At 35.6% G+C, this 57,671-nt stretch carries 53 protein-coding genes (2 of these 53 cut by a window edge); 15 read left to right on the forward strand and 38 right to left on the reverse strand.

Going from position 1 to position 57,671, the window contains the following annotated elements; translation table 11 throughout:
- From GWI59_RS14350 to phoH, 6 genes are all read right to left on the reverse strand, one after another.
- On the reverse strand, nt 1-401 hold the 5' portion of the coding sequence (locus tag GWI59_RS14350; protein ID WP_161724981.1) for a fimbrial biogenesis chaperone. Its footprint begins 307 nt before the window's first position; only the first 401 of its 708 coding nucleotides appear in the window; its start codon is at nt 399-401; the stop codon falls past the left edge of the window.
- Between the two features lie 12 nt (nt 402-413).
- On the reverse strand, nt 414-1,493 hold the full coding sequence (locus GWI59_RS14355; RefSeq protein ID WP_109400545.1) for a fimbrial protein: 1,080 nt from the start codon (nt 1,491-1,493) through the stop codon (nt 414-416).
- Between the two features lie 11 nt (nt 1,494-1,504).
- On the reverse strand, nt 1,505-4,018 hold the full coding sequence (locus GWI59_RS14360) for a fimbria/pilus outer membrane usher protein (RefSeq protein ID WP_232240037.1): 2,514 nt from the start codon (nt 4,016-4,018) through the stop codon (nt 1,505-1,507).
- Between the two features lie 13 nt (nt 4,019-4,031).
- Nucleotides 4,032-4,724, reverse strand: coding sequence for a fimbrial biogenesis chaperone (locus GWI59_RS14365; protein ID WP_109400546.1), 693 nt, complete (start codon nt 4,722-4,724; stop codon nt 4,032-4,034).
- A 46-nt stretch (nt 4,725-4,770) separates the two neighbouring features.
- The gene (locus tag GWI59_RS14370; protein WP_072064062.1) at nt 4,771-5,361 is read right to left on the reverse strand and encodes a fimbrial protein; all 591 of its coding nucleotides are present in this window, start codon (nt 5,359-5,361) and stop codon (nt 4,771-4,773) included.
- Between the two features lie 455 nt (nt 5,362-5,816).
- Entirely contained in the window at nt 5,817-6,602 is a 786-nt protein-coding gene (gene phoH / locus GWI59_RS14375; RefSeq protein WP_006536497.1) for a phosphate starvation-inducible protein PhoH, read from the reverse strand.
- A 351-nt stretch (nt 6,603-6,953) separates the two neighbouring features.
- On the opposite strand from phoH, the gene GWI59_RS14380 reads away from it, so the two are divergent.
- Nucleotides 6,954-7,397 carry a methyltransferase family protein gene (locus tag GWI59_RS14380; protein WP_088495402.1) on the forward strand — a complete coding sequence of 148 codons (444 nt, stop codon included), beginning with the start codon at nt 6,954-6,956 and terminating at the stop codon, nt 7,395-7,397.
- A 5-nt stretch (nt 7,398-7,402) separates the two neighbouring features.
- On the opposite strand, the gene GWI59_RS14385 is transcribed toward GWI59_RS14380, so the two are convergent.
- Nucleotides 7,403-8,380, reverse strand: coding sequence for an endonuclease (locus GWI59_RS14385; protein ID WP_161724983.1), 978 nt, complete (start codon nt 8,378-8,380; stop codon nt 7,403-7,405).
- A 253-nt stretch (nt 8,381-8,633) separates the two neighbouring features.
- Here GWI59_RS14385 and GWI59_RS14390 point away from each other — a divergent pair, with 253 nt between their 5' ends.
- Nucleotides 8,634-8,816 carry a hypothetical protein gene (locus tag GWI59_RS14390; protein ID WP_069369016.1) on the forward strand — a complete coding sequence of 61 codons (183 nt, stop codon included), beginning with the start codon at nt 8,634-8,636 and terminating at the stop codon, nt 8,814-8,816.
- 4 nt (nt 8,817-8,820) lie between these two features.
- On the opposite strand, the gene GWI59_RS14395 is transcribed toward GWI59_RS14390, so the two are convergent.
- The 6 genes from GWI59_RS14395 to GWI59_RS14420 form a co-directional block, all read right to left on the reverse strand.
- Nucleotides 8,821-9,294: a threonine/serine exporter gene (locus GWI59_RS14395; protein WP_161669346.1), complete on the reverse strand. Its 474-nt coding sequence runs from the start codon at nt 9,292-9,294 to the stop codon at nt 8,821-8,823.
- Nucleotides 9,285-10,088 (reverse strand): threonine/serine ThrE exporter family protein, encoded by an 804-nt coding sequence (locus GWI59_RS14400; protein ID WP_006536489.1) that lies wholly within the window; start codon nt 10,086-10,088, stop codon nt 9,285-9,287. Before GWI59_RS14400 ends, GWI59_RS14395 begins: the two co-directional genes overlap by 10 nt.
- A gap of 386 nt (nt 10,089-10,474) precedes the next feature.
- Complete coding sequence (locus GWI59_RS14405; protein ID WP_006536488.1) at nt 10,475-10,912, reverse strand: universal stress protein; 438 nt, start codon at nt 10,910-10,912, stop codon at nt 10,475-10,477.
- Between the two features lie 66 nt (nt 10,913-10,978).
- Nucleotides 10,979-11,317: a hypothetical protein gene (locus GWI59_RS14410; RefSeq protein WP_072064066.1), complete on the reverse strand. Its 339-nt coding sequence runs from the start codon at nt 11,315-11,317 to the stop codon at nt 10,979-10,981.
- Between the two features lie 118 nt (nt 11,318-11,435).
- Nucleotides 11,436-11,864, reverse strand: coding sequence for a universal stress protein (locus GWI59_RS14415; RefSeq protein ID WP_006536486.1), 429 nt, complete (start codon nt 11,862-11,864; stop codon nt 11,436-11,438).
- Nucleotides 11,865-12,006: 142 nt separating this feature from the next.
- Entirely contained in the window at nt 12,007-12,891 is an 885-nt protein-coding gene (locus GWI59_RS14420) for an NAD(P)H-hydrate dehydratase (RefSeq protein WP_161724985.1), read from the reverse strand.
- A gap of 274 nt (nt 12,892-13,165) precedes the next feature.
- Between GWI59_RS14420 and GWI59_RS14425 the strand changes: the two genes are divergently transcribed.
- From GWI59_RS14425 to GWI59_RS14440, 4 genes are all read left to right on the forward strand, one after another.
- Nucleotides 13,166-13,387, forward strand: coding sequence for a DUF2594 family protein (locus GWI59_RS14425; RefSeq protein WP_006536484.1), 222 nt, complete (start codon nt 13,166-13,168; stop codon nt 13,385-13,387).
- 717 nt (nt 13,388-14,104) lie between these two features.
- Nucleotides 14,105-14,467 (forward strand): hypothetical protein, encoded by a 363-nt coding sequence (locus tag GWI59_RS14430; protein WP_006536483.1) that lies wholly within the window; start codon nt 14,105-14,107, stop codon nt 14,465-14,467.
- Nucleotides 14,468-14,773: 306 nt separating this feature from the next.
- Nucleotides 14,774-15,751 (forward strand): porphobilinogen synthase, encoded by a 978-nt coding sequence (gene hemB / locus GWI59_RS14435; protein WP_072064069.1) that lies wholly within the window; start codon nt 14,774-14,776, stop codon nt 15,749-15,751.
- 212 nt (nt 15,752-15,963) lie between these two features.
- Nucleotides 15,964-16,428, forward strand: a complete 465-nt coding sequence (locus GWI59_RS14440; RefSeq protein WP_115065391.1) for an HIT family protein — start codon at nt 15,964-15,966, stop codon at nt 16,426-16,428.
- A gap of 107 nt (nt 16,429-16,535) precedes the next feature.
- Here GWI59_RS14440 and GWI59_RS14445 read toward each other — a convergent pair whose 3' ends face one another.
- The 8 genes from GWI59_RS14445 to betI all read right to left on the reverse strand — a co-directional run bounded on the left by GWI59_RS14445 (nt 16,536) and on the right by betI (nt 25,055).
- Nucleotides 16,536-16,880 (reverse strand): low molecular weight protein tyrosine phosphatase family protein, encoded by a 345-nt coding sequence (locus GWI59_RS14445; RefSeq protein ID WP_006536478.1) that lies wholly within the window; start codon nt 16,878-16,880, stop codon nt 16,536-16,538.
- 2 nt (nt 16,881-16,882) lie between these two features.
- On the reverse strand, nt 16,883-17,101 hold the full coding sequence (locus tag GWI59_RS14450) for a hypothetical protein (protein WP_036912865.1): 219 nt from the start codon (nt 17,099-17,101) through the stop codon (nt 16,883-16,885).
- A gap of 177 nt (nt 17,102-17,278) precedes the next feature.
- Complete coding sequence (locus GWI59_RS14455; protein WP_161671610.1) at nt 17,279-18,031, reverse strand: DUF3944 domain-containing protein; 753 nt, start codon at nt 18,029-18,031, stop codon at nt 17,279-17,281.
- 320 nt (nt 18,032-18,351) lie between these two features.
- Nucleotides 18,352-19,629 carry a cytosine deaminase gene (locus tag GWI59_RS14460; RefSeq protein WP_006536476.1) on the reverse strand — a complete coding sequence of 426 codons (1,278 nt, stop codon included), beginning with the start codon at nt 19,627-19,629 and terminating at the stop codon, nt 18,352-18,354.
- The gene (gene codB / locus GWI59_RS14465) at nt 19,619-20,869 is read right to left on the reverse strand and encodes a cytosine permease (protein WP_072064072.1); all 1,251 of its coding nucleotides are present in this window, start codon (nt 20,867-20,869) and stop codon (nt 19,619-19,621) included. Before codB ends, GWI59_RS14460 begins: the two co-directional genes overlap by 11 nt.
- Before the next feature lie 373 nt (nt 20,870-21,242).
- Entirely contained in the window at nt 21,243-22,913 is a 1,671-nt protein-coding gene (gene betA, locus GWI59_RS14470) for a choline dehydrogenase (protein WP_109847361.1), read from the reverse strand.
- 39 nt (nt 22,914-22,952) lie between these two features.
- Entirely contained in the window at nt 22,953-24,428 is a 1,476-nt protein-coding gene (gene betB, locus GWI59_RS14475; protein WP_109847360.1) for a betaine-aldehyde dehydrogenase, read from the reverse strand.
- Nucleotides 24,429-24,452: 24 nt separating this feature from the next.
- Nucleotides 24,453-25,055 carry a transcriptional regulator BetI gene (gene betI, locus GWI59_RS14480; protein ID WP_006536469.1) on the reverse strand — a complete coding sequence of 201 codons (603 nt, stop codon included), beginning with the start codon at nt 25,053-25,055 and terminating at the stop codon, nt 24,453-24,455.
- Nucleotides 25,056-25,265: 210 nt separating this feature from the next.
- Between betI and GWI59_RS14485 the strand changes: the two genes are divergently transcribed.
- Together GWI59_RS14485 and GWI59_RS14490 are read left to right on the forward strand one after the other, a co-directional pair.
- The gene (locus tag GWI59_RS14485) at nt 25,266-27,302 is read left to right on the forward strand and encodes a choline transporter (protein ID WP_109847359.1); all 2,037 of its coding nucleotides are present in this window, start codon (nt 25,266-25,268) and stop codon (nt 27,300-27,302) included.
- A 222-nt stretch (nt 27,303-27,524) separates the two neighbouring features.
- A complete protein-coding gene (locus GWI59_RS14490) occupies nt 27,525-28,682 on the forward strand; it encodes a pyridoxal phosphate-dependent aminotransferase (protein ID WP_109847358.1) in 1,158 nt (385 codons plus the stop codon).
- 68 nt (nt 28,683-28,750) lie between these two features.
- On the opposite strand, the gene GWI59_RS14495 is transcribed toward GWI59_RS14490, so the two are convergent.
- The 13 genes from GWI59_RS14495 to GWI59_RS14555 form a co-directional block, all read right to left on the reverse strand.
- Complete coding sequence (locus GWI59_RS14495) at nt 28,751-29,308, reverse strand: fimbrial protein (RefSeq protein ID WP_006536465.1); 558 nt, start codon at nt 29,306-29,308, stop codon at nt 28,751-28,753.
- Between the two features lie 19 nt (nt 29,309-29,327).
- Nucleotides 29,328-30,323, reverse strand: a complete 996-nt coding sequence (locus tag GWI59_RS14500) for a fimbrial protein (RefSeq protein ID WP_109847357.1) — start codon at nt 30,321-30,323, stop codon at nt 29,328-29,330.
- An 18-nt stretch (nt 30,324-30,341) separates the two neighbouring features.
- On the reverse strand, nt 30,342-32,933 hold the full coding sequence (locus tag GWI59_RS14505; protein ID WP_109847356.1) for a fimbrial biogenesis usher protein: 2,592 nt from the start codon (nt 32,931-32,933) through the stop codon (nt 30,342-30,344).
- Between the two features lie 33 nt (nt 32,934-32,966).
- Nucleotides 32,967-33,659, reverse strand: coding sequence for a fimbria/pilus periplasmic chaperone (locus tag GWI59_RS14510; RefSeq protein ID WP_006536456.1), 693 nt, complete (start codon nt 33,657-33,659; stop codon nt 32,967-32,969).
- Nucleotides 33,660-33,683: 24 nt separating this feature from the next.
- Nucleotides 33,684-34,226 (reverse strand): fimbrial protein, encoded by a 543-nt coding sequence (locus GWI59_RS14515; RefSeq protein WP_109847355.1) that lies wholly within the window; start codon nt 34,224-34,226, stop codon nt 33,684-33,686.
- A 65-nt stretch (nt 34,227-34,291) separates the two neighbouring features.
- A complete protein-coding gene (gene fimA, locus GWI59_RS14520) occupies nt 34,292-34,852 on the reverse strand; it encodes a type 1 fimbrial major subunit FimA (RefSeq protein WP_072064082.1) in 561 nt (186 codons plus the stop codon).
- A 265-nt stretch (nt 34,853-35,117) separates the two neighbouring features.
- Nucleotides 35,118-35,453, reverse strand: a complete 336-nt coding sequence (locus tag GWI59_RS14525) for a helix-turn-helix domain-containing protein (protein WP_072064083.1) — start codon at nt 35,451-35,453, stop codon at nt 35,118-35,120.
- 799 nt (nt 35,454-36,252) lie between these two features.
- Nucleotides 36,253-37,260, reverse strand: a complete 1,008-nt coding sequence (gene oppF / locus GWI59_RS14530) for a murein tripeptide/oligopeptide ABC transporter ATP binding protein OppF (RefSeq protein ID WP_161724987.1) — start codon at nt 37,258-37,260, stop codon at nt 36,253-36,255.
- Nucleotides 37,257-38,243, reverse strand: coding sequence for an ABC transporter ATP-binding protein (locus tag GWI59_RS14535; RefSeq protein ID WP_072064085.1), 987 nt, complete (start codon nt 38,241-38,243; stop codon nt 37,257-37,259). Before GWI59_RS14535 ends, oppF begins: the two co-directional genes overlap by 4 nt.
- 10 nt (nt 38,244-38,253) lie before the next feature.
- Nucleotides 38,254-39,162 carry an oligopeptide ABC transporter permease OppC gene (oppC, locus tag GWI59_RS14540; protein ID WP_006536448.1) on the reverse strand — a complete coding sequence of 303 codons (909 nt, stop codon included), beginning with the start codon at nt 39,160-39,162 and terminating at the stop codon, nt 38,254-38,256.
- A gap of 18 nt (nt 39,163-39,180) precedes the next feature.
- Nucleotides 39,181-40,101 (reverse strand): oligopeptide ABC transporter permease OppB, encoded by a 921-nt coding sequence (oppB, locus tag GWI59_RS14545; RefSeq protein ID WP_023581988.1) that lies wholly within the window; start codon nt 40,099-40,101, stop codon nt 39,181-39,183.
- 78 nt (nt 40,102-40,179) lie between these two features.
- Entirely contained in the window at nt 40,180-41,817 is a 1,638-nt protein-coding gene (gene oppA, locus GWI59_RS14550) for an oligopeptide ABC transporter substrate-binding protein OppA (protein ID WP_115065398.1), read from the reverse strand.
- Nucleotides 41,818-42,088: 271 nt separating this feature from the next.
- Complete coding sequence (locus GWI59_RS14555; RefSeq protein WP_161671613.1) at nt 42,089-43,726, reverse strand: ABC transporter substrate-binding protein; 1,638 nt, start codon at nt 43,724-43,726, stop codon at nt 42,089-42,091.
- A 759-nt stretch (nt 43,727-44,485) separates the two neighbouring features.
- Here GWI59_RS14555 and GWI59_RS14560 point away from each other — a divergent pair.
- The 5 genes from GWI59_RS14560 (at nt 44,486) to GWI59_RS14580 (ending at nt 49,534) form a co-directional block, all read left to right on the forward strand.
- Nucleotides 44,486-46,051 carry an ABC transporter substrate-binding protein gene (locus GWI59_RS14560; RefSeq protein WP_161724990.1) on the forward strand — a complete coding sequence of 522 codons (1,566 nt, stop codon included), beginning with the start codon at nt 44,486-44,488 and terminating at the stop codon, nt 46,049-46,051.
- A 77-nt stretch (nt 46,052-46,128) separates the two neighbouring features.
- On the forward strand, nt 46,129-47,172 hold the full coding sequence (locus GWI59_RS14565; RefSeq protein WP_072064090.1) for an ABC transporter permease: 1,044 nt from the start codon (nt 46,129-46,131) through the stop codon (nt 47,170-47,172).
- On the forward strand, nt 47,172-48,002 hold the full coding sequence (locus GWI59_RS14570; protein ID WP_072064091.1) for an ABC transporter permease: 831 nt from the start codon (nt 47,172-47,174) through the stop codon (nt 48,000-48,002). The genes GWI59_RS14565 and GWI59_RS14570 overlap by 1 nt, the downstream gene beginning before the upstream one ends.
- On the forward strand, nt 47,995-48,831 hold the full coding sequence (locus GWI59_RS14575) for an ABC transporter ATP-binding protein (RefSeq protein WP_006536436.1): 837 nt from the start codon (nt 47,995-47,997) through the stop codon (nt 48,829-48,831). Before GWI59_RS14570 ends, GWI59_RS14575 begins: the two co-directional genes overlap by 8 nt.
- The gene (locus tag GWI59_RS14580; protein ID WP_006536435.1) at nt 48,821-49,534 is read left to right on the forward strand and encodes an ABC transporter ATP-binding protein; all 714 of its coding nucleotides are present in this window, start codon (nt 48,821-48,823) and stop codon (nt 49,532-49,534) included. Before GWI59_RS14575 ends, GWI59_RS14580 begins: the two co-directional genes overlap by 11 nt.
- Before the next feature lie 82 nt (nt 49,535-49,616).
- On the opposite strand, the gene GWI59_RS14585 is transcribed toward GWI59_RS14580, so the two are convergent.
- Nucleotides 49,617-50,261, reverse strand: coding sequence for a YchE family NAAT transporter (locus GWI59_RS14585; RefSeq protein WP_006536434.1), 645 nt, complete (start codon nt 50,259-50,261; stop codon nt 49,617-49,619).
- 514 nt (nt 50,262-50,775) lie between these two features.
- On the opposite strand from GWI59_RS14585, the gene adhE reads away from it, so the two are divergent.
- On the forward strand, nt 50,776-53,442 hold the full coding sequence (gene adhE, locus GWI59_RS14590) for a bifunctional acetaldehyde-CoA/alcohol dehydrogenase (RefSeq protein WP_072064093.1): 2,667 nt from the start codon (nt 50,776-50,778) through the stop codon (nt 53,440-53,442).
- A gap of 1,223 nt (nt 53,443-54,665) precedes the next feature.
- On the opposite strand, the gene GWI59_RS14595 is transcribed toward adhE, so the two are convergent.
- Entirely contained in the window at nt 54,666-55,262 is a 597-nt protein-coding gene (locus GWI59_RS14595; protein WP_006536430.1) for a thymidine kinase, read from the reverse strand.
- Between the two features lie 508 nt (nt 55,263-55,770).
- Here GWI59_RS14595 and hns point away from each other — a divergent pair.
- The gene (gene hns / locus GWI59_RS14600) at nt 55,771-56,175 is read left to right on the forward strand and encodes a histone-like nucleoid-structuring protein H-NS (RefSeq protein ID WP_006536429.1); all 405 of its coding nucleotides are present in this window, start codon (nt 55,771-55,773) and stop codon (nt 56,173-56,175) included.
- A 219-nt stretch (nt 56,176-56,394) separates the two neighbouring features.
- On the opposite strand, the gene GWI59_RS14605 is transcribed toward hns, so the two are convergent.
- Nucleotides 56,395-57,402 (reverse strand): NAD-dependent epimerase, encoded by a 1,008-nt coding sequence (locus GWI59_RS14605; protein WP_006536428.1) that lies wholly within the window; start codon nt 57,400-57,402, stop codon nt 56,395-56,397.
- A gap of 266 nt (nt 57,403-57,668) precedes the next feature.
- Nucleotides 57,669-57,671: the end of a UTP--glucose-1-phosphate uridylyltransferase GalU gene (gene galU / locus GWI59_RS14610; protein WP_006536427.1), read on the reverse strand. The gene runs 906 nt beyond the window's last position; the window shows 3 of its 909 coding nt (coding positions 907-909); its start codon lies beyond the right edge, outside the window; its stop codon occupies nt 57,669-57,671.

The following is a 57,671-nucleotide window of genomic DNA, read 5'->3' on the forward strand; positions in this document are numbered from 1 at the left end:
GTTTGTAATGCTAATTGTAACGTATTGGCATTTTCGCTGCTGTTAGGTCTAGGTGGAATATCAAGCACATTAAGATAAAAAATAGATTCTCTATCTTGAGGCAATTTATTTTCTAATTGTTGTATTTTTAATTGTGCTCCCCCATTAGCAGAGACTTTCATTATAGGAGGAATTACAATGAAAGGCGCTGTTGTCGTCTCAGGCGTTGATGCAATATCACCATCATCTATCCAAGATTGAACTAATGTTGGCTGTTCACTGCGATTAAAAATTTGCAATGATAGTGTTGATTTGTCCATGGGGAAAATTAAACGTGTACGCTCAAGTACCACACTTGCCTTTGCTATGGATGTTATAAGCGTAAATAATAAAATAAAACTAACATTTATTATTTTTTTCATTAGATACACTCTTTAGTCATAAGACATCACTAATGTCGCAGTGCTTGTTATTTTCCCTTGAGTAACTGAATTAACACTATAAGGATAATAATAAGCCCCCATATTTATCGAAAATGCAGAGGATAAGTTGCCACCTTGATTAACACTGAAAATACTGGTCGCACTGCCTTGAGAATTAATATTGTCAGAAAAAATAACGGGGCTATTGATATTATCACTTTTTACTACACGGAATCCGATCCCCCCCGCACCTTGCGCTGTTGTATTAGTTAATATAGTTTTGTCTGTCGCCAATAAATTTTGGCTCGATAAAAACATCTTAATATTTCTAGACGCTTTTGAACCACTTAAAAAGTCTTGGCACGTAAAATTTAATGTAAAAGGCGTGTATCCTGCTTTATCTACCGTTTTTGCATCTTTTACACTGATTAATGGCAATGAAACAACTAAACCCGCATTAGAAAAATTACAGGTTGTCATGACAGGATTATAAGTAATTAGCATTGGTTGTAAGAAAATATCATTTTGATCAACTGGCCATTGCCAGGTTAATAAGAATTGCACAAGTTTAATAACAATATTAAGTAACCACTGAACTAACCCAACACTCGATGCATCTGACGCTAAAATAACAGGATTAACAACCGCTGTATTTCCACTCACCTCTTTATAATTGGTCGAGGGTTTACTACTCAATAACGTAAATTTTAAGGTGAAATTAGTATCTAAATCTGATGCAGGGTGTGTTCCCGCTGAAATATTCGTTACATTATCTTTTTCTAATGCCGTTAATGTAATAGAGACAAACTGCTTCCCACCATTAAAACCAATTGTTCCCGTTCGACCATCATTAAAAGGTGAGGCAATACCCACAGTATTAGGAAATAATACTCCTCTTGCATTACATTTAAAGGTACCCGGAAATGTTGTTCTACTCGTTTTTGTTACAGTTGTTGAAGCTGCATTTAAATCTGCAGATAAATCAAAGTTAATATTGGGTGCCGTAATAGTTTCCTCAGGTTTACAATTAGCAATTGCCTGTTGGCTTATCGCACCTAATAAAATTATAAATATAAAAGCTGGTGATTTCATAGCGCTTTCCTTTATCGACAAATATTACTATTTTTATCCATCGTATTTATTAAATGCTCCACAACACATTCCATCTTTTCAGCTTTATTTAATTTTATAAAGAGTGAAGAAGGTAACTCATCACTTTTTAAATAAAGCACACTTGATTGTCCGACATAACCAATACTCTCTTTTTTACTATTTAAAACTTCCGTACCGAAAGGTAAACTTTCATTATTTTCTAAAGATGCTTTAATAATAAATGTCTTACGTTTATCCGTTGTTAATGTGAGGTAATTAACTGCGCCTAAATACGGAGCCACCTGAGTTGTATTTCCAACAAGCTCGGCATTTGAAGGCATTTCGGTATTTGTCAAAGTATAATTATTTGTACGATAAGGGATACTATTAGGCACTAATACTATTCCTTGATTATTGGTTAATGTGGCTTTATTTCCATTAACCATCATATTATTGGCCATAGGTGCTTCGATAAGAGTATAGGTATTCCCTGTATTACCTGAAAAAACAATATGATTAGGTACGGCAACAACTGTTCCTCGAGCACCTAATCCCCCCTGGCGATAATTATTTGCTTCCGTATAAGATGCAGATAATGTGCTATATGGATGACGATAACTGACATTTGCACCGACTAAATTATTTCCACCCGTTTGATTTGAACCTGTTAAAGTATAATTAACTAGGTCATCTTTACCTGCTGTTCCACTCATACTAATTGTAGATTGCTGGTAACGAGAATCAGCCGCATAAATTGAATTATTAATATTGGCTCTTTTATCAAAAAATGAAATCGGCACACTAATATTAAAATAATAACGAGTCTCGTCTTTATTATCGTAATTTCTTAACTTTGAGACAGAAAGATTATACGCAATATCCTTATAATTATTTGAATAGCCTAACTGATACTCGCGATTACTCTCATCTGTATTCCAATAGTTTCGATGTGTCCCTGAAAGAAAAATAACACCACGTTGTCCACCCAAATATTGATTAAGATTTATAGTAAACGTATTTTTTGCTCTAGAACCTCGTAGTGCATCAAACGTTGATAAATCAAGATCAGATATTGCATTATTATTATTTTGTTGTTGAGCAATATCATTTTGATAATCTTTCCAAGCTTTATAGTTGTCATGGGCATAAATTGAATCTACAAAGCTATAATAATCACGAGTAGAATAACGATAAGCAGCCAATGTTAAATTGGTTAATGTTGCATCCATATATTTACTATAAGCGAGACGAAAGCTTTGTCCGGTTTTTTTACCCGTCTGTAAATCTGCACTTGCATGTGTTATATCTGCTGAAATTGCCCCAAATCTAAAATTCCAGCCACTACCTATCAATGCAGAGTAATAATCTTCACTGGCAATGCCTCCAGCATAAAGTGTAACAAGGTTACTTAAGCCATAATGAAACTCACCTTGTGCAAATTTAGGTCGGTAATCAGTATTATTAATCCGTGATTCCCCCAGTATCACGTTATAGCGATATACACCTTCTTTTAGCATGTCGGGCACGGCTGAAAATGGCACCGTAAATGACTCTCTTCTACCATCAGCTTCTTGAACAACCACTAATAGATCACCACCACCAGCTGTGGGTTGAATATCTCGAAAAGAAAACTCCCCAGGAGGTACATTTTCTTGAAAAACTAAATTTTCATTTTGATAAACACTAACTAATGCGTTTGTTTGTGCAACACCTCGAATAATAGGAGCAAAACCTTGACTTGAGTTAGGTAGCATTCCCATTTCTGTTGCCAACGATGCTCCTCTAAATGCAATGCTGGTAAAAAGTGTTGCTGGTGTATAAAAATCACCAATTGTTAATCCCGAAGTTATCTGACTAAACGCCTTATAAACATAGCGTGTATTGTTTTTCCATTGGCTGTTACCATGAGAATAATAAGAGTAGTTAGATTCATCTCTAAACTGCCACGCACCTAAATTAATACCTGAATGAATATTGGCAAAAAAATTTTCGTTATTGCTTTTACTTCCTTTTTTTTCTTTATAGTTATAGTAATTCAAATTATAAGACAAAATCAGTGCAGAAATACCTTGTTGCCAATAACTCGGATCAACATACCCAACTTCTGATTTTTTCACCGAAATTTGGGGAGCATTAATATCAAGCCTTAATTTATTTATATCTAATACCGATGTCACACCTTTTGCCAATTCATTTGATAATATTGTTTTTTGTTGCACAAGTTTTTGTTTTGCGGATAAAGATAAATTTAAGCCCAGTTTATTTACATCTACTGGCTCAAAACTAACCTCTGCATGTTCACCCGTTACATTTATTTCAAATTGCCCTTTCCATTCTTGATTAACATAAACATCAACAAGTTGTTTTCCTTCAGGGATTTTATCGTCGATATAAAATCGTGAAATATCTCCATTCTTTGAATTCCCAACAAGCAAAGATGTGTCAAATCCCTCTGCGTACAGATTTTGAGTGTAATGTTGTATTCCTAAAAAAATAAGGATTGAGAGATATCTTGGATTATTCACGATGTTATCTCGATTAGAGTTTAATATTTTGTGATTTATAAACACCAAAATCATCAACATAAATAACAACAACGGAATTACTTTTTAATGTATTAATTAATGGCAACTCACGAGAAGATAACGGAGGGATCATTTCAGAATCAACAAGCGTAATACGAGGTGTCTCTTGTGTAGAAATAGATGCTATTGTGAAATGATACTGTGAATTATTTTTTACTAGAACTTTATTGCCATTTAATTGGTAAGTAATTTTTTCATTAACAGTCTCTGGGTTATCAGTAAGTCCTTTGGGGCGATAAAAAACTTTAATTCTTGTTTTCATTGCTAATTGAAGATAACTCTTTCCTTTTAATGCTTCCACATTTTCTGGAATATCTAATACATTTAAATAATATACTTTTTCAAGATTTTCCGATGGTATCTTATCGGAATTTTTTATTCTTAATGTTTGCCCTTGCATTCCTGCAATTTTTACAATAGGTGGATATAAATAAAAAGGAGAGTTCGCATCTTCAGGCGTTGAGTTTATATCTCCATCATCAATCCAACTTTGTACCAAAGAAGCTAAATTACCATTATTTGTCAATTCGATATTAACACTATCAACACCTTCATAGTAAAGAACGCGGGTACCATTAATAATAATGTTTGCTAATACGGCTGAAGGTAATATCAAGATAATTAAAAGTAATATTAATTTTTTCATTATAAGCACCCAAAAAAGCCAGACCCATTGAGTCTGGCTTTTTATATTATAAATAAGATACTGTATAAATAACGTTAGAGTGTACGGGTCCTGTTTTAGCTGCTGTTGCATTTGTTTTATAGTAACTGGCAATTAAGCGTAGAGTATCTGAATCTGGCGCTGTTTTATCGCCTTTAATACCTGTATCAAAAGTTGCATTTAGAGGTATAGCAACTGTTGGCGCAGCAGGTGTTGATAAACTAAAACCAACATTCTTTGCAACTAATGGATCATTTTCATTCGCAGTATCATTGACTAAATATAATCCACTTGTTGAAATAGTATTTGCAGATGAGAAATGTATCTTTAAATTACTGCCACTTGGTGTAGATGCTGGAGCACAATCAGAGAATGTCAAAGCAAACTCTTTTTGATTTTTGGCAATAACAGTATTTGCTGTTGTTCCTGCATCCGTTACGGTAATAGGATCTAATAGAATAGAAAAGTCCGCACTATTTCCTCCATTAATAGTACAAGTGGTATCACTAATAGCACCAGAGAAAGAAATTATTCCTCCTGCGCTATTTGTTGCAGCAAATGCCGACGACGACAATATAGCCACTGATAATAATGACAGTGGGAGTTTATTTTTAAACATATATAACTCCAGAATAGATAAATATTTAATTAGCAAAAATAAGATTCTATTATTGCCATCATTAACTAAAGGTGTGAAAGGATACCCTAGTCAATTTGATATTAGCCATACTTTAAAAACTCAACAAATAAAATTTTTTATTTTTTAAAAATTGTGATTTAAGTCAAATATAATTAGCAACCACTCTTTACCAACATATAGAACATTAAAATTTAATTTCATTACAAAATTCATAGATAATAAACACAAAAAACAATAAATATAAAAACAATAACAGTTAATTTATTAATAACAAATCTAAAAAAATACTAAAAAACATCATTGGAATTATTTATTTGAATTAATTATTCCTTGATTAATAAAAAAATAGATAAAAATAAAATCTAAAAAATCAATAAAAAAGACCACATATTAATGTGGCCTTTTTCACTCAATATAAAATTCTTCTGTTCTATTTAATTATTATAAGCAGCTAATACATGCTGGCATAATGTAGAACGTACACAATCTTCTTGCATAAATTTAATCACACCTACTCGACTATTAGCCTCAAATCGAATAAGAGCATCCGCTAATCCAGACGATACACCAGAAGGTAAATCACACTGTGTAATATCTCCATTGACTACAACAGTGACATTTTCACCCATTCTAGTTAAGAATAGCTTCATTTGATTAACAGTAACATTCTGTGCTTCATCTAAAATAACAAATGCATTTTCAAAAGTACGGCCTCGCATATAAGCAAAAGGTGCAATTTCAACTTTTCCAATTTCAGGACGTAAACAATATTGTAAGAATGAAGCACCTAAACGTTTCACTAATACGTCGTAGACAGGACGAAAATAGGGTGCAAACTTTTCAGCAATATCACCAGGCAAGAAACCGAGATCTTCATCAGCCTGCAACACAGGTCGAGTAACAATGATACGTTCTATTTCTTTATGAATTAAAGCATCGGCAGCCATTGCAGCACTGAGGAACGTTTTACCACAGCCGGCTTCCCCTGTAGCAAAAATAAGATTCTGATGCTTTATTGCATTCATATATTGGCGTTGCACTTCATTGCGAGGAGATAACACTCGTTCATCACGTTTTTCTCTCGCCATGCCAATAGTATCAATATCCCCAAATCCCGGTAAAACCATAACATTATCTCGGTATGCCCCATTACGTTGTTCTTTACGTGAAGTGCGTTTATTTTCTCGGCGTAAACGTGTTGCTGCTTTTTGTCTACTCATAGTGGTATTTACCCTTGTTAGTCTTCAAAAAGTCATCGACATCTCTGTTTGTATTCCATTCACTTACCGATGAGTCCCCTTCAGACTCTGTCTAGTCGCAGAAAACAAAAAAACCGGTCACAATCCTGAACATTAAACATCAATGAACGGTTGTTGCCGGTTTTCTGTGAGTAACGAGATATTTCCATTGCTTCTGTCATTCATATTCCCCATCATGGAGTTAGAGTGAAAATTAACGAAGCTTTATGACAGTATAATGACAAAAGAAAAATATTTTCAATACTAAGATGATTTATAACGAGATGGACTTAACATAAAAATAACAATAAGTGTTATTTTTGGGGGGAGTAAATGAATTTCTTGCGATTACCTTTTATTTATTGGTTACTACTTAACCTAATTCCATTTATTGGTTTTGAACTTCACTCTGGTTCTCTCAAAATGGGCTTCTTTTTTTACCTCGGTTTACTCACCATTACGACTTCTGGGATCTGGCTTTTTTATTGCCTTTCATTTTTTATTAAACAAAAAACGTCTCCTAATCCCAATCACACACCTCGACAATTAGTCACAAGTGGTCCTTATAAAATAAGTCGCAATCCTATGTATCTCGGCTTTTTAGACATTAGTATTGGGTTGTTTTTTATTTTTGGTAATTGGGGATTTTTGGGTGCAGCAATTGCGTTTTACTTTATTACTGATCGCTATACGATAGTACGTGAAGAGAAAATCTTAAGTGAGTTATTTCCGCAAGCGTGGCAACAATATTGTCGCCACGTTCGTCGTTGGATGTAATACGATTAGGGTTGTTTACAGTTATTAGCTAAACGGTAACCAGCCTTAATTGCTTCACTCTCCGTTTTAAACAAAACCGCATTTTTATCTGACATTGTTTTATAACCGGAGCAATGTGCAAAATGGTAGATCTTGCTATTTATATTACCTTTAATACCTTCAGATTGTGATGCATTTACTTGTTTAGATGTTTCAATTTTAGTGGTCTGCGTACTATTTGTTGCAACTAATCCGATACCACTATTTTTATGCCCTAATTGCCATTTCATTTCACCTGTCACAAAGGGATTGTGATATCCAACAATACGAGCAATACGATTATCACGCTCTTTTTCCCATGCTGTTGGTGGATAAGCTTTATCCCAAGCCATTAATAACTGTTGTTGCTGACGTGACATAGAAAGGTTATAGCGATCATGTAAGTAGAAATAAACCCTTGCTACTTGGCCTTTAACTTCATTACGAGGTTCAAAGGTTCGTGAAGCAAAATCAACGCGACTACGGCATTGACCATAATGGTAAGGCGCTTGTACAGGTAATTGCCCAAAACTAAAATTGCTACGATCACCATTAACTTCACCTATAGATGGCGCCAAATTGTGTAAATCTGCTTCAATTCTGCCAAATATAGGATCGTTTTTCACACAATTAGTTCGGCCTCCATTTTGCCAACATTGACGTTGATGACCAAAAACCCATGCAGGTACAATGTGCTCCCACTCTATACGTTCCGCTCTTGTTTGCTGGGTTCTGACTTTATAGCCACAACTGGCTAAATCAACACGCCCTCCAGATTTACCTACCCATTTCCAATCACAACCACAATAAATAGTACCTTGTGACTTTTGATTTTGATCATAATAAATACGTTCTTTTGCTATCTCTTTCGCTTTTGTAAAATTTTCAGGTGCCTGTGCTTGAATATTTAGCGTAATAAAAAACAAACCCAACACAATCGCGGTATAGTGTAATATTTTTCTCAAAGTGGTATCTGCCTTACTCTTTGTTTTATTAAACCCAATAAGAATTATCTTTAATAACCAACTGATAATCTTATTTTTATTTCGCCTAATCTTACCTTTTTTTTATTTATTTTTGGCAATCTTTCTTGCTATTTTTTATATAAAAAATAAAACAATAAGCGTGAATGGTGATAGAAAAAGCCGTTATTCTCGACATTAACGTAAAGGGGATTTGCTATGGTTTAATCCATCAATGATTTGGAGAAACTTAAAAATGAATGAGAATATGCTGAATTTGATGGATGAATTAGTCGAAATAACAAAAAAGCATGCGAATAACGAAGATGTTAAAGCACATGCCAGTTTAGAATCTGAAAATAAATTACGAATTCAAATTATTATTTCCGATAAAAATGAATTGGATATTACATTAAACTCTCTGCAACACGCAATATAAGTCATTATACACTCGGACGCTTGCGATATAACCATAATCCCGGCAAAGATAGCCCGATAGAAAGCGCACCGACAATAAATGAAGCTTTAAGGAAATTAGTAACTAAAGCTTCAAAAATTTCTGCGCTATAACCAATTTGCGTTAACTTCACCACTGAGATCATCGCTATATATGCATTTATTCCGGGAAACATCGGAATAACAGCAGCAACAGTAAAGACTTTTGGATGTGCAAGCCACCAGCGTGACCACTGAATACCAATGCACCCCACTAAAATAGCAGCACAAAAACTTGCCCATTCAATATTCATACCACTCATTACTAATACAGTACGAGAGCCATGGCCTATTGCTCCTAATAGTGCACAATATTTTAATGCTCTTATAGGCACATTAAATACCATCGCAAAACCCACAGCAGGAATAGCAGCTAAAATCATATCTTCAATCAAGGTAAGGATTATCGTTATTATGCCCAATCTCTTAACCCCCATACTGCCATAGCTAAAATAACCCCTAAACAGGTTGCCAATGTTAACATTGTTGCCATTGCCCAACGCGCTAAGCCAGTATTAACGTGCCCTTTAAACATATCAGCAACAGCATTAATTAAAGGAAATCCGGGAACTAATAATAAGACGCTGGCAGCCATTGAAATAGTCGCCGTAGTTTGAAAATAAGAGAGTTTTAATAATAGACCTGAGACTGAAGTCGCTACAAATGCCGTAATACAGAAATTAATTAATGGATTCATTTGACGATGTGTTAATACTTGGCGGACAAACATACCAAGGCCACCGCCAATAGCAGAAACTAAAAAGCCATCCCAATTACCACCATTTAGTTTAGAGAAACAACCACACGATAAGGCAACCATAAAAATAATCGCCCAACGTGGATAACGTAATGGTTTTATATGCTCAAATCGTTTTCTTGCTTCATAAATATCTGCTAGGTGATGTTCGACCAAAATAACAATATGCTGAACTTCTGTCACAACATGCATATTAATGCCACGGTCGACTATCTTTCGTGTTGATGTTTGGCAATGCCCGTTAACAATAGTGGTTAATACAACCGCATTAGCAGAAATTGCACTTTCGACTTGATGTACACCTAAAGCTAAACCTAGACGAGTTGAAAGCTGTTCAACCAGCATACTTTCTGCACCATGTTGCAATAGCAACAGCGCAGTTTGAATACATAACTTAGTAATTTCACGCTGTTTATCTTGTGAAATGGCAGTGCACTCCGCCATTATCTCATTATCCATACTATGCCTTAGTTTTAATCAAAACGAGCTATTACTACTATAAACTTTATCGCATAGCCCGCTCCTCGCTCTATCATCTTTCACTACTATTATGAACAAATAAAATATTTTAGGCAGTAAGCAGATCAATTTTATAGATGGATGGTTATAAATATTGACATAAGAAGTACGGTGTAATGATAAAATACCTTCTCTTATTTTTAACTTACTCAGTCAAATAGCTATTATTGGTTTAATAAAAAACACTCATACAAAGTGCTTTATAAACTAATTTAAGCAATTACATTCACAAATCAATCTAAAATTAACCATGCTTGTATGCAAAAATAAAAACCCCTAAATAGGGATTTAGGGGTTGCGTACTAATTTCTAATTTTATAAAAATGTTAGCGAACGACTAACACGGATTGTTTAGCATAAGCGACAATACCTGATGCATTCGATCCCAATAGGTGTGTTGAAATACTTGGCCGACGAGAGCCTATTACAATCAAATCAGCATGAATTTTTTCAGCGAGTTCTAAAACCTTATCTCTTACAGAACCAAATACAGCTGAAAATTCAACTTGTTCATTTGGTAAATCAATACTATTAGCTAATTCTTGCAGTTGTTCTTGTACTCGCTCAAGTGCTTTATTTGCAAAAGAACTGAGCATGTCATAATGGTAACTATAACTAATAGAGAAACGTGAAATATCAGGAATAGCATGGAAAAGATGCAGTTTCGCACCTTCTAATTTGGCAATATAAACAGCATGTTGTAAGGCTTTAGTCGTTAACTCATCTTCTGAAATATCAACAGGTACTAGAATTGTCTTGTACATAGCAACTCCTCATTATCAGATTATTGTCTGTTTATTATTGTAGCGTTAACCCCTCAGCTTGCTTATTTAATCTTCTTCAAGATGCCATTTATGCAATTGTCGATGAATAAAAGGTGTCACTACAAGCCCAATTGATAAAATAAAAACACACTGAAGAAATAAACCATAGATTGCAATAAAAAAGCGTCCTGTTGGGGTTGCAGGTGCTGGCTCTACGGGTTGACCACTTAACATAGAGATTGCATTTAATGAAGATTCCATAAAGGTATGCCCTTCAATTAAATAAAATCCTAATACGCCTGGTAATAATCCTAAAAAAAAGAAAATAGAGCCTATTACATAATAGCGTAAGATGCGTAGAATAAAATGATCGAGCCTTAAAAGTTCTTCGGTAAATTTTTCCATTCTTATCCACTTTCTAGACTGTTTATTCAATAAACTGCTGATGAAATAAATAAGATAAGCTACGCAAAAAAACTAAAAAATATGCTATGAGGGATGCTCATAGCATATTAGTAATATATTAACGAACAACTAAAACTGAAATTTCAGCATAGCGAACAACTCCCGCAGCTGTAGAGCCTAATAAATGAGTGCTAATATTAGGTCTACGTGAGCCAATCACAATTAAGTCTGCTTGAATATCTTTTGCTGTGACTAAAATTTCATCACGAGGCGAGCCAAAAGTAACCGTATAAGCGACCTTTTCAGCAGGCAAATCCACCGAATCTACCAATATTTGCATATCATTTTCTGCTTTTACTGTTGCTTTATCTTTAATTTCTGGATAACCCAATGAATAAGCATTAATGATTGCTGAAGAGATAGGAAGAACATGAATTAAATGTAAGTTAGCTCCTGTTTCTTTTGCTAAATACACAGCATGTCGTACCGCTTTACTGGTTAACTCTTCTTCCACAATATCAATAGGCACTAAAATCGTTTTATACATAATAACTCCTCTCAACTCTCCATTTACCTTAATCCTATCGCAATAACCCAAAGATTACTGTGAGTGAATTAACTAAAAACAACCTAATCTTAATATAAACCTACTTTAATTATTAATATGTTAAGCTAAAAAATAAAAGTGATTATTCAAAATAATTTGCATTATGTTGCTGTGTTAACGTCCATATTTGATTGCGAATATTGCGGATCGAATCAATCAATTCTGATGCAGTTAATCCTATTGGACCAATACCTTTTTTAACTAAGATATCCGCCGACATTCCATGTATCCAAACTGCACTTCTTACCGCATCAGACATTGTCATCCCTTGTGCTAAAAAACTTCCCATTACGCCTGTTAGCACATCACCACTCCCTGCTGTTGATAATCCACTGTTACCTGTTCTATTAATTATTATCTCCCCTGTAGGAGAAGTAATAACTGTATTTTGACCTTTAATAATGGCCCAACAATGATAAGTTTTCGCAATTTCTTTTGCCGCTTCTTCTCTATTATTTTGAATATCATTGAGTGTGCAATTAAGCAAAATAGACGCTTCTTTAGGATGTGGCGTTAAAACACAGTGCTGATTAAGTGAGAGTGCTGATTTAAATTTAGCCATTAACACTAATGCATCCGCATCAAAAACATAAGGTCTATCTTCATTACGCTGTGCTAAAGCTATTGATAAGATCTTTTCAGAATTTGCAGATAATCCCAATCCACAGCCAATCGCCCAAGCAGAAATATCTTGCCGATTTATTAATTCTTGTGCTGTTTTAAGCATAAGTTCTGGTGCACTATCAATAAAAGGGAGAGGAAGTTGTGGCTGAGCAAAACCGAGAAATACTTTTCCACATCCTGCTTTTAATGCACTTTTACCTGCTAACACAATAGCACCGCTCATTCCTTCCGCACTACCTACAATGCCTAATGTGCCAAATGTCCCTTTATGTGTATTTCCTGATTTACGCTGATAAAGTGCGGGATAATGAGTGATCGCCTGTAATAGTTGTTCTTCATTCATATTATTCTCCCTGTTTTTCTGCATTTCTTCTGATTTCTTGCAATGATTGCTTTACCACATTCGGCTTGTATTAACGTTCAAAACATAACGTTCAAAGTATAGCGTGATTTCAACAAATAAATGGGGCCACTGGCTATTTTATCTCTTTATCATGCTAACCATTTCAATATGATAAAATGCTTTCATTATCACTATTCATACCTTGCTGAGACTTTGCTATTCTAATGATCTCGCTTAATATGATTTATAAATTGAAAACAAAGGAACGTAAATAATGAACGAGAAGTTTAAAACACAAGCAGATGTGGAAACATTAGCAGAAGAAGTGGCTTGCTTAAAAACACTAGTCACCTATATGTTAAAAGCATTAGGTCAAGCAGATGCTGGGCGTGTTATTTTAAATATTGAACGTGCTATTGCTGAAGTTGATGACGAAAAACAAGCAGAGACTTTCCGCAATACGATTAGCCAAATTAAAACAGCCTATCGTCAATAATACGTTTATTTTCAAATAGAGTACTTGCACATATTTTTATTCCTTTTTCTAAACTTTTTGTGCTGCACAAATAAACAAAAGTTGGTTTAAAACTTCCTATATACTCAATCTCGAAATAAACCATTCTTTATTCATTTAGCTACCCCTCTATCTTTGTAGAGGGGATTTTTTCTCTTTTATTCCTTCAATTTTTCTATTCAAATGATAATGAGTTTGTTTTCTTTTTGATGTTTTTTTATCTAATAGTCACCGTCATAGCTTCTTTTTTGTTTAATACTATTTAGATTAAAGAGTAGAATTAGAAACTTTTCTATTATTGCCAATGTGAGCATAAATTAACCTTTGAAATACAATACATTAAAGTTACCTTTATGATAGCTGATGTTCACTTAACTCTTTTTTATTCTGATTTTTGTATTTAAAGCGCAGATTTTTTATTTTTAACATAAATAAAAAATAGCTGTGTGAGATGTAAATAAAGATAAATCCTAATATTATTATATTTTGAGTTAATTTATTTATTGTAAATAATTAAATTTTATTAAGTAAAAATTGCTAGCTTATTGTCCCTAAACACAATTATAACCAAAATAGCTAAAATCAATAGGATTAAAAATATTAATTATTCATATTTTTACACTTATTCTGATTTATCGTCACTCCTATTTATATGTTACACTCAATGAGTACGTACCAAAAAATAAACATGAGGCTAAAATGAAACCACTTCTCTTATCTCTGCTATTATTGCCCGCAGTTGCTTTTGCTAACCCAACCAAAATGGCTGATGATTACTGCGATACCTTTAAAGATATCTCAATTAAAGCTTATGATACAAAAGAACCAGCAGAGAAAATTGCCAAAGATGCAGTAGCCTCTTTAAATGCAAAGAAATTTGATTTCGCAAAATTAGAAGCAACTGAAGCTCAATTTACTGAAGGCACTATCGAAGTTGTTAACTCTTTACGTGACGCAAAAGCTGAAATTGGCTCTCGAGCAGAATTCCAAGAAGGCCTAACTCAAATTGTTGCCGCTTGTAAAATTCAAATGATCTCTGCATTAGAAGAGCAAAAAAAATAATCTTCTCAATAAAGAATCGGTAGAAATCAATTTAAAGAGTAGAAATTATCCTGCTCTTTTTTATTTCGCCTTCTCCATCACTTATTTTTCTTCCCTTTTATTTTTCCTTTCTCTTTTTTCTCTATAACTAACTTTCCATATTCTAGATAATTCAAGGTATAGCTAGGCGGCAAGTGAATAAGAATAATCATAACACTACAACTTGAAGTATAACGATTATCAATTATGCAGTATCTATCTATCAATATTAAGGTTTATAATACCTCGGTAAATACTTGTTAGTACTGGCCATAAAAAGGAGATATTGTGAGCAACGAACAATCCATCCAGCGTTTAAGAAGACTACGCCAGTCAGAAAACCTGCGCGCTCTCTTTCAAGAAACAACCTTAACTAAAAATGATCTCGCTTTGCCTATTTTTGTTGAAGAAGGGCTTGATGATTATCAGCCTATTAAAAGTATGCCGGGAGTGGTTCGTATTCCTGAAAAGCGTCTTGCTTATGAAATTGAACGCATTGCCAAAGCTGGCATTAAAACTGTCATGACTTTTGGGGTATCCCATCATCTTGATGAAACTGGGAGTGATGCTTGGAAAAGTGATGGCTTAGTTTCTCGCATGTCTCGTATTTGTAAAGATGCAGTACCAGAAATGATTGTCATGTCTGATACCTGTTTTTGTGAATACACTTCACATGGTCACTGTGGCGTTTTACATGGTGAACATGTTGATAATGATGAAACTATCTATAATTTAGGTCTTCAAGCTGTTGCAGCAGCACAAGCTGGTGCCGATTTTATCGCGCCATCTGCGGCAATGGATGGCCAAGTCGCAGCCATTCGCGCAGCGCTTGATAAAGCAGGATTTAGCGACACAGGCATTGTCTCTTATTCGACCAAATTTGCCTCCGCATTATATGGCCCTTTCCGTGATGCAGCAGGCTCCCGCTTAATAGGTGATCGTAAAACTTACCAAATGAATCCAATGAACCGCCGTGAAGCGATCCGTGAATCATTAATTGATGAGCAAGAAGGCGCTGATATGCTGATGGTAAAACCAGCGGGTGCTTATTTAGATATTATTCGCGATGTGCGTGAACGTACTTTGTTACCTTTAGCCGCTTATCAAATCAGCGGTGAATATGCGCAAATTAAATTTGCGGCATTAGCGGGTGCAATCGATGAAGATCGTGTGGTAATGGAAACTTTAGGTTCAATTAAACGTGCAGGAGCAGATTTAATTCTGTCTTACTTTGCACTTGATTTAGCTGAAAGAAACCTACTGTAATTCGCCAAGTATGACAAACCCTTAGTAAGTTAAATGACTCGCTAAGGGTTTTCCTTTGTAATATCCTCTTTCTTTTGCCTATTGCCTTTATTCTTATCATTTTGATTTTCTTGTCATTATTTAGTTTGATTTTGAAATAAATTACACATAGGGCTATCTTTTCAACATTAATTTTGCTGAGATATCAGCTCATTTTTGGCTATGAGGTTACTATGGATAATTGTATTTTCTGTCAAATCGTTGCTGGAAAGGCACCTTGCCATAAAATTTGGGAAGACGAACACCACCTTGCATTTCTGTCTATATTTCCAAACACCAAAGGCTTTACTGTTGTTATTCCTAAAAAACACTATCCAAGTTACGCTTTTGATCTTAGTGATGAAGCCTTAGCTTTATTAGTGATTGCCACAAAAAAAGTGGCAAAAATCTTAGATAAAACATTCCCTGATGTTTCCCGTACAGGCATGTTTTTTGAAGGATTTGGTGTTGATCATGTTCACAGTAAACTTAGTCCAATGCATGGCACTGGTGATATGACTAAATGGGCACCCATTGAAAATAAGCAGAAGATTTTCTTTGATAAATATCCAGGTTATCTTTCATCTCACGATTTTGAACGAGCGAGTGATGAAGAACTTGCACAATTAGCCGCCTTGATCAGAAAAAATAATCAATAAATACAACAAATAAAATTTAACTTATTTTTTATACCCAAGGCTTTCAAATATAAAAAAACGCTCAGTCTTATATTTTGAACTGAGCGTTTTTGATCAAGATAAATAAATTATTTAGTTGAAAGCTTTGCTTCCATCGATAAATAAGGCTGAACTTTCTGTTCAAGGCGTTCAATTAATGCCGGATCATTAAAGCGATAATTATCAGGTATTCCCAATGCATGGGCTTTTTTATAGCGCATGGTTGCAGGAAAATGTGCAGATAAGCGATTTAAATGTTTAGATTCCATAGTAAGGACTAAATCAGCCCATTTTAGCAATTCGTTATCAACAACACATTGCGCATCTTTGCGCGTACCCGCTGAAAGTGTATTAATCCCTTCTCTATCTGCAAACAATAGTTCAGCAGTCGGGCTTCGCCATTGGTTTTTACTGCAAATAAATAAGATATTCATTATTACTCACTATCAGATAACGCATTTAATCGACGCTGACTACGAGAAATTCTTGGGTATTCAATTCCTAGTTGTGCAGCTCTGGTCATTTTAAGTGATCGAGTATATAAATTAGACCATTTTTTTTCTGGTTTAAACATCACTCGTGAACAACCCATTTCTTGATGTTTATTTTTTCGGTTAACACATTGGCGCCAACCACGATCTCTTTGTGTAGACATAAAAACCTCTCAGATTAAAGGGATAGCAGCCGCAGTAATACGGAGAGGATCTAACAGCGTCTTATTTTAATTGAATTAGGTAAATCTGCAATGATTCATTTTCATTCAATAAATATTGAAATAAGAAAACAAAGAGTATTATAGATTTATTGTTCTAACTGAAAAACTCATTATTTCTTAATCAAAACTGATCTCATTCGCTAATTTAGCAGAAGATTGTGTTCTTAAAAATGCGACTTGAATTACGGCAGGAATTGTTACGCGATAAGCAGCACTACCAATATCAATTGCTGTCCATATTCCTGTAATAGCCCAACCAACAGGCCCCGCTAAGATTGACATTGTTCTCATTAATGTGCCATTCGCAGCAAAACTTAATCCTCTACCAATTAAAGCTTTCATTATTTGGTTTACAATGATCGCCGTTAATTGATACGACTTAAATCCACCAGCTCTAAATATTGCCTGAAAACCAGCTGTTAGTGTTTGTGCTGTTAGGCCAGATGTATTTTTTACACCTAATTCTCCACCTAATTGCTTAATTTGTTCTGGTGTCATCGAGCTAAGTGCATCTGTTACTATTTTCATCAAAAGATTATTTTCAATAATCTCAATAGTAGAGTTTTTATTATAGTTAACTTTTAATTTATTACAGACATCAGTTAATACTTCTCGATATAAAACACCTTTTCCCCCTCTAAACATGGTAGCAAAAGTATTACCGCCAAAACATTGTATTTCAGCAGCGATTTCTTCCCAATATAAACTATGATTAGGATAAAATGCTTTATAATTAGAATTATTTGTTAACTCTTCTGTCCAACGCTTTTCGCCATCTTTATCATGTGTTAATAAATAAACAAGATCATTCAATTCTTCATTTGAACATTCTGAGAGAAAAACCAGATCTTCATCATAACGATATGCCATAAACATCTATCTCCTTTTATTATGTTTTATCAATAAGATTATTTAAATAGATTTTATAGCAAACTAAATAGATTAAATATCTTCTTGTTTTATATACAACACCAAACATGAGATAATAATAATTTAAATATATTTATTTGCGTTTAGGAATTGCATTTCACAACCATAAGGTAAATATTGATTTTTAAGTTAAATAATACAAATAAAAAAAACATAAAATAATTAAGCATTACATGTCTATTTATTATTCAATTTATTAATTTACTTATATAAAAAAGTCATCCTAAATAAAGATGACTTTTACTACAATTATTGGGTTATTATTTATAATTAACTAGTGTCGGCTTATCTAACATAATTTCTGTTTTTGCTGGCTCTGTTTGTGCGATCACTTTACCTTGACGAACGGAATAACGCACTGGTACTTGGCGACGTAAAGCATCAAATCCATTATCAGCGGGTAGAATGATAAAGTTTGCACTATTTCCTACTTCAACACCATAATCTGTTAAAGCGAGTGTTTTTGCACTGTTGTGGCTAATTAACTGTAATCCGTTATCAATTTGACCATAACCCATTAATTGGCAAACATGCAGCCCCATATGTAAAACTTGAAGCATATTTGCTGTACCTAATGGATACCACGGATCAAAAACATCATCATGACCAAAGCAGACGTTAATATTACTTTCTAGCATCTCTTTTACGCGAGTAATACCACGACGTTTTGGATATGTATCAAAACGCCCCTGCAAGTGAATATTCACTAAAGGATTCGCCACAAAGTTAATGCCTGACATTCTTAATAAACGGAATAAGCGCGAAGTATAGGCCCCATTATAAGAGTGCATTGCGGTTGTATGACTTGCAGTAACTCTTGAGCCCATATTTTCTTTATGTGCTAAAGCGGCAACGGTTTCAACGAAGCGAGATTGCTCATCATCAATTTCATCACAATGAACATCAATTAAACGATCATATTTTTGTGCTAATGCGAAGGTTTTATGCAATGATTCAACACCATATTCACGCGTAAATTCAAAGTGTGGAATAGCACCTACAACATCAGCACCTAATTTTAATGCTTCTTCTAATAAAGCTTCACCATTAGGGTAAGACAAAATACCTTCTTGTGGAAAAGCAACGATTTGTAAATCAACCCAAGGTTTAATTTCTTCTTTCACTTCCAGCATTGCTTTTAATGCGGTGAGCGATGCATCCGAAACATCCACATGAGTTCTAACATGTTGAATACCATTAGCAATTTGCCATTGAAGCGTTTGCCATGCACGTTGTTTAACATCATCATGAGTTAACAATGCTTTTCGCTCTGCCCAGCGCTCGATACCTTCAAATAACGTACCTGATTGATTCCAATTCGGCTGCCCCGCAGTTTGTGTAGTATCTAAATGAATATGAGGTTCAACAAAAGGAGCGTGAACTAAACCACCTTGCGCATCTAATGACTCAAGATGAAAATTATTTTCAGGCTGAGGCTCTATCGCTTCAATTTTGTTATTTTTTAGCGTAATGCGCCACAAACCTTCTTTTCCAACTAGACGAGCATGGTTAATTTGTTCGATATTTTTACCCAGCATGATTTATCTCCGCTTGTCGAGCTGTACGACGATTTAATATAGGGTTTAACACAGCATAACTTATTGCTCCCCCCAACACGGCATTAACAGGCACAATACCCGGTAACCAGTGCCCTGCGATAATACCAATTGCAACAGCGAGTAACGCAACCCAGTTAACCGATTGCATTGTAGCAACATTAAAGCTGTTATAGCGTGCTTTATTCATCAGATAATCTGCAATAATAACACCTCCTACTGGTGGAATTGCTGCAGATAAAAAGGTAAGCCAACCAACAAAGTTATTATAAAGCCATAATGCACACAGCGTACCAATGATACCGTTTATTACAGAAAGCTTTTTACTTGATAAACCAGTGATATTGGCAAAGCCTAATCCTGATGCATATAACGCATTATCATTGGTTGTCCAGATATTTAAACCTAGCACCACGATAGCCGGCAGCAATAATCCTTGCGCAATCATCACATCAGAAATATCTGCCATTCCCAGTGAAGCGGCGCCTGCTGCGCCAAAGACAAACATCAATGTATTGCCTAAGAAGAAGGCGACAATTGCAACAACCACTGCGACTTTAGGGTTTCGTCCAAAGCGGACAAAATCAGCCGTCAGTGTACCCGCACTAATAAACGATCCGACAACCATCGCCAGCGCTAAATTAAAATCTAATGGCTGAGTAGGTTTAACAGCCATTAACGTAGAAAGCCCGCCCATATCATGTATAGCAAGATAAACAGAGTAACTTCCAAGGATAGCAATAGCGGGAACAGCAATGATAGAGAGAACGGTGAGAGCGGAAATGCCGAAAAATACAGTGATGGTCATTAAAATGCCGGAAACGGCGATGAGGAGATTGATATCAATACCAGTGGCTTTTCCTACCGGGATGGCAAACATTGCCACACCCACACCGAACCAACCAACTTGAGTACCACCGAGTAAAAATGAGGGAAGCCAAGAACCTTTAATACCGAAAGAGTAACGCGCGAGAAGATGAGTAGTAAGACCTGTTTTTGAACCAATAAAACCAAGAAATGCGGTGTAGATACCAAGAAGAAGATTACCAATTAGAACTGCGAGGAAGAAATCATTAAAGGAAAGACCAGTACCAAGAGCGCCGCCAGTCCACATACTGGCTGAAAAAAACGTTAATCCCAACATCACAAAGGTTAACGCTAATCCACCCTTTCTTGCGGATATGGGCACTGGGCCCTGACTATAATTGTTGTCCTGAGACACTTTAACCCCCTATTAATTTCACCAGGCCAAAAAAATCTGACGAATTCTATCTACATAAAAATATTATGCAAACGTTTTCGTCGTCTGTTTATTATAATTAATGGAATGCTTCACTTATGGAGAGTTGATATTCGTCACAGAAATGGCAGAACAATCGTTGTTTTACTTGAATTTATCTCGTTATTTCGAATACGACTTATCAAGTAATTTTATTTAGGAATATTTATGATAAAGATTAATCACATTCCCTCTCTCGAAAACCTCAAATTACATAAATATTTCTTATTTAAATTGAAAACAATAAAAAGGAATTATTGATAAACGCACAAAAGAGGAACTTTTATCCCCCTTTTGCATATTGTAAATAACTTGCTTAATTTCGTCTTCTCACCGGAGTATTATCTGCAACATAGTATTTTGCCTGACTTTTAGGTAAAGGTTTAATCCCTCTCACCTTATCAGCTAACTTTTCTGCAATCATAATTGTAGTCGCATTCAAATTCCCAGTGATTATTAGTGGCATGATAGATGCATCAATAACTCTTAAGTTTTCCATGCCGTGTACTCGACCTTCACCATCAACAACAGCCATTTCATCTGTTCCCATTTTACACGTGCCACAAGGATGAAATGCTGTTTCAGCACGTTCTCTAACAAAAGCATCAAGCTCTTCATCACTTTGGATATGTTTGCCTGGACTAATTTCTTCACCACGATAAGCATCTAATGCCGGTTGTGCCATTATTTCTCGCGTGATACGGATAGCTGAACGAAACTCTTCCCAATCTTGTTCTGTGGACATGTAATTAAATAAAATATTGGGATGTTGATGAGGATCTATAGATGCTAATTTTACTCGCCCTCGACTGGGTGAACGCATAGAGCCCACATGCGCTTGGAAACCATGTACTTCTACCGCATTGGTGCCATTATAATTAATGGCAACAGGTAAAAAATGGAATTGAATATTAGGCCAGGCAAACTTTTCGCTAGAGCGAATAAACCCTCCCGCTTCAAATTGATTGCTTGCCCCAATCCCTGTTCCTTGAAATAGCCATTGCGCACCAATCTTAGGCTGGTTATACCATTTTAAAGCAGGATAAAGTGAAACAGGCCTTTTACATTCATACTGCAAATACATTTCTAAGTGATCTTGCAGATTTTCCCCAACTCCAGGTAATACATGTACTGGTTGAATATTAAATTCATTTAGTACTTTTTCAGGCCCAACACCAGAACGTTGCAAAATTTGGGGCGAAGCAATTGCACCAGCGCAAAGCAATACTTCTCGGCGAACTTTTACATGGTGAGGAGTGGTATTTCTCCCTAAAAAATAGCGAACGCCTACGGCTTTTTTGCCTTCAAACTCAATAATATCGGTCGTTGCATGTGTCTCGATCGTTAAGTTTTTGCGTGCTTTCGCTTGATCAAGATAGCCTCTTGCTGTGCTTGCTCGACGGCCTTTAGGTGTGACGGTTCTATCCATCGGGCCAAAACCCTCTTGCTGATAGCCGTTAAGATCAATCGTTCTTGGGTATCCTGCTTGTACACCCGCCTCAATCATTGCTTGAAATAAGATATTATTGCCTTTTTTCGGCGTAGTCACACTTACAGGGCCTTTATCACCATGATAATCATTGGCACCAATATCGCGACTTTCTGCCTTACGAAAATAAGGTAAACAACTTAAGTAATCCCACTCTTCAAGGCCGGGGAGTTTTGCCCAACCATCAAAGTCCATCGCATTACCACGGATATAACACATACCATTAATTAATGATGATCCACCAAGCCCTTTCCCACGACCACATTCCATGCGTCGGTTATTCATATAAGGTTCAGGCTCTGTTTCATAAGCCCAATTATATCGCCTACCTTGTAACGGATAAGCTAATGCCGCTGGCATTTGTGTACGAAAATCGAACCTGTAGTCCGGACCTCCAGCTTCAAGGAGCAGCACAGTAACTTCAGGATCTTCTGTCAAGCGGGTAGCAAGAACGTTACCGGCTGAACCAGCACCGATAATAATGTAGTCATAGACCATTGTTATCTCCTCTGTTTCAGTCATTAAAAAAAGAATGGATTAAAAAACGGATGAAAACTCCCCAAGTTCAACTTGAATAGATTTTATTTGCGTGTAATTTTGTAATGTAACTAGGCCATTTTCGCGCCCCACCCCAGAATGTTTATAGCCACCAACTGGCATTTCTGCTGGAGACTCGCCCCATGTATTAATCCAACAAATTCCAGCTTCCAATTGGTGAATAACACGATGAGCTGTTGTGAAATCTTTAGTGACAAGACCTGCGGCTAAACCATAAACGCTATTATTTGCGCGTGAAATCACTTCATCTTCAGTTTGATAACTCAAAATACTCATCACTGGGCCAAATATTTCGTCTTGCGTAATTTTCATATCATCAGTGCAATCAGTGAAAACCGTCGGTGCAACATAAGCACCTTGCGCAAAATTGCTTTCTAACAAACGGTGACCACCACAAAGTAATCTTGCCCCTTGAGCTTTGCCTAACTCAATATAATTCAAGACTTTTTCAAGATGAGGAAAACTGACCAGTGGACCAAAATTGGTGTCCATCTCAAGAGGAGAGCCGATCCTAATACGTGATACGCGCTCTATAATTTTCGCTTCAAATGCAGCCTTTAATCTTTCGGGAACAAAAACACGAGTGCCATTGGTACACACCTGCCCCGAACTATAAAAATTCGCCATCATCGCAATATCAGCGGCGGTATCTAAATCTGCATCATCAAAAATAATTAAAGGCGATTTTCCACCAAGCTCCATGGTTACTTCTTTTAAACTTGAAGCAGAAGCATTTGCCATTACCTTTTTACCCGTTTCAATTCCACCAGTGAAAGAAACTTTCGCGATATCAGGATGCTGTGTTAACCACTGTCCCACATTAGCTTTTCCTGTAACAACATTAAAAACGCCCTTTGGCAATCCTGCCTCAGTGTATATTTCGGCAAGTTTTAATGCTGTTAATGAAGTCATCTCACTTGGTTTAAAGATCATGGCATTACCTGCGGCAAGTGCAGGTGCAGACTTCCACAACGCTATTTGAATCGGATAATTCCAAGCACCGATACCAGCAACAATTCCCAATGGTTCACGGCGAGTATAAGCAAAAGCCGTTTCTCTTAGTGGAATTTGCTCTCCTTCAAGTGCAGGAATAAGACCTGCGTAATACTCTAAAACATCAGCGCCCGTCACAATATCGACATAACGTGTTTCAGATAGGGGTTTGCCTGTATCTAGGGTTTCTAAATAAGCCAATTCATCATTACGTTCACGTAAAATATCAACAGCCCGTCGTAAAATTCGAGAGCGTTCCATCGCGGTCATTGCACGCCAAATTTTTTGCCCTTGCTTCGCACTCTCGACGGCCCAATTGATATCTTCTTCACTTGCAGATTGTAAATGTGCAATCACTTCGCCATTAGCAGGATTAATCGCATCAAATTGTTCACACTCTGGCTCTGCACAATCGACATATCCACCATGAATATAAAGTTTATGTAACGGTGGGTTTGGCATAGTTTCTCCTTTATTATTAGTTTTTTAAGTCTTTATTTGACTCCGATTTGTAAGTTGCATATCGATATATTCATTAGTAATGGTTTTGGCCTCTTCAAGAGAAAATGGTGCATTACTTAATGCACTTCGTAGCCATAAACCATCTATTAATGCGGCTAAACCTTTCGCAGCCAAACGTGCTTGATCTTTAGTAAGAACACGCCCAAACTCGTAACTTAAATTGGAATAAAGTCTTCTATCATTGACCTTTTGTAGACGATTCAAATTAGGCTGATGCATACTACTCGCCCAAAACGCTAGCCATGTTTTCATGGCAGCTTCACTGGTTTGCGTAGTATCAAAGTTACCTTCAACAATGGCTTGGATACGTCGCTTAGGTGTTGCATCGCTTAACATTCTTAAACGTATCGCCACCGCAAAACCCAATTGATACTGGATATGGCGCATAGCAGCTTCCAACAATCCATTTTTATCACGAAAGTAGTGGCTAATAATGCCGTTAGAAACACCGGCTTTTCGAGCTATCAATGCGATGCTCGCCTCTTGCATTCCAACCTCATTAATAACTGCTAACGTCGCTTGGATTAATTGCTGTTTACGTATCGACTGCATTCCTATCTTCGGCATGTTTTAAAGACCTAAAAAATACATTGAACATAGTCATTAAACGTTTTTTTAATTGAACATTCAATCAATATTAACTATTGTTTATCACAATTAATTTACATTTCTATATGGGAGGATATTGTGAAAATTTGAATCTTTGCAACTAATTCAATTAGTTAACAAAGAATGCAACTTTTAACTTTTAGATAAATAAATTTTTTGGAATTTCTGATGACAACTCTTAACAGCACAAAAAAACCACAGAAAGACAAGCTAAATTCTGTCGTTTTTTTCGCTTCAGCAACGCTGATTTTAGCGTTTTCTTTCTTCACTATTTTGATGACAGAAACAGCAAATACATGGATTGTGGCAACACTGGGATGGGTATCAAAAACCTTTGGTTGGTACTATCTATTGGCAGCCACGTTATACATTGTTTTTGTTATTTTTGTTGCCACATCTCGTTTTGGAAATATCAAATTAGGACCTGAACAATCGAAACCTGAATTTAGTGTTTTAAGTTGGTCTGCGATGTTATTTGCAGCCGGTATTGGGATTGATTTGATGTTTTTCTCTGTAGCAGAGCCGATTACACAATATATGTTACCGCCAACCGGCGAAGGTGAAACAATAGAAGCAGCCCGTCAGTCGATGGTGTGGACTTTATTCCACTATGGCCTGACGGGCTGGTCTATGTATGCACTTATTGGTATCGCACTAGGTTATTTTAGCTATCGTTACAATTTGCCATTAACCATACGCTCTGCACTTTATCCTATCTTTGGAAATCGTATTTATGGCCCAATTGGTCATACAGTTGATATTGCTGCGGTGTTAGGCACCATTTTTGGTATCGCAACAACGTTAGGTATTGGTGTTGTACAACTTAATTATGGCTTAAAAGTTCTTTTTGATTTGCCCCAAGGATTAGGCGTCCAAGGCGGATTAATTCTATTGTCCGTTATTATGGCCGTTATTTCGGCAACATCGGGCGTTAATAAAGGGATCAGGATTTTATCTGAACTGAACGTATTACTCGCATTGGGGCTTATTTTATTTATCTTATTTGCGGGGGATACTGAGTTTTTATTAAATGCACTGGTATTAAATGTCGGTGATTACACTAATCGTTTTTTAAGCATGACATTAAATAGTTTTGCATTTGATAGACCAACAGATTGGATGAATAGCTGGACACTGTTTTTCTGGGCTTGGTGGGTTGCATGGTCACCTTTTGTTGGACTCTTTTTAGCACGTATTTCAAGAGGACGAACAATTCGACAATTCGTCATAGGTACTTTAATTATTCCCTTTGTTTTTACACTGTTATGGTTATCCATTTTTGGTAATAGCGCTTTATATGAAGTGATCCATGGCAATAAAGCACTCGCACAAACCGTATTAGAAGCCCCCGAAAAAGGATTCTATTCTTTATTAGAACTCTATCCCGGTTTTGGTTTAACGGCTTCTGTCGCCACAATGACGGGATTATTATTTTATGTCACTTCTGCCGACTCTGGTTCATTAGTATTAGGCAATTTCACCTCTCAATTAAGCCATGTTAATAACGATGCACCCAATTGGCTTCGCATTTTCTGGTCTATTGCTATTGGTTTATTAACGTTAGGTATGTTAATGGCAGATGGTATTTCTGCCTTACAAAACACGACAATAATAATGGGATTGCCCTTTAGCTTTGTTATTTTCTTTATTATGGCCGGACTTTATAAGTCATTAAAAGTTGAAGATTTCAGACGAGTTAGTTCGCTAAATACCAATGCGCCGGCACCACTTTATGGTAATACGACGATGAATTGGAAACAGCGTTTAGGGCGGGTTATGAATTTCCCAGGAACCACCTATACACAACGCATGTTAGATTTAACCTGTATGCCAGCAATGCAAGATGTGGCTAAAGAACTTTTATTACGTGGAGCGAAAGTTGAATTCAATTATTACCCAATCGAAGATAATGAACGCTTACATCATTTAGAACTTGTGGTCGATCTTGGCCAAGAGCAAAATTTTATTTATCAAATTTGGCCACAGAAATACTCAGTACCTGCATTTACTTATCGTGCTCGTCGAGGTAAATCAGACTATTACCGTTTAGAGACCTATTTATGGGAAGGTACACAAGGTAATGACTTAATGGATTACACCAAAGAGCAAATTATTACAGATATTTTAGACCAATATGAAAAACACCTGAACTTTATTCATCTTAGTCGTGAAGCACCCGGATCGACACTAACTTTTCCTGAATAAAAGCTATAAATAGCCATTAATATCTAAGGGAAATCTGATAAACGATTTCCCTTTTTTATTATATTGATATTGAACCGTGTTAGACAATGTTTTCCAAAGAACCACGCAAGAAAAAAGTGAATATTTAATTATTTTTATTACATAACTATTTACTTTGGTTTTCTTTTTAGTAATCTATGTGAACTAATAAAACATAGAATAATTTACTTGGGAAAACATCACATGAATCGTCGTTCATTCTTAACATCATCCAGCCTAGTGATTGGGGGGCTTTCGTTAAGTTCCTTTGTTAGCTCTGCTTATGCCAATGAACCATTGAAAAATAAATTGGTATTTAATGCAGAAAATCCGTTACTACTCAATTTTAATGAAAATTCACTTGGCATGTCGCAAAAAGCGAAACAGGCTATTATCGATGCTTTACCCAATGCTTTCAGATATCCAGATGATGCACGTAGCGCATTAATTAGCGAATTAGGGAAAGAATTTAAACTTTCAGATAAACATATTACCTTAGGAAATGGCTCATCTGAGACAATTCAAGCAGCCGTACAATTTGTGGCAAACAAAGCACAAAAAGAAGGTAAAGCAGTTCAACTTATTGTTCCTGACCCGACATTTAACTATGCCGAGCTTTATGCTGAACCTTTAGGTGTAAAAATCGTTAAAGTACCCGTTGATAATACTCTAGCTTTCGATTTAACAACCATGCAGAAAAAAGCGCAAGAATTTGACGGTATCAGTATGGTCTATTTATGCAATCCGAATAATCCAACAGCAATGTTAACCCCTAGTGCAGAATTATCGAACTGGGTAAAATCAGCAAAAGAGAATGTCTTTTTTATTATTGATGAAGCTTACGCTGAGTTTGTTTCAACACCTGAATTTATCAGTGCAATTTCGTTAGTTGCTGCAGGATATAAAAATCTGATTGTCGCCCGTACTTTCTCAAAAATTTATGCCTTAGCTGGGTTACGTGTAGGTTATGGCGTTGCTGTCCCAGAAGTAATCTCACAAATTGATTCCTTTGTTTCTATTGATAATACTAATACTGCAGGTGCAGTTGCCGCATTAGCCTCACTAAAAGATAAAGCTTATGTGGAATATAGTCGTAAATCGATTGATGTTTCACGTCAGATAGTCGTTGATGCCTTAAAAGAGCTGAATATTGAATACGCACCTTCTCATGCAAACTTTATATTTCATAAAGTTAAAGGCGATGTAAAAACCTATCAAAATAGAATGAAAGACGCGAATATTATGGTGGGTCGTGAATTTCCACCTGCTTTGGGTTGGAGCCGTTTAACTTTAGGCACACCCGAAGAGATGAGCTATTTCGTCGCAACCTTAAAAGAGTTTCGAACTAAAGGCTGGATTTGATTTTATTTTATTCAAATTCACTCATAATAGTTTATATATAAAGGGAACTAAAACGTTCCCTTTATAATTTAAAGATATTCTAAAGAAAACAAAACTTCGCCATTTGCACTACCACTGACAACAGACGACCCTGTTGATACATATTGCGCATAAAAATCAAGAGCAATATTATTGATTGTTCCTACTGGATAAATAACACTACTTTCACCTGGTAATACCTTATCTTTATTTTTATCTAAAATTGCGATCCCAACATTTTTTGCAGAGTCATTTTCTGACAATTTAAATAGTGTATTATCTTGATTATCAGTATCCCCTTTAAAGGTCACTTTCACTCCCGTCGTAAATACACTACAATCCGTTAAGTTAAGCGTAAACTTTATCGGTTCTGTTGTTTTGTTTTGCTGAAAGTCTTTCGTTCCCCACACACCTAAATCTACGAATTTATTCATTGATTCAGGACTTACTCTACATGTATTTGCAACAATATTTGCTTTTATAACAATATTGGTATTTGCCAATTCAGCTTTTGCGTCTTGAACTAGAAATATTGAACACCCTATCAATAAAAATAGTATCCATAATAAAGAGCGCATTATTTTGTTACTATAAAATAACTCATTCATGATGTGAGCCTATATAAATTTAAGGGAAATCGACTCTTAAGAAACCACTAGATGTCACGGAACCTTCTGCTGGTGTTTTTCCATCAATACTGACAGGATACACATTAATAGTAACATTAGAGTCAGAATTTCCATTTAGTTTAAAAGGAATAAAACTGGATAAATCGTTAGGGGTTAACTCCGTACCGTTAGCGTTCGCAATAATAAATCCAACACTTTTATTATTAGAAACAATTGCATTACCGTATACAGAATCGGCTTGTAAACGCATTGTCAAATCTGCACTGGCCTCTATATTGTCACATTGAATATTTAAATTACGCGAAATTGTATTTACTCCTTCCGCTTTTTTCCCCGCTTCTTTAAAACTTGATGCAGGAATATTATCAAAATCAATATTTAACACTTGACCCGAATTAATCACACAAGATTGTGGTACAGATATCGAAAGATTTAAAAATAACTTAGTGATCACCGCTTGTTTTGTTGCGCAATTTTGTGGTTGGCAGAATCCAAATTCACCGACAAAAATATTATTTACATAAGTACCTGAAATAATCGCTTTATCTATTTTTATTCGTGTCTGATATTTTCGTGTAGAAACAACCCCTTCTTCACCTTCTGTATAAGAACGAGGACCACAAGTAGAACTTAAAGTTGGTACATTATAAGGAACATAAATTGTTCTACAATTATTTGTCATCCTTAAAGCCACAGATATATAGTCATCTATTCTTGAGTATACCCAATCATTATTACTGGTGTTAGCTGTAGGAATATTACCATTAGAATATGTTGCCCAAGTTTGTCCTTGACCGGCATTCCACCTTAATGTTGTTCGATTTGTTAAATTAATATCAGAAGCATCTTTAGTGACCCCTACTTTATTTTCATTCTTTGTTAACTGTCCGCTGAGTGTTGAAATTTCATTAGCATTACAACCACTGATGCAGTTAACAGCAATAGCACTATTTGAAGCAATGGCTATTATCGTAAATAATAATATTCTCATCATAAAAAACCCATTCAGTTGCTATTTATCAGATTGACAAGTAGAAGAGATAAAATAAATCCCTTTTTCTTTAGATGATTTATCGTTAATTTCATAATCAAATGTACATTGTTGGTCTTCCATTCTTCCCCACTTAGCTTTTAATTTCCCTATAGGTGCTAATCCAGAAATAAAGACATTCCCGTTATCACCAACAATACCACTTACAGAACGCGATTCGTCAATAACCATTGCACCAAATGGGATAATCGCACCATTTTTTTTCTTTAAATTTACTATTGCTCGATAACCGATATTGGTTTTAAAATTAGCCTGCACTAATGCTCCTTTAGTAGGAATAACATTCATAATTGCATTTTCTAATTCAATATTTTCACCTAATGAATTTATATCCAAAGAAACACGATTATTCTTATAAATAGATGCATAAGGTAGAACGGCATATCCTTTATTATTAGTTAATATACCATTAGCATTCTCAACTCTAATGTTATTAGCATCATTTGCTTTAATAAGAATATTTGTATCACCTAAAGGCTGGCTTAAAGTAATTCCACCAGAATGTGCAACAACACCACCATTTAAATTATAATTTAATTCATGCCAATCGTTATTATAATTATATCCGCTCCCCAGATTAGCATACTTTCCTTTATAGTTAGCATAAACCATTCCAGAGTAACCACCACCGTTATGAGCATACCCTTGTTGGATATTATAATTTAAATTATTATCCTCAAGTAATGTTCCTGTTAATCCAGCTTGTTGAACCCATACATTGTCATTACTTCTATTCATAGAATAAACGGCATACATACTATTTCGACTAGCGTTTAAATCATTAACTCTATTTTGATTAAAAAGATCATTAATAGGAATAGAAATATTAAATGCAATATTTTTATTATCTCCACTCATACCTGGCGATTTAGATTTAGAAAAATTCAAGCTATAATTAATTTGCTTTATATTTCCATTATAACCAATTTGCCATAATTGTTCTGTTTCTGTTGTTCGCCAATAATTTTGATAAGAACCCAATAAATATAAAGAACTGTTATCCGTCACTTGCTGATTTATATTAACTTGAAAACGTCCTTTTTTAGAATAATTTAAATTATAATAGTTAGATAAACTTTCATTATCCCTTATTATTCCATCAGAAGTGATAATTTCACGTCCTTCCATTTTATTGTAACTAACTTCATTTAACGTATAATATCCTTGAGTCGAATATCGATACCCCATAATTTGAAAGTTTGTCCCTGTGCTATTAATTGACTTCGCATAAAGTAGACGAAATGATTGTCCTTTTTTATGTTCATCATTTGGTAAAATACTATTTGCTTGAATAACATCTGCTGATATCGCACCTAAATTTCCTAAATTTCCACCTAGACCAATAGCATAAGCTTGATAGTTATTCGAAAATTGACTTCCCCCATAGAGGGTTAAGTTATAAGGCAAACCATAAATTAAATTTAATTGCCCAAAATTAGGTTTATCCTGAAAATCAGACCCACTTCTAAATTCCCCTCCAATAAACTCATATTTAAGGCGTCCTTCACGTTGCAAAATAGGAACATTTGAATAAGGCACAACAAATTGAGTAATTTCTCCATTATTCTCTTTAATTACCACATCTAAATTACCACTGCTTGATGTTGCATAAAGATCTTTTATTTCGAATGCACCAGGAGGAACAGAAATTTGGTAGATAACAAAGCCATTTTGTTTAACAGTAACAATCGCATTGCTATTTGCAATCCCTTTAATTGTAGGAGCAAATCCTCTCATACTATCAGGTAGCATATTATCATCAGATTCTAGTTTAGCACCTCTAAAACCAAGGCTATCAAAAATGATACCGCTAGAAAATGAATCACCCACTGTCAGCTCTGCTTTTAATGGAATTATCGGTTTTTGTACATATGTTCTTATATTACGCCATTTATTCTGGTTATTTTCACCACTAGCGTACATCCATGTGCTTTCATTACGTAGTCGCCATGATCCTACATTAATACCAGGGTTTAGATTTAAAAAGTAATTATTATTATTAATATTATCTTTGAAATTTTTACTATTTCTTCCTGTAAAATTATAATTTAACAAAAAGGCATTAATACCATTATCCCATTTTTCTGGAGGAATATAGCCACGAACATTATTTTTAAACATTACTTGTGGAATACTTAAAAATAACTTTTGACTTTCAAAATCAAATCTAATATTTGACTTTTCAATCTCATCTAATATATCAATACACTCTTTACTATTAATTTTTTTACTATCATCATTTAAACTCACACCTATATTTTTTAATTCTTTATTGTTTAAACAAGGTAGCAACCCTGTTCCATCAGATGATTTATTATTTTCATAAAAGGGAATACTTTTAGTTTCAATATATTCATTATTGACATAAATTTCGACTGAATAGATTCCTTCTGGCTGGCCTTCACCTTTATCAAAGCGTGATAAATCTGCAACTTCACTATCAATGCTCGATATCAAATTAGGATTAAAAAAGCTATCTGCATAACTAATGCTAGAATAAAAAGATCCTAAAACGAAATAGAGATTAAAAATTATAGTCTTAGATTTTAACATAATAAAACCTTATCATTAATTAATCTTGTAGTATTATTTACTAACCTTTTTTATTATTATTGGCGTACTGGCACCATAATCATTAATAGTTTGATAAGATATTTGATTATAGCTAGGATTATTGACTTTTATTTCTATAGATCCTTTAGGCGGCACCATAGTACTATTCAACTTTTCTTCTCCGACTTTTATATTAATTAAGGTTGCATAATATGGTGTTGGATTTTTTATTGTTAAATTTTTCCCTGAAGGTATAAATTCAATACTACTAGGAACATCTTCAGTTCTAAATACCAAGCCTTGTGGCCTAACAAATATTTTTATTCTAGATAACACGGCCAATTGCAATATATTTTTATCTTTAATTTCTTCTCTTTCAATTTCAGGTATTGCTTTCATATTTAGCCAAAATAAACTTTCTCTATCAGTAGGTAAAATTTTTCCTGCATATATAATTCTTAATTTATTTTCACTTTCAGGCTTACTTACAAAAAGAGGTGGAGTCACAATAAATTCATTTGTTTTTTTATCATCGTTATCATCAATCCACGACTGAATTAAAAAACGTAATTTTTTATCTGTATTATTAATAGTAATTGATGTCTGTTTAGCATCCATTGGATATATAATTCGAGTTGCAGCCAATGCTACACCTCCAGCATAAGAGAATGAAGAAAAACAAAAGAGAAAAAATAAAATAATATAGTTTCTATATATTAAATACATATGAGCCTCGAGTAACAGGTTTAATTAGTGATAACTAAAAACAAACCACACAACACTATCGGCCTTACCGCCAATAACCGTTTCTTTTGTTGCTAAATAGCTTGCTTTAAATTCTATTTTTAACTCATTTTCTTTAATAAACTTATATTTATTAATATTATTTGGAATTATCATCTCATCTTCAGAATTAAATAGTGCAACACCAACACCTGAAGCTGAATTTTGTTTTTCTGTAATATTAAATAATCGTTTATCTATACTATTGACATCACCTAAAATATATAAACTGACTTTATCAGCCATATTTTTATTACAATTCATTAATTTAATAAAAAAAGGGAGCTTTATTGAATGACTTCCTACACCATTAAATTGATTACTACTAATAATACCTAAATCAACAATCTGATTTTTACTTTCTGGAGATACTGTACATGCTGGTTCAACAATACCTCCCCTAAAATAAACAATACCATCATCTAAAAATGTTTTATTCCTTTCTATAGAATATGTTGTAAATGAAATAGAAAAAAACAGTGCAATAGAATATATTAAACTATATTTCATATTTGCCTCGATATAAAAGTATGGCCTTTATTATTAGGCCATACTTCTCAATAAACTAATTAGACTTATTCATATTGCATTCTAAAAGTCACATTGGCATCAGCCTGACCCGGTGTTACTGTATCTAATGTTGATTTATAGCGGGCAACAAAATTCAAAGTATTAGCTCCGTCGATTAACTGTTTAGCGGTAGAGAACACAGAACCATCTGGTGATAAAATTTTACCCGTATGGTCTGTAATCTCAATACCAACACCTGTGGCTGCGCCTGCGCCACCAGTTGTAATATTACTGACAGCTAATACTGTTTTGTCATTTGAATCACTAACACCTGAAAATGATGCTGAGGCATTTTTTGCAACTGTAGTATCACACGCTTCTAAATCAATCGAAAAATCAGTGTTTCCAACAGTTTTACCAACACTATCAAATTGAGCTGTTCGATATTGACCAATATTGATAGTTTGATTCATTGACTTTGCACTAACAGCACATGCAGCATTTACTATTTGCCCCGTAAAATTAATTTTACCACCATTAACAATAGTAGCCGCCGAAGCAATACTACTCAGTGATAAAACTGATACAGCTAATACGGTTTTAACTAGCATTTTTCTTTTAAGCATTGACTTTTCCTTTTATATTACAGGTAAATATAAACAACATCTTCACTTCAAAATATACTCAAGGCAATAAAACTCATATTAAAGAGAAATATTAATAATGGATTTCCATATCTAAATATAAAATTAAGATATGGATATTAAAATAAAGTATCAAGTAACAATAACTCAATAGACATGTCGATATTACATAAATAGGATTTAATTTAAATCCTTATTAAAAGTGTAATATTGGTATATCTATATAAATTAAAAAATCAAAAATATATTAAATAACATTTTTAAAAAAAGGAATGTTATTATCAGTATCATATTTTATTTTATACTTTAGTGTAATTACTCTATTTCTTACTCGATCAAAAAAATCACTAATTGAAATATCAAATATATTTAGTATATAAAATAATATATCTACAGGTATTTTATTTATACCTCGTTCATAACGAGATATCTGTTGTTGAGAAATATTTAATATTTTTCCTAGTTCAGCCCCCGTCATAAAATTACGTTGTCGTAAGAGAGAGAGTTCATATCCTATCGAATGACAAAATATCTTTCTTTCTGAAATATATTTAAAATTCAATGAGAAATCATTTATTTCCAAAATTATCTTCCCCAAATGTATTTGTATTTAATTTACGATATAAGATTAATAAAATCAAACATTCAAAATTTTCTAACCAATTAAGATGCACATAATAAAACACCAAATAAGTGTAAGTAAATATACTCAATCACCTTATATCAGGAGGTTAATAATTTATTTTATTTATATCATCTTTTTTGTAAGGTGATAAAGTCTAAAAAACAATGATTATTTGACAAAATAAAAGATAATATTCTGCATTTATAGGAAAGGTAAACACTTATCATTGTATGATAAAAGGATAATTTTGGAGGGGTTAATATTTAATTAAAAATAAAAACAAAAACAAAGCTAAAAAACAGTCTTTTTCATCCTTTTGAATTAAGTTAAAGAGATGAAGGCATTAACTAATCTTATTAATTGTAAAATATAACTAATTCCTGCTGAGTTTTGTTGATGAAAATCAAACTTTGTGTTAATTAATATTTCATTACAATAGTGAAAGTATAAGTCTCACTTAAACCACACCTAACTCATTAAAAAATAATATTTTTTTCAATATATTAAGATATCTAAACACAATAGATATGGTTAACATTAAAAATAAGCAACTTAATTGGTTTATAATTAGAATATTAATGATAAAACTAGGCTTCTTAAGCTTTTTGAAAAAATAATGATAAGCACTAAAACAAGGTGTATTAATAAAATATTTTTTGCTTATTAAACAACATAGAATTGACGTTCATATTTTATGATAAAAAAAGTCTGAATAAATTCAGACTTTTTTTATCCATTAGTATAATTTTATTAAAAATTAAAGTGGATCGACTTTTAAACAAGAGACGGCATGGCGGAAGCTTCCTTCTAATAAAGGTCGTGTTTTTGCACATTCTTCATCCGCCATAGGACAACGTGTACGGAAAATACAACCTGATGGTGGATTAATCGGAGAAGGCAACTCCCCCTCTAATAAATCAATGTGCTTATTACGCTCTTTATCGGGATCAGGAATAGGGACTGCTGACATCAACGCTTTAGTATAAGGATGTAGTGGATGATGATAAACTTCATCATAGGTTCCTAATTCTACCGCATGCCCTAAATACATCACCAAAACACGATCTGAAATATGCTTTACCACTGCCAAATCATGCGCAATAAAGATTAAAGATAATCCCATCTCTTTTTGAATATCTTTCAGCAAGTTAACCACTTGAGCCTGAATTGATACATCTAATGCTGAAACGGGTTCATCACAAATCACTAATTTAGGCTCTAGGATTAACGCGCGAGCAATACCGATACGCTGACATTGCCCACCAGAGAATTCATGAGGATAACGGTTGATTAAGTTTGGCAATAATCCGACTCGCATCATCATTGCTTTGACTTTTTCAACAACTTCAGCCTGTTTCATTTTAGGGTGATAAGTTTTTAATGGTTCAGCAATGATATCGCCAATCGTCATTCTTGGGTTTAGAGAAGCCAGCGGATCTTGGAATATCATCTGGATATCTTGGCGAATATCGCGCCATTGCTTATTCCCCATTCCCAGTAAATCATTACCTAACCATGAGACAGTTCCACCAGAGGCTTTGACTAACCCAATAATGGCCCGCGCAAATGTCGATTTACCACAACCAGATTCACCAACAACCCCTAATGTTTCACCTTCATATAAACGCAGCGTGACACCATCAACGGCTTTGAGGCTTTTTTTAGGTTGCCAGAACCACTGTTTATTATCTTGAACATCGAAATAAACTTTTAAGTCATTCACTTCGAGAATAACTTTTCTATCTTGTAACATGGCTTGAGTCATACCAATTCCTCCACCGCTTTAAAACAGGCACGTAATCGCCCTTGTGCAAATTGCTCTAATTGAGGTTCACTCGTTAAGCATTGCTCTGTTGCATACTGGCAACGAGGTTGGAATGGACAGCCTTTTGGTAAACGCAATAAGTTCGGCGGATTACCCGGAATGGTCGCTAGTCGCTCATCTTCACCGTCTAAACGCGGAACGGCTTGTAGCAACCCAATAGAATAAGGGTGTGATGGTTGATAAAAAATATCACGTGCATTTCCATATTCCATCGTGCGCCCTGCATACATTACCAATACTTTATCGCAAATTCCTGCAACAACCCCTAAGTCATGGGTGATCATAATAATTGCGGTGTTTAAATCATTCTTAAGCTCATTTAACAGTGTCATGATTTGTGCTTGAACCGTCACATCAAGCGCTGTTGTCGGCTCATCAGCAATTAATAGTTTAGGCTTACACAGCAATGCCATTGCAATCATGACACGTTGACGCATCCCACCTGAAAATTCATGAGGGTACATACTCATTCGTTTATGCGCTTCAGGCATTTTTACGGCATCTAACATACGCACAGATTCTGCATATGCATCATTTTTACTCATACCTTTATGAAGCATTAAGACTTCAATAAGCTGTGAGCCCACTTTCATATAGGGATTTAATGAGGTCATTGGATCTTGAAATATCATGGATATTTCTTCAGCACGCATTTTATTTAATTCGCTTTGGCGAAGATTTAAGATCTCACGACCATTAAAGTTTGCGCTACCCGCTGTACGACCATTTTTTGCTAATAATCCCATCAATGCGAAAGCTGTTTGCGATTTACCTGAACCCGATTCACCAACAATGCCTAGAGTTTCACCTGCAGCTAATTCAAAATTGAGTTTATTAACTGCGGTGACATCACCATCTGCGGTACCAAAAGTGACGCTGAGATCTTTAACGCTTAATAACGACTTATTTGCTGTATTTGTCATTTTGTTCTCCTTAACGATCTTTCGGATCTAATGCGTCACGTAAGCCATCACCGATAAAGTTAAAGCAAAACAGTGTGACAACTAAGAACGAAGCCGGGAAAAGTAACAACCAAGGAGAAACTTCCATTGAGTTTGCACCATCACTTAATAGTGCTCCCCAACTACTTAATGGCTCTTGTGTTCCTAAACCTAAGAAGCTTAAGAAGGATTCAAATAAAATCATGCTAGGCACTAATAAAGAGGCATAAACCACCACCACACCGAGTACGTTAGGTACGATATGTCTTAACACGATATTGCGTGATGACACACCACAAACTAATGCAGCTTCAATAAACTCTTTACGTTTTAGACTTAAGGTTTGTCCTCTTACAATACGCGCCATATCGAGCCAAGATACCATCCCAATCGCAACGAAAATCAGTAGGATATTTTGACCGAAAAATGTCACCAGTAAGATAACAAAGAACATAAATGGGAATGAGTTTAATATTTCCAGTAAACGCATCATAATTGAATCAACACGCCCACCAATATAACCCGCCATTGCGCCATACAGCGTACCAACAATAACAGCAACAAAGGCGGCGGCGATACCGACCATTAATGAGATACGACCACCAATCGCAACCCGTACTAATAAGTCACGACCTGATGAGTCAGTGCCAAAATAGTGAGAAGAGGCAAAGTCAGGTGCCATCGACATCATTTCCCAATCAGTATCGTCATAAACAAAGGGCGATAACATTGGGGCAAAAATAACAAATAATAAAATAAAGAAAAGTAACACAAGACTCGTGATCGCAGCTTTATTGTGCATAAAACGACGACGAGCATCTTGCCATAAACTACGACCTTCAATATCTAGCTGCTCCGAGAAATTCCCCAGAGCTTCGCTGTTTTCCTTCAGTGATAACATAACGTGCTCCAGTGTCTATTAATAACGAATTTTCGGATCAATAACGGCATATAAGATATCGACAATGGCATTAAAGAAGATCGTTAATGCACCTACGATAATGGTTAAGCTTAATACCAATGAATAATCTCGGTTTAAAGCACCATTAACGAATAATTGTCCGATACCCGGCAATCCAAAGATGGTTTCAATAACCATTGAGCCCGTAATAATACCGACAAATGCAGGCCCCATATAAGAGATAACAGGTAGCAACGCGGGTTTTAAAGCATGGCGCAGTACAATTCTTTTCATCGGCAAGCCTTTCGCTTTTGCCGTTCTAATAAAGTTTGAGTGTAATACTTCAATCATTGAACTACGGGTAATACGCGAGATACTAGCAATGTAAGAAAGCGACAGTGCGATCATTGGCAACAACATATATTGCACAGCTCCGCCATTCCAGCCCCCTGCCGGCAACCACCTTAAGGTAATCGCAAAAATAAGCACTAATAGTGGTGCGACAACAAAACTCGGTATTACAACTCCCGTCATGGCAAAAGTCATGACGGTATAATCCCATTTGGTGTTTTGATTCAGTGCGGCTATCACGCCTGCCCCCACACCTAAAATGACAGCAAAAATAAATGCCGACAGCCCTAATTTAGCTGAAACAGGGAATGCTTTACCGACTAAGGTGTTTACACTGTAGTCTTTATATTTAAAAGAAGGCCCTAAATCCCCTTTCGACAATTGAATTAAATAATCGAAGTATTGCTTATAAATGGGATCATTTAAGTGATATTTCGCTTCAATATTTGCCATAACCTCAGGCGGGAGTTTTCTTTCACCCGTAAAAGGACTACCCGGGGCTAAACGCATCATAAAGAACGAAATCGTTATTAGAATAAATAGAGTCGGTATCGCTTCTAAAAAGCGACGAAAAATAAATTTGAGCATTGCCCGTTCCTATAATACAAACCTATTCAGGCGTAACGATAAAAAGACCTCGTCTTAATAAGACAAGGTCTCGCCCGATTATTTAGCAATAATATACAAGTCTTTAGTATGTAAATTATCTAATGGATCTTTACCTGAATAACCACCCACATAAGGTTTAACTAAACGGGTGTTTACATAATAGTAAAGAGGAACAATGGCCGAATCTTTATCTAATACACCTTCAGCTTTTTGATAAATAGCGGCACGTTCATCATCAGATTTCACACGTAACGACTCTTTGAGTAATGCGTCAAATTCTGTGTTTTTATAGTGAACAGTGTTGTTACTGCTGTAAGACAGCATCATGTTCAGGAATGAAGAAGGTTCATTATAATCTGCACACCAACCGGCACGAGCAACATCATAAGTTCCTTGATGACGAGTATCTAAGAACGTTTTCCACTCTTGGTTTTCAAGAGAAACATCAGCACCTAAGTTTTTCTTCCAAATTGAAGAAGCGGCGATCGCGACTTTTTTATGTAAGTCGGATGTATTGTACAGAAGCTTAAATTTCAGTGGATTTGCTTTGTTATAGCCCGCCTCTTCTAATAATTGGCGTGCTTTTTCATTACGTTGTTCTTGAGTCCAACTCGCAAACCACTCAGGTTTGCTCTCTTTAATTCCATCTGTAAATGGAGGGGTAAAGCCATAAGCTGGGATATCACCTTGGTTTTTCACTTTATAAGTAATGATATCTCTATCCATTGACAGTTTCAGTGCTTCACGAACACGAGGATCGTTAAACGGAGCCTTCTCATTATTAATTTCATAATAATAAGTACATAAATAGGGGCTTATACGCAATTCATCAGGGATCTCTTTTTTCAATTTTTGGAAAAATTCGATTGGTAAATTGCTATATGTCATGTCGATTTCACCCGCACGATAGCGGTTTACATCAGTGACTTCTGATGAAATAGGTAAGAACGTCACTTGATCAATAACAGTATTTTTGTTATCCCAATAAGTTGGACTACGCTCTAACACAATACGTTCATTGACTGTCCAGTCTTTTAAATTATAAGCGCCGTTACCGACGAAGTTAGCAGGTTGCGTCCATTTCTCACCAAATTTTTCAATCACTTTTTGGTTAACTGGCGACATGGAGGAGTGAGCTAATAATTTTGGTAAATAAGGCACAGCTTCAGATAAAGTGATTTCTAATGTGTTGTTATCTAATGCCTTAACACCTAATTCTGTGGCTTTTTTCTTACCTGCAATAATATCGTCGATATTCACGATATGCGCATATTGCAGATAACTTTCATAAGGAGATGCAGTGTTAGGATCCGCTAAACGTTGCCAGCTATAAACGAAATCTTGCGCTGTAACAGGTTCACCATTCGACCATTTAGCACCTTCACGAATCTTAAATGTCCAAACAGTAAAATCTTTATTTTCCCAACTCGTTGCGGAGCCTGGTAAAATTTCACCATCTGGTCCAACAATAGTAATGCCTTCGAAAAGATCACGCGCTAATGCAGACTCAGGTACACCTTCGATTTTATGAGGATCAAGTGATTGTGGTTCAGAGCCATTATTACGCACCAGCACTTGTTTTTCAGCCAATTTCACCCCGTCAGGAACAACAGCAGCGTTAGCTGTTAGCGCTGACAATCCAAAGATTGCGCTTATTGCAATCGCCAACGCACTCTTTTTAGTTAAATTACTCATCTTATAAAATACTCCCAGTTAGTGAGCTGGTTGCTAGACAACCATTCTGTGATGTTCAGTTGTGTTTTAGAACGGTTTACACAACTTATTGTTTTTACAAAAAATAAATCAATTTTGTTTATTTGCTATCAGTTCTTAATTGCCTGATAGCATTATAATTTTTTTAATGCCGCTATCTTTTTTGTGTAGTTTTTTATTGTTTCACTACTTTTTAAATAACTTTTAATAATTAAATCGCACATAACTATAGAATGTCGATAATTTACCAGTTTTAGTTATCTGCCTTTATAAAATAGCGCTTTAAGTCCGTATAATCAAAGGGGTCTTTACCTGTAAATCCGCCTACTTTTGGACTAACTAATCTAACACTGACACGATAATAAACAGGTACTATCGCCGAGTCCTTGTCTAACAAGGCTTCAGCGCGCTGATAGAGTTGATGTCGAGCCTCTTTATCAACCGCAATTGAAGCATTATTTAATGCGTCATCGTAATCATTATTTTCATAAAAGACTGTATTAAGACTACTTGTGGAAAGAAATGAATTTAAAAACGAGGTAGGTTCATTGTAATCTGCACACCACGTTGCTCTCGCAACTTGATAATTTCCTTGATTACGATTTTCTAATGCGGTTTTCCACTCTTGGTTTTGCAACGTCACATTTGCACCAATACTTTTTTTCCACATTGATGCAGCAGCTATGGCCTGCTGTTTATTTTGATCAGACGTATTGTAGAGCAAAGTAAAAGTTAGAGGATTTTGAGCATCAAATCCCGCTTCTTTTAATAATTCACGCGCCCTCTCATTACGTTGCTGTTGTGTCCAATAAGCCCATTTAGGCGCTTTAAAATTACCGTTACCAATAAAAGAGGGAGTAAAAGAATAAGCGGGTATTTGCCCTTGTCCCATTATTTTTTCAGCAATAACTTCTCTATCAAGTGTCAGTTTCACCGCTTCACGAACACGAGGATCATCAAAAGGCGCTTTTTTATTATTTAATTCATAATAGAAAGTACATAAATACGGTGTGACATGTAAATTCTCTGGCTGTTCTTGCCTCATTTTTCTATACAGAACAGGAGGAATAGCGCTATTAGTGATATCTATTTCACCGCTACGATAGCGATTAATATCACTGGTTTCTGAGCTAATTGGTAAAAATGTAGCTTGCTCAATAATGGTGTTTTTATTATCCCAATAAAGTGGATTACGTTTTAAAGTCACCTTTTCATTCACAACCCAATTTTCAATAACATAAGCACCATTACCGACAAAATTTTCAGGACGAGTCCAATTCACGCCATATTTTTCAACAACCTCTTTTTTAACTGGTTTTAATGGCGTGTGGCTGACCATATCGACTAAATAGGGAATTGGCTTGGTTAAATTAATTTGCAAAGTATGAGGATCTATCGCTTTCACACCTAGTGCTTCAGGCGTTTTTTTTCCACTAAGAATATCTGCAACATTTTCAACATAAGCATATTCAAGATAACTGGCATAAGGTGAACCTGTTTTAGGATCGACCACTCGACGCCAGCTATAAACAAAGTCTTCAGCGGTCACTGGTGTACCATCACTCCACTTTGCATCTTCTCGCAAATAGAATGTCCACACCTTGTTATCATCCGTTTCCCAGCGTTGTGCAACGCCCGGCATACTCTCGCCATTAGGCCCCACATAAGTCAGACCTTCTAATAAATTTAAAATAATATTAGTTTCTGGTGCGCCTTCTACTTTATGCGGGTCAAGAGATGAAACTTCAGTACCGTTATTAATCACAATATTCTGTTGTTTGGCCAGAGTAGTGCCTTCAGGAAGAGTAATGGCATGAGAAAAAAAGGAGGTTAATACAAGTGACATAATACTAAGTGGGAACACTGTTTTTAACGTGGCTTTATTTTTCATGGGTACCTCTCCTAATAAACAATAATTTATAGCGGGGTCGCTCAATTAACGATATGTATCGTTGTTAAATTTTGATTGTAATATTTGTGGCTCTTAAAGATTTTAAAGATATTTATGAGATAAAAATGATACCAACACTCTTCTTTTTTACACTTATCGTAAATTTTGTCAATTAATGCGGTATTCTTATCACTTAACTTTATTGAGCCCTCTAGAGTTCTATCCTGAGAAAATAAAATATATATATCGAGAGGAACAAAACAACAAATAAACATTAAATTAACATCATGCAAGTTTTATAGATAGAAAACCTACTCAGCTCACAAATTTAATATAATTAGGATGGGTTTTACTTAACTCACAGAACTTTATGATGCTTTATTTGTAAAAAATTTCTCTTTGAAATTAATTTAAAATAACAATAAATTCATCTTTAAACTGAATAACAATTCTAATATAAAAATATTTATAGATTATTAAATATTCACTTTTATTATTTGTTTTTAAAATTTAATCTAAATGTTTAATTTGAATGGAAAGTGATCGTCTAAAGACATATTTCATCACCCTATTCTTGCGGTTAATTATTCTTCTACCATAATTAATTTTGGCTACTTATAACGAAGGGTTATATGTAAGCGTAATTAAAACTTTGCGCATTGGTCACGTTTTGCCTAAGTTAAGTTCACAAAGTAATAAGTAATAAGTAATAAGTTATTGACATAACGACTTTAGCTACACCATTTCAGGGAGCGTCTCATGAAAGCAAAATTATTATCATTACTCGTTGTGGGTGCCCTTTCCGTACCGGCATTTGCAGCAACACCTGCGAATACATTAATTGTGGTACAAGGGCTTGATGATATTGTTAGCCTTGATCCAGCTGAAAGTAATGAACTGTCTAGTATTCAAACTGTGCCTAGTTTATATCAGCGTATTGTTCAACCTAATCGTGATAATCCTGAGATTAATGAGCCAATTTTAGTTGAAAGCTGGCAAGCAAATCCTGAACAAAAATCTATCGTATTCAAAATTAAACCAGATGCAAAATTTGCATCTGGTAACACCGTTCGCCCTGAAGATATTATCTTCTCTTATCAGCGTGCGATCACCATGAATAAATCACCAGCCTTTATTCTAAATGTCTTAGGTTGGAAAACAGAAAACATTACTTCATTATTGAAAAAAGTCAGTGATAATGAATTAGAAGTGCGTTGGACTGCGGATGTCAGCCCTGATGTTGTGCTAAATATTCTCTCAACCCCAATTGCTTCTATCGTTGATGAAAAGCTAGTTTCTGCTCACATTAAAAATAATGACTTTGGGAATAGCTGGCTGAAAATGAACTCAGCCGGAAGTGGCGCATACAAAATGCGGGCTTATCAACCACGTCAAGCCATAGTGTTAGAAGCAAACCCTCTCTCACCAACTGGTGCGCCTAAAATGGCGAATATTATTATTAAAAACGTGCCCGATCCGGCATCACGTCGCTTATTGATTGAAAAAGGTGATGCAGATATTGCACGTGAACTGGGCACTGACCAAACTGCCGCATTAGCAGGCAAAGCAGGGATCAAAATTTTAGATATCCCTTCTGCAGAACAAGTGTATATGGCGTTTAATACTGCCAGTGGAAACCCTGCACTGAGTAACCCTGCATTTTGGGAAGCGTCTCGTTATTTAGTTGACTACAAAGGCATTACTGAAGATCTAATGCGCGGTCAGTATTTTATTCACCAAAGTTTTTTACCCGTAGGTTTACCGGGTGCACTAAAAGATAACCCATTCACTTTTGATCCAAAGAAGGCCAAAGAAATTTTAGCCAAAGCAGGCATTACCAATGCTCGCTTTACATTAGATGTTGAGAACAAAGTACCTTATATTACGGTGGCACAATCCATTCAGGCAAGTTTTGCTCAAGCAGGTGTACAAGTAGATTTATTGCCAGCGGCAGGTAGCCAAGTGTATAGCCGCGTACGCGCTAAACAACACCAAGCCGCGATTCGTTTTTGGATCCCAGACTATTTTGATGCGCATTCAAATGCGAGTGCCTTTGCTTATAACGATGGACAATCCAATACTGTTGCTTGGTTAAATGGTTGGAAAATTCCTGAACTAAGCCAGCAAACATTGGCTGCACTTAATGAAGCAGACAAAACAAAACGCCAATCGCTCTATACTGAAATGCAAAAAGAGTTACAACGTAGTTCACCTTATGTCTTTATCGATCAAGGTAAAAACCAAATCGTCATGCGCGATAATGTTAAAGGTTATGCCCAAGGTCTAAATGCAGATATGGTTTATTATGACAAAGTAACTAAGTAATATTTTCTCCTGAAACCATCCACAGTCATGTTATTGTGGATGGTCTATTTTTTGCCATTTCACTAGGCTATTGCTGTATGAATACTGCTATGACGTTACCTATTCGTCTAAAAAGTCAGTTAATTACTTTTGCTCAAGGAATATTGACATTAGTACTTACACTTTTTGGGCTTCTTGTAATTACTTTCACGCTTTCTGCACTTTCCCCTGTTGATCCTGTTCTGCAAATTGTTGGTGATCATGCAAGCCTCGAAACCTATAACCAAGTCAAACATGAATTAGGGCTGGATTTACCTCTCTATATGCAGTTTTTTCACTATGTGGAAGCACTGCTACAAGGGCATTTAGGTACAGCAACATCAACAGGCCAGCCAGTGCTTGATGATTTGTTAGCAACGTTCCCCGCGACATTAGAATTAGCGACGATTGCATTACTGATTGGTGCCAGTCTCGGTATTTTATTCGGTGTTTTATGTGCGCGGTTTGTGGGAACGCCTCTCGATTTTATTTTGCGCATTTTGACACTATTGGGTAGCTCTGTTCCTATTTTCTGGTTAGGTTTGATTTTGCTATTGATCTTCTATGCCACATTACAATGGACTGCTGGCCCCGGACGATTAGACGATATCTATCAATTTACGATTGAACCCGTAACAGGCTTTGCGTTAATCGATACCTTATTAGCAGGTGATAAAGACGCCTTTTTTAACGCGTTATCACACCTTATTTTGCCCGTTTCTCTGTTAGCTTATTTTGCCCTTGCTTCTATTACTCGTTTAACTCGTTCGGCCTGTTTAAACGAAATGAATAAAGAGTATGTCACACTAGCGAGAGCAAAAGGCATTGGTGAGTTACGTATTCTTTTTTATCACGTATTACCCAATATTCGTGGTGTTTTAATGACTATTATCGCCCTATCTTATACCGGTATGTTAGAAGGGGCGGTATTAACAGAAACGGTCTTTTCTTGGCCGGGAATCGGTCGATATCTTACAACCGCACTTTTTGCGGGTGATACCACCGCTATTATGGGTGGTACTTTAATTATCGGTTTATGCTTTGTCTTTATTAATAATATTACCGATATCGTTATTCGTTTGACTGATCCGAGGCTCCGCTAATGTCACCTTCATTTTTAAGAAAAATAGCGCGTTCGCCTTCCGCATTTATCGGTTTATCGTTGCTTATTTTACTGTTAATTATTGCTATTTTTGCACCTTGGTTAGCCCCTTATGATCCCAATTGGCAACATGCAGCCCAACGTTTGTTAGCACCCAATGCTGAACATTGGCTAGGCACAGACAATTATGGACGCGATATTCTTTCTCGCCTTATCTATGGTACTCGCCCAATGCTAGGTTTGGTGGGATTGGTGGCTATTATCACCTTACCATTAGGATTGTTGATCGGGATTTTATCTGGATATTACGGCGGTTGGACTGAACGTATTTTAATGCGCATCACCGATATTGTAATGTCGATGCCTTCTCTTATTCTCGCCTTTGCCTTTGTCGCAATGTTAGGTCCTGGCCTGCTAAATGGTGCATTAGCACTGGCTTTAACTGCATGGCCTGCTTATGCGCGTCAATCTCGCAGTGAAATTCAACATTTGCGTAATAGTGATTATCTTGCTGCAGCCGAAATGATGGGAATTAAAGGTATTCGACTTTTATGGGGACATATTTTACCTCTATGCTTACCGTCAGCCATTGTACGTTTAGCCCTTAATTTGGCGGTGATTATTCTTGCTGCCGCAGGTCTGGGTTTTCTTGGATTAGGTGCTCGCCCTCCTATGGCTGAATGGGGAGCAATGATCGCAGAAGGTATGCCTGTTATTTTTGACCAATGGTGGATAGCTGCTATTCCGGGTACAGCGATTTTAATCAGTAGTCTGGCATTTAATTTATTGGGTGATGGATTACGCGACGTATTGGGAGATACCCATGAATAAAACACCATTAATTGAGGTCAATAACCTCTGTATCGATTTCCCAAAAGCAAGAGTTGTCAATAATGTTTCTTTCTCTTTAGGTCAAGAGCGTTTAGCGGTTGTTGGCGAATCAGGCTCAGGCAAATCAATGACCGCTCGTGCATTAATGGGATTAGTTCGTCAGCCGGGAAAAGTCAGTGCAGATAAACTCAATTTGCAGGGAAATAATTTATTGGATTTCTCATCGCGCCAATGGAATAACATCCGAGGTAATACGATTTCAATGGTATTACAAGATCCTCGTTATGCCTTAAATCCGGTAAAAACCATTTATCAGCAAGTAGAAGAAACCGTCAAACAGCATCAAAAACTTTCTCGCCAAGATAGACGTCAACTTATCATCGATACACTACTGTCTGTCGGTTTACCTGAACAGAATATTTATCGCTATCCCGGTGAATTATCAGGTGGTATGGGGCAACGAGCAATGATAGCTATTGCGCTAATCAATAACCCTACTATTTTAATTGCCGATGAGCCGACATCAGCACTTGATGCTCAGTTGCGTCATCAAATTCTTGAACTGATCACCATGCAATGTGAACAACGCAACATGGGCCTATTGTTAATTAGCCATGATTTGCCTCTTGTTGCCGAATATTGCGAACGTGTAATGGTGATGTACCAAGGCGAACAAGTGGATGAACTCAATGCGAAAGCGCTACCGACAGCTACGCACCCTTATACTCGTACACTTTGGACATGCAGACCTAATGCAAGCACTTATGGCACGCAATTGCCGGTATTAGATAGGACGCTTAATTTCAAGGGGCTACATCATGTTAATTGACATTCATGATTTACATGTTCAATTTGAGCAAGGCAAACAAGCAAAGCACGTTGTAAAAGGGATCAACTTACATGTTCAACAAGGTGAAACTTTTAGCTTAATAGGTCGTTCTGGTTGCGGAAAATCGACTATTTTACGAGTGATTGCCGGATTATTGACTCATTGGCAAGGTAACATGTCACTTTTAGGGCAAACCATTAAACCACAACAACGTTTTCAAGGCGCATTACGTCGTAATATACAAATGGTATTTCAAGATCCCTACGCCTCTTTACACCCTCAACACCGTATTGAGCGTGCGTTTTCCGAGCCTTTAAAAATCCATCAAATTCCTTTCGATAAAGATACGATTAAGCAAGCATTGGCCCAAGTTGGTTTGCCTGCAGATGTGACAAGTCGTTATCCTCATCAACTTTCGGGTGGACAGCGTCAACGCGTCGCCATTGCCAGAGCCCTTTTATTACAACCTCAATTATTGCTTTTAGACGAGCCAACCTCAGCGCTAGATATGTCAGTACAAGCCGAGATCTTAAATCTGCTTAACACCCTGAAAAAAGAGCATAATATGACATATTTATTAGTCAGCCATGATGCTGATGTTATTGCACATATGTCAGATAGAGCCGCATTAATGGAAAATGGTGAACTAACACAACATTATGATCGGGAGGCGTTATCAAAAGGGATACATCGTCTCGATTGAGATAAAAGAGAATAAATAAAAGAAAGGAACCGAGCAGTATTGCATTATTAATACTGCTCTTTTTAATTGTTCTGCGCTGTGTTTAAACTAATAAGCCGGGGAAAATAGAACGCAATCCGGTCACAATAAATTCAATACCTAACGACATTAATAATAAACCCATTATACGAGTAACCACATTAATGCCAGTTTGCCCTAAATATTTTACTAATAGTGTTGCACTGCGAAACAGCAACCAACAGCAAAAGGCAAAAAAGATACTGGTTGCGGCTAGTCCTATAAAATTAGTAAACCCTTCCCAGCGAGAGCTCCACACAATACAGGAACTGATTGCCCCGGGTCCCGCCATTAATGGTAATGCTAAAGGTACAACCGCAACACTATTGCGTACTGCGGATTCGTTTCGTTCTTGGTTGTTTTGTTTATCTTCCCCTAAACGCCCATTAATCATCGTCATGGCAATGGTAACAATCAGTATCCCACCAGCTATACGAAACGAGTCGATAGAAATACCGAAAACATTCAGTATAGAATCACCGATTAACAGAGAAGAGACTAAAATAATTGCAACAGAGCCATTCGCAATTAAGTTTGTTTTGTTGCGCCCTGCATCAGTTTGATAACTCGTCATACTGATAAAGACTGGCAAAATACCAATTGGATTTACAATCGCAAAAAGACCGACAAAAAATTTAATATAACCGGATAAATCCAGTAATGACCCCATGAAAAGCCCCTTATTGGCTAATAAACATGCGAATTATCTATAAAAAGATAGATTAACTCCAAAAAATGCGCGTTACTTTAAATCAATAAACCAGTTAATTCTATTAGTTAACAAGTTTTTACCTAAAATATTCTATTGTAAACTGATTAAAACCTAGTGGTTTAATTTTATATCGAAATCAAGTCTACGACAAAAAAATCGTTGAAGATTTATTACATATAAGAATCATTCTCATAAAAAGCCATGCTGAAAGGTGTCAGCTTGCCAATTTTGTGATATATATCACGTTAATTAATTAGAAAGATGGTAAGCTGTTATCATTCAAAGAAAGAGGGCTACTTCAAAAATATATTTTCCTTGATTATTGTTTTTTTTAAGTTTTTTAAGCAAATTATGCTCTCTAATAATTATTATCGAATTGAGCACATTATCATCTTTCTAAGCTATTCTTATTAATTATGATGAAAACGGCTAATTTGCTTAAAAAATTTAACATTTTATCAGGAGTCTCTTTATGTCTGTAACTAACGTTACTGAACTCAATGATTTGGTTGCTCGTGTAAAAAAAGCCCAACGTGAATTTGCTAATTTCTCTCAAGAACAAGTTGATGCTATTTTCCGTGCTGCTGCATTAGCTGCCGCTGATGCTCGTATTCCTCTTGCAAAATTGGCCGTCAAAGAGTCTGGTATGGGTATCGTTGAAGATAAAGTGATAAAAAACCACTTTGCTTCTGAGTATATCTACAATGCGTATAAAGACGAAAAAACCTGCGGGATTTTATCTGAAGATCTCACTTACGGCACAATAACCATTGCTGAACCTATTGGGATCATCTGTGGTATCGTACCGACCACTAACCCAACTTCTACTGCGATTTTTAAAGCATTAATTAGCTTAAAAACACGTAATGGTATTATTTTCTCTCCACACCCTCGAGCAAAAGAAGCGACAAACCGTGCTGCTGAAATCGTTTTAAATGCAGCTATCGCCGCGGGTGCGCCAAAAGACATTATTGGTTGGATTGATGAACCATCAGTCGCCCTCTCTAACGCATTAATGCACCATGAAGATATCAACCTGATCTTAGCAACAGGTGGTCCAGGCATGGTTAAAGCAGCATATAGTTCAGGTAAACCTGCTATCGGTGTTGGTGCGGGTAATACGCCAGTCGTTATTGATGACTCAGCAGATATTAAACGTGCTGTAGCATCAATCTTAATGTCTAAAACTTTCGATAACGGCGTAATTTGTGCGTCAGAACAATCTGTTATCGTTGTTGATAGCATCTATAAACAAGTTCGTGAGCGTTTCTCAACTCACGGCGGTTATATGCTAACAGGTAAAGAATTAAAAGCGGTTCAAGATATCATCTTAAAAGACGGTAACTTAAACGCAGCTATTGTAGGTCAACCAGCAACAAAAATTGCTGAAATGGCCGGCATTGAAGTACCTGTAAATACCAAAATTTTAATTGGTGAAGTAAAAGAAACTACAGAAGCAGAACCATTTGCTCACGAAAAATTATCTCCACTATTAGCAATGTACCACGCTCAATCGTTTGAAGATGCGGTACATAAAGCAGAAAAATTAGTTGAAATGGGTGGTATCGGTCATACATCTTGCTTATATACAGACCAAGATAATTGTCCTGAACATGTTGCCTATTTCGGCGATAAAATGAAAACATCTCGTATCTTAATCAATACTCCAGCATCTCAAGGTGGTATTGGTGATTTATACAACTTTAAACTTGCTCCTTCTCTAACTTTAGGTTGTGGTTCATGGGGTGGTAACTCCATTTCAGAAAACGTAGGGCCAAAACACCTTATCAACACTAAAACCGTGGCGAAAAGAGCAGAAAATATGTTGTGGCATAAACTCCCTAAATCTATTTACTTCCGCCGTGGTTGTTTACCTATCGCACTGGAAGAGATTGCGACAGATGGTAAAAAACGTGCTTTTATCGTGACCGATGGTTTCTTATTCAACAATGGTTATGTTGATGAAGTAACTCGTGTACTGAAAAAATTTGGCGTTGAAACAGAAGTCTTCTTTGAAGTTGAAGCAGACCCAACATTAAGTGTTGTGCGCAAAGGCGCAGAACAAATGAACAGCTTTAAACCTGACGTGATCATCGCATTAGGTGGTGGTTCCCCTATGGATGCGGCAAAAATCATGTGGGTTATGTATGAGCACCCAGAAACTCACTTCGAAGAATTAGCATTACGTTTTATGGATATCCGTAAACGTATTTATAAGTTCCCGAAAATGGGTGTGAAAGCACAAATGGTTGCTATCACAACAACATCAGGTACAGGCTCTGAAGTAACACCATTTGCAGTTGTAACTGATGATGAAACCGGTCAAAAATACCCATTAGCAGACTATGCATTAACACCAGATATGGCTATTGTTGATGCAAACCTTGTTATGAATATGCCTAAATCATTGTGTGCATTTGGTGGTTTAGACGCAGTAACTCACGCATTAGAAGCTTATGTTTCTGTATTAGCTAACGAATATTCTGACGGACAAGCACTGCAAGCATTGAAGTTACTGAAAGAATATCTGCCAGCAAGTTATCATGAAGGGGCTAAAAACCCAGTTGCTCGTGAACGTGTTCATAATGCGGCAACTATTGCGGGTATTGCTTTTGCTAACGCATTCTTGGGTGTTTGTCACTCAATGGCGCATAAATTAGGCTCTGAGTTCCATATTCCTCATGGTTTAGCTAATGCGTTATTAATTTCAAACGTTATTCGTTATAACGCTAATGACAACCCAACAAAACAAACTGCATTTAGCCAATACGACCGCCCTCAAGCACGCCGTCGCTATGCAGAAATCGCTGACCACTTAGAACTTTCAGCACCGGGTGACCGTACTGCTGCTAAAATTGAGAAGTTATTAGCTTGGTTAGAGGAAATGAAATCTTCATTAGGAATTCCATCTTCTATTCGTGAAGCTGGTGTCCAAGAAAGTGATTTCTTAGCAAGGGTTGATAAATTATCTGAAGATGCGTTTGACGATCAGTGTACTGGTGCTAACCCACGTTACCCACTGATATCTGAACTAAAACAACTGTTATTAGATTCTTACTATGGTCGTGAATTTAATGAACATCCAGTTGTTGAAGTAAAAGAAGAGACAAAACCAGCTAAAAAAAGCAGTAAAAAATAATTGAAATACACTGTACTAGTGTGATCCTCAATATTTCGGTTATTTATTCTTAAATAGAAACCCAGTCCTACCATGGCTGGGTTTTTTTATGGCTTCTCATTTGCTTATCTATAATTTGCGACTGTTTTCTAATATTGAGGAATAAGGCGTGATAGGTCACTATTTAGCCATAAAATATAAGTAGTTATACTTATTTTGTAAATTTGATTTTTACTATAAAAATAACACCTTTCTTTATGCATTCATAATTGGCTCTAGAAAAGGCGCTGAGCAACTCATCGCTCAAGCCATACCAACGTATTACCACATGATAAAAAATGCTTTGTAGGGGATTATAGAACGCGTCAAACTCTCCCCTCTTTGATTTAGTTAGTTTAATCATCTCACTCTTATCTTATATCCTTCACATAATGACGATAACAAAATGTTATTTGAAATCATCGTGATTACTTTACGCTTTCTTACAATTGAATTCTTATCCGATAAAACAAATAGACTTCATTATTTGGATTATTAATTTGTGTTTAAAATATGGAGATATAAATATTTTATATCTCTAACCGCGTTGGATTTATAAAAAATATAATTTCAATAAAGTATTATCAGAATGAAGCTGATTAACTTATTACCGAAATAATAACGTAATAAAGGTCGCTATTTGTACATTACGCTTAGAAATTTACTCCTTTAGGAGTATGAGAAGAGCCTGTTTATCCGTATTAACAGCTACAAAATGAAGTGTTTTATTTATTCAATGATAACTTAAACAGTCTATAATCAGCATCTATAAAACCTGATATAAACGTTTCATTATACTAACCATAGATAAACGAAATATCTTTTAGTGTTTTCCGCCTATCTTTATTCAACTTTATTAAACTATGAACAATATAAATGAATCAAATGTCCCTCTCTCTTATCATTTGTAAAAAACAATATCGACATCACAAAATAAACACCTTACGTATATTTGATTATGTCTTTTTTGATTAATGATAATGAAATCGATGAAATAAATAAATTTTCCTGTCAAAAAATAACATATCTTCACAAAAGAAAATCAAACTCACCGCATTTTGATATAAAAAAAGCCAACAAATTGGCTAAAAATTAAAAATGTATAAACATTTTTTGGTATTACATAATATAACGCTTTATTTGAATTCTTATTTCATCCCCCTCTTTTACCCTAACAAATTAGTAAAAGAGGGAAATTGAAAAAGTTACTCTTGTTCAATACACCCTTTTAAGGTTGCCTGCGTATAATGCTTACGACAGACTGAAACATATTTTTCATTTCCACCTATTTCAACTTGAGCACCATCACTCAGAACATTTCCTTTATCATCTAGGCGTAGTACTTTATTTGCCTTTCTACCGCAGTAACATACTGTTTTAAGCTCTACAAGCTTATCAGCCCATGCTAATAAATAAGCACTGCCGGTAAATAACTCACCTCTAAAGTCCGTTCTTAATCCATAAGTGAGAACAGGAATATCATAGGTATCCGTTATTTCGCAAAGTTGTTCAACATGCGCCTTACTTAAAAATTGGCATTCATCAATCAATACACAGTGAATAGGTTGTTTGTTATGTTCAGCAACAATAACATCACGAATATTCATATCATCACTAAAGAGTAATGCATCAGCACTTAATCCTATTCTTGAGCTAACCTTTCCCTTTGCAAATCGTGTATCAATAGCCGCTGTGAAAATCAATGTGCGCATTCCTCGTTCATTATAGTTATAAGAGGATTGCAATAAAGATGTTGATTTTCCAGCATTCATGGCTGAATAATAAAAGTAAAGCTGAGCCATCAGCTCTCTCCTTAAATAGTGTTTATTTTCACGAACGACAGTCTAACATAAACAATCTACAAGTTATCTATAACAAGTATTTATTGCCTTTATTTCTATTCTAGATATACCATCCAAAGATAAAGTTTGTTGTTAATGCTAATTTTGTTTAAAAAATAAATAGCTTTAATAAGTACTTAACATATTAAAACACACCTTGATATACCTTTATTAAAGTATGAAAGTTAGTCCGATTCCATTTTTAGAAAAAAGTCAGTTATTATAAAAAAATGAACAAAGCTTTCTATTCTTTAGCATTAGCGCTATCATCACTTAAAAGATGCATTTCCTTACTAATATTTCCTTTATTGACTAAAGATACCTCAACTTTTATTATTTTTTTCGTTGAGATATTAGTTTAAAAAAAAGAAATTTTACGTAAGGTTTGTATTTAGGTATTGCAGAAATTTAAATAGCAATCTATTATTAGTATTACATCAGCCAACAACATTTATTTGAGACCAGGAAAATGAGCGAATCTTTAAAAATATTAAATAACATCCGTACTCTCCGCGCACAAGCAAGAGAAACTTCTTTAGAAACTTTAGAAGAAATGCTGGAGAAACTCGAAGTTGTCGTTAATGAGCGTCGTGAAGAATTCTCATTAGAAAAAGCAGCTGAAGAAGAACGTGTTCAGAAATTACAAAAATACCGTGAAATGTTAGAAGAAGCCGGTATTGATCCAACAGACTTACTTGAAGCAAGTGCAACTAATAAAACTGGCCGTGCTAAACGTGCAGCTCGCCCAGCTAAATATTCTTACGTTGATGATAATGGTGAAACTAAAACTTGGACAGGCCAAGGTCGTACACCAGCTGTAATCAAACGTGCTATTGATGAAGAAGGCAAATCATTAGAAGATTTCCTGCTGTAATTTACAGTCAATACTCTATTTGAAATACCCTTTTAATTACTTAAAAGGGTATTTTGTTGTTTATCCCATTTAATTAAACAAGCGTTTAATTTTAATATGTGCTGATGTTGTTTGTATTAGATGAGGGTAAACAAAATAAAAAATGTAATAACTACGTTATTTATAATGAAAAAGGAGCTTTATCGCTCCCTTTTTTTTGATTTAATGAAACTAATATTATTAATTTTTATAATAACTTAAATACCAATCAACAAACTGTTTTACGCCATATTCTACTTCTGTATTCGGTGAGAAACCTATTGTTTCAGACAAGTCTTGGCAATCGGCACAAGTAGAAAGAACATCACCATCTTGCATCGGCATTAAATTCAATTTAGCTTTAATATTTAATGATTTTTCTATCGCTTCAATAAATGCCATCAATTTAGTTGGTTGCCCATTACCCACATTATAGATTTTATAAGGGGCAGAACTTGAAGATGTTTCACCTTTCTCTACTGTCCAGTTTTCATCTGCTTCTGGTATAACATTAACCAATCGAACAACGGATCCCACGATATCATCAACATAAGTGAAATCACGCGTCATATTTCCACCGTTATAAACATCAATAGGTTCACCTGCTAACATTGCTTTGGTGAATTTAAATAATGCCATATCAGGACGTCCCCAAGGGCCATATACCGTGAAGAAACGTAATCCCGTTGTTGGTAATTGATATAAATGTGAATAGCTATGAGACATTAATTCATTGGCTTTCTTTGTTGCCGCATATAATGAAACAGGATGATCAACACTATCTTCTGTTGAGAAAGGCTGCTTCTGATTTAAACCATAAACAGAGCTTGATGAGGAGTAGATAAGATGTCCGACTTTATTATGGCGACATCCTTCTAATATATTAATATGACCTACAATATTCGCATCAATATATGCCATTGGGTTTTCAATTGAATAACGAACCCCAGGTTGAGCAGCTAAATGAATAACTCGGTCAAATTGGTGTGATGCAAATAATTGAGCCACTTTTACTGAATCAACAATATCAAGTTTTTCAAAATGGAATTTTTCTAGCTGTTGTAATTTAGCTAATCGAGCTTCTTTTAAGCGTACATCATAATAATCATTCAGGTTATCTATTCCAACAACATGATAACCCATTTCGATTAAACGCTGACTCATATGATAGCCAATAAAACCCGCCGCACCTGTTACCAATATTTTCATATTATCACTCAAATAGCCCAATAATTTATTTTTATGCCAACGCTATCATACTTAATATCACCTCGATTAAACATCATAACGCTTAACATCATCATACATAACAGAAATCAACATGGCTCAATACTATATGCATTGAGCCATACCTTAATCTCCTACAATCACTTTATCTAGCTTTTCCCACAAAATAATCACTTATTATGCATTATACATTGACAGGAATTATACAGTGAAATTAACTATATAAATGATGGTTAATAAGCTTTATTTTA

The sequence above is a fragment of the Proteus sp. G2673 genome (assembly GCF_009915125.1).
Taxonomy (GTDB): Bacteria; Pseudomonadota; Gammaproteobacteria; order Enterobacterales; family Enterobacteriaceae; genus Proteus; species Proteus penneri.

Coding starts and splice junctions, on each gene's coding strand:
- betI (WP_006536469.1), bottom strand. CDS start 25,055: ATGCCGAAGATAGGAATGCAGTCGATACGTAAACAGCAATTAATCCAA.
- GWI59_RS14575 (WP_006536436.1), top strand. CDS start 47,995: ATGAATAAAACACCATTAATTGAGGTCAATAACCTCTGTATCGATTTC.
- GWI59_RS14585 (WP_006536434.1), bottom strand. CDS start 50,261: ATGGGGTCATTACTGGATTTATCCGGTTATATTAAATTTTTTGTCGGT.
- GWI59_RS14400 (WP_006536489.1), bottom strand. CDS start 10,088: ATGGATAATGAGATAATGGCGGAGTGCACTGCCATTTCACAAGATAAA.
- oppF (WP_161724987.1), bottom strand. CDS start 37,260: ATGACTCAAGCCATGTTACAAGATAGAAAAGTTATTCTCGAAGTGAAT.
- GWI59_RS14425 (WP_006536484.1), top strand. CDS start 13,166: ATGAACGAGAAGTTTAAAACACAAGCAGATGTGGAAACATTAGCAGAA.
- phoH (WP_006536497.1), bottom strand. CDS start 6,602: ATGAGTAGACAAAAAGCAGCAACACGTTTACGCCGAGAAAATAAACGC.
- GWI59_RS14570 (WP_072064091.1), top strand. CDS start 47,172: ATGTCACCTTCATTTTTAAGAAAAATAGCGCGTTCGCCTTCCGCATTT.
- GWI59_RS14560 (WP_161724990.1), top strand. CDS start 44,486: ATGAAAGCAAAATTATTATCATTACTCGTTGTGGGTGCCCTTTCCGTA.
- betB (WP_109847360.1), bottom strand. CDS start 24,428: ATGCCAAACCCACCGTTACATAAACTTTATATTCATGGTGGATATGTC.
- GWI59_RS14405 (WP_006536488.1), bottom strand. CDS start 10,912: ATGTACAAGACAATTCTAGTACCTGTTGATATTTCAGAAGATGAGTTA.
- oppA (WP_115065398.1), bottom strand. CDS start 41,817: ATGAGTAATTTAACTAAAAAGAGTGCGTTGGCGATTGCAATAAGCGCA.
- GWI59_RS14380 (WP_088495402.1), top strand. CDS start 6,954: ATGAATTTCTTGCGATTACCTTTTATTTATTGGTTACTACTTAACCTA.
- GWI59_RS14515 (WP_109847355.1), bottom strand. CDS start 34,226: ATGAAATATAGTTTAATATATTCTATTGCACTGTTTTTTTCTATTTCA.
- GWI59_RS14535 (WP_072064085.1), bottom strand. CDS start 38,243: ATGACAAATACAGCAAATAAGTCGTTATTAAGCGTTAAAGATCTCAGC.
- GWI59_RS14445 (WP_006536478.1), bottom strand. CDS start 16,880: ATGAATATCTTATTTATTTGCAGTAAAAACCAATGGCGAAGCCCGACT.
- GWI59_RS14370 (WP_072064062.1), bottom strand. CDS start 5,361: ATGTTTAAAAATAAACTCCCACTGTCATTATTATCAGTGGCTATATTG.
- GWI59_RS14555 (WP_161671613.1), bottom strand. CDS start 43,726: ATGAAAAATAAAGCCACGTTAAAAACAGTGTTCCCACTTAGTATTATG.
- betA (WP_109847361.1), bottom strand. CDS start 22,913: ATGGTCTATGACTACATTATTATCGGTGCTGGTTCAGCCGGTAACGTT.
- fimA (WP_072064082.1), bottom strand. CDS start 34,852: ATGCTTAAAAGAAAAATGCTAGTTAAAACCGTATTAGCTGTATCAGTT.
- GWI59_RS14440 (WP_115065391.1), top strand. CDS start 15,964: ATGGATAATTGTATTTTCTGTCAAATCGTTGCTGGAAAGGCACCTTGC.
- GWI59_RS14455 (WP_161671610.1), bottom strand. CDS start 18,031: ATGGCATATCGTTATGATGAAGATCTGGTTTTTCTCTCAGAATGTTCA.
- GWI59_RS14605 (WP_006536428.1), bottom strand. CDS start 57,402: ATGAAAATATTGGTAACAGGTGCGGCGGGTTTTATTGGCTATCATATG.
- GWI59_RS14460 (WP_006536476.1), bottom strand. CDS start 19,629: ATGCTGGGTAAAAATATCGAACAAATTAACCATGCTCGTCTAGTTGGA.
- GWI59_RS14495 (WP_006536465.1), bottom strand. CDS start 29,308: ATGAATGAGTTATTTTATAGTAACAAAATAATGCGCTCTTTATTATGG.
- oppC (WP_006536448.1), bottom strand. CDS start 39,162: ATGTTATCACTGAAGGAAAACAGCGAAGCTCTGGGGAATTTCTCGGAG.
- GWI59_RS14430 (WP_006536483.1), top strand. CDS start 14,105: ATGAAACCACTTCTCTTATCTCTGCTATTATTGCCCGCAGTTGCTTTT.
- GWI59_RS14485 (WP_109847359.1), top strand. CDS start 25,266: ATGACAACTCTTAACAGCACAAAAAAACCACAGAAAGACAAGCTAAAT.
- adhE (WP_072064093.1), top strand. CDS start 50,776: ATGTCTGTAACTAACGTTACTGAACTCAATGATTTGGTTGCTCGTGTA.
- GWI59_RS14415 (WP_006536486.1), bottom strand. CDS start 11,864: ATGTATAAAACGATTTTAGTGCCTATTGATATTGTGGAAGAAGAGTTA.
- GWI59_RS14450 (WP_036912865.1), bottom strand. CDS start 17,101: ATGTCTACACAAAGAGATCGTGGTTGGCGCCAATGTGTTAACCGAAAA.
- GWI59_RS14510 (WP_006536456.1), bottom strand. CDS start 33,659: ATGTATTTAATATATAGAAACTATATTATTTTATTTTTTCTCTTTTGT.
- GWI59_RS14565 (WP_072064090.1), top strand. CDS start 46,129: ATGAATACTGCTATGACGTTACCTATTCGTCTAAAAAGTCAGTTAATT.
- hns (WP_006536429.1), top strand. CDS start 55,771: ATGAGCGAATCTTTAAAAATATTAAATAACATCCGTACTCTCCGCGCA.
- GWI59_RS14365 (WP_109400546.1), bottom strand. CDS start 4,724: ATGAAAAAATTAATATTACTTTTAATTATCTTGATATTACCTTCAGCC.
- GWI59_RS14505 (WP_109847356.1), bottom strand. CDS start 32,933: ATGTTAAAATCTAAGACTATAATTTTTAATCTCTATTTCGTTTTAGGA.
- GWI59_RS14410 (WP_072064066.1), bottom strand. CDS start 11,317: ATGGAAAAATTTACCGAAGAACTTTTAAGGCTCGATCATTTTATTCTA.
- GWI59_RS14595 (WP_006536430.1), bottom strand. CDS start 55,262: ATGGCTCAGCTTTACTTTTATTATTCAGCCATGAATGCTGGAAAATCA.
- oppB (WP_023581988.1), bottom strand. CDS start 40,101: ATGCTCAAATTTATTTTTCGTCGCTTTTTAGAAGCGATACCGACTCTA.
- GWI59_RS14580 (WP_006536435.1), top strand. CDS start 48,821: ATGTTAATTGACATTCATGATTTACATGTTCAATTTGAGCAAGGCAAA.
- GWI59_RS14355 (WP_109400545.1), bottom strand. CDS start 1,493: ATGAAATCACCAGCTTTTATATTTATAATTTTATTAGGTGCGATAAGC.
- GWI59_RS14500 (WP_109847357.1), bottom strand. CDS start 30,323: ATGATGAGAATATTATTATTTACGATAATAGCCATTGCTTCAAATAGT.
- GWI59_RS14490 (WP_109847358.1), top strand. CDS start 27,525: ATGAATCGTCGTTCATTCTTAACATCATCCAGCCTAGTGATTGGGGGG.
- GWI59_RS14390 (WP_069369016.1), top strand. CDS start 8,634: ATGAATGAGAATATGCTGAATTTGATGGATGAATTAGTCGAAATAACA.
- GWI59_RS14420 (WP_161724985.1), bottom strand. CDS start 12,891: ATGAATGAAGAACAACTATTACAGGCGATCACTCATTATCCCGCACTT.